General features: G+C 71.5%; 46 protein-coding genes and 1 pseudogene (1 of these 47 only partly in view). 24 read left to right on the forward strand and 23 right to left on the reverse strand.

Going from position 1 to position 57,231, the window contains the following annotated elements; all coding sequences use genetic code 11:
* Nucleotides 1-46 precede the first annotated feature (46 nt).
* The 5 genes from ACWGJ2_RS18970 to ACWGJ2_RS18990 all read right to left on the reverse strand — a co-directional run bounded on the left by ACWGJ2_RS18970 (nt 47) and on the right by ACWGJ2_RS18990 (nt 8,192).
* Entirely contained in the window at nt 47-3,586 is a 3,540-nt protein-coding gene (locus ACWGJ2_RS18970; RefSeq protein ID WP_453347271.1) for an SAV_2336 N-terminal domain-related protein, read from the reverse strand.
* A 4-nt stretch (nt 3,587-3,590) separates the two neighbouring features.
* The gene (locus ACWGJ2_RS18975; protein ID WP_453347272.1) at nt 3,591-4,550 is read right to left on the reverse strand and encodes an AAA family ATPase; all 960 of its coding nucleotides are present in this window, start codon (nt 4,548-4,550) and stop codon (nt 3,591-3,593) included.
* Entirely contained in the window at nt 4,547-6,772 is a 2,226-nt protein-coding gene (locus tag ACWGJ2_RS18980) for a VMAP-C domain-containing protein (RefSeq protein WP_453347273.1), read from the reverse strand. Before ACWGJ2_RS18980 ends, ACWGJ2_RS18975 begins: the two co-directional genes overlap by 4 nt.
* 2 nt (nt 6,773-6,774) lie before the next feature.
* Nucleotides 6,775-7,188, reverse strand: coding sequence for a CU044_2847 family protein (locus tag ACWGJ2_RS18985; protein ID WP_453347274.1), 414 nt, complete (start codon nt 7,186-7,188; stop codon nt 6,775-6,777).
* A gap of 146 nt (nt 7,189-7,334) precedes the next feature.
* A complete protein-coding gene (locus tag ACWGJ2_RS18990) occupies nt 7,335-8,192 on the reverse strand; it encodes an alpha/beta fold hydrolase (RefSeq protein WP_453347275.1) in 858 nt (285 codons plus the stop codon).
* A 37-nt stretch (nt 8,193-8,229) separates the two neighbouring features.
* Here ACWGJ2_RS18990 and ACWGJ2_RS18995 point away from each other — a divergent pair, with 37 nt between their 5' ends.
* Nucleotides 8,230-8,850 (forward strand): TetR/AcrR family transcriptional regulator, encoded by a 621-nt coding sequence (locus ACWGJ2_RS18995; protein ID WP_453347276.1) that lies wholly within the window; start codon nt 8,230-8,232, stop codon nt 8,848-8,850.
* Between the two features lie 56 nt (nt 8,851-8,906).
* Nucleotides 8,907-9,251: a hypothetical protein gene (locus ACWGJ2_RS19000; RefSeq protein ID WP_453347277.1), complete on the forward strand. Its 345-nt coding sequence runs from the start codon at nt 8,907-8,909 to the stop codon at nt 9,249-9,251.
* A 149-nt stretch (nt 9,252-9,400) separates the two neighbouring features.
* Here ACWGJ2_RS19000 and ACWGJ2_RS19005 read toward each other — a convergent pair whose 3' ends face one another.
* Entirely contained in the window at nt 9,401-9,817 is a 417-nt protein-coding gene (locus ACWGJ2_RS19005) for a polyprenyl synthetase family protein (RefSeq protein ID WP_453347278.1), read from the reverse strand.
* 777 nt (nt 9,818-10,594) lie between these two features.
* On the opposite strand from ACWGJ2_RS19005, the gene ACWGJ2_RS19010 reads away from it, so the two are divergent.
* Nucleotides 10,595-12,199, forward strand: a complete 1,605-nt coding sequence (locus ACWGJ2_RS19010) for an MFS transporter (RefSeq protein WP_453347279.1) — start codon at nt 10,595-10,597, stop codon at nt 12,197-12,199.
* A 209-nt stretch (nt 12,200-12,408) separates the two neighbouring features.
* Here the strand turns inward: ACWGJ2_RS19010 and ACWGJ2_RS19015 are convergent, their stop codons facing one another.
* The 4 genes from ACWGJ2_RS19015 to ACWGJ2_RS19030 form a co-directional block, all read right to left on the reverse strand.
* Nucleotides 12,409-12,633 (reverse strand): helix-turn-helix domain-containing protein, encoded by a 225-nt coding sequence (locus ACWGJ2_RS19015; RefSeq protein WP_453347280.1) that lies wholly within the window; start codon nt 12,631-12,633, stop codon nt 12,409-12,411.
* A complete protein-coding gene (locus ACWGJ2_RS19020; RefSeq protein WP_453347281.1) occupies nt 12,633-13,130 on the reverse strand; it encodes a DUF2975 domain-containing protein in 498 nt (165 codons plus the stop codon). Before ACWGJ2_RS19020 ends, ACWGJ2_RS19015 begins: the two co-directional genes overlap by 1 nt.
* 87 nt (nt 13,131-13,217) lie before the next feature.
* The gene (locus ACWGJ2_RS19025) at nt 13,218-14,132 is read right to left on the reverse strand and encodes a sulfotransferase domain-containing protein (protein WP_453347282.1); all 915 of its coding nucleotides are present in this window, start codon (nt 14,130-14,132) and stop codon (nt 13,218-13,220) included.
* A gap of 81 nt (nt 14,133-14,213) precedes the next feature.
* The gene (locus ACWGJ2_RS19030) at nt 14,214-14,933 is read right to left on the reverse strand and encodes a TetR/AcrR family transcriptional regulator (RefSeq protein WP_453347283.1); all 720 of its coding nucleotides are present in this window, start codon (nt 14,931-14,933) and stop codon (nt 14,214-14,216) included.
* A 254-nt stretch (nt 14,934-15,187) separates the two neighbouring features.
* Between ACWGJ2_RS19030 and ACWGJ2_RS19035 the strand changes: the two genes are divergently transcribed.
* The 4 genes from ACWGJ2_RS19035 to ACWGJ2_RS19050 all read left to right on the forward strand — a co-directional run bounded on the left by ACWGJ2_RS19035 (nt 15,188) and on the right by ACWGJ2_RS19050 (nt 20,613).
* The gene (locus ACWGJ2_RS19035; RefSeq protein WP_453347284.1) at nt 15,188-16,411 is read left to right on the forward strand and encodes an oxygenase MpaB family protein; all 1,224 of its coding nucleotides are present in this window, start codon (nt 15,188-15,190) and stop codon (nt 16,409-16,411) included.
* Between the two features lie 121 nt (nt 16,412-16,532).
* Nucleotides 16,533-17,765 carry an oxygenase MpaB family protein gene (locus ACWGJ2_RS19040; protein ID WP_453347285.1) on the forward strand — a complete coding sequence of 411 codons (1,233 nt, stop codon included), beginning with the start codon at nt 16,533-16,535 and terminating at the stop codon, nt 17,763-17,765.
* Nucleotides 17,762-20,104, forward strand: a complete 2,343-nt coding sequence (locus ACWGJ2_RS19045) for a molybdopterin cofactor-binding domain-containing protein (protein ID WP_453347286.1) — start codon at nt 17,762-17,764, stop codon at nt 20,102-20,104. Before ACWGJ2_RS19040 ends, ACWGJ2_RS19045 begins: the two co-directional genes overlap by 4 nt.
* A 32-nt stretch (nt 20,105-20,136) precedes the next feature.
* Nucleotides 20,137-20,613, forward strand: a complete 477-nt coding sequence (locus tag ACWGJ2_RS19050; protein ID WP_453347287.1) for a (2Fe-2S)-binding protein — start codon at nt 20,137-20,139, stop codon at nt 20,611-20,613.
* A 124-nt stretch (nt 20,614-20,737) separates the two neighbouring features.
* On the opposite strand, the gene ACWGJ2_RS19055 is transcribed toward ACWGJ2_RS19050, so the two are convergent.
* The 6 genes from ACWGJ2_RS19055 to ACWGJ2_RS19080 all read right to left on the reverse strand — a co-directional run bounded on the left by ACWGJ2_RS19055 (nt 20,738) and on the right by ACWGJ2_RS19080 (nt 30,011).
* Entirely contained in the window at nt 20,738-23,020 is a 2,283-nt protein-coding gene (locus ACWGJ2_RS19055) for a 2-dehydropantoate 2-reductase (RefSeq protein ID WP_453347288.1), read from the reverse strand.
* 176 nt (nt 23,021-23,196) lie between these two features.
* A complete protein-coding gene (locus ACWGJ2_RS19060) occupies nt 23,197-24,021 on the reverse strand; it encodes an SDR family NAD(P)-dependent oxidoreductase (RefSeq protein WP_453347289.1) in 825 nt (274 codons plus the stop codon).
* Nucleotides 24,021-25,355: an MFS transporter gene (locus ACWGJ2_RS19065; protein ID WP_453347290.1), complete on the reverse strand. Its 1,335-nt coding sequence runs from the start codon at nt 25,353-25,355 to the stop codon at nt 24,021-24,023. The genes ACWGJ2_RS19060 and ACWGJ2_RS19065 overlap by 1 nt, the downstream gene beginning before the upstream one ends.
* A complete protein-coding gene (locus ACWGJ2_RS19070) occupies nt 25,352-26,344 on the reverse strand; it encodes a polysaccharide deacetylase family protein (protein ID WP_453347291.1) in 993 nt (330 codons plus the stop codon). Before ACWGJ2_RS19070 ends, ACWGJ2_RS19065 begins: the two co-directional genes overlap by 4 nt.
* A gap of 93 nt (nt 26,345-26,437) precedes the next feature.
* Nucleotides 26,438-27,418 (reverse strand): Lrp/AsnC family transcriptional regulator, encoded by a 981-nt coding sequence (locus ACWGJ2_RS19075; RefSeq protein ID WP_453347371.1) that lies wholly within the window; start codon nt 27,416-27,418, stop codon nt 26,438-26,440.
* A gap of 190 nt (nt 27,419-27,608) precedes the next feature.
* Nucleotides 27,609-30,011 (reverse strand): ATP-binding cassette domain-containing protein, encoded by a 2,403-nt coding sequence (locus ACWGJ2_RS19080; RefSeq protein WP_453347292.1) that lies wholly within the window; start codon nt 30,009-30,011, stop codon nt 27,609-27,611.
* Between the two features lie 62 nt (nt 30,012-30,073).
* On the opposite strand from ACWGJ2_RS19080, the gene ACWGJ2_RS19085 reads away from it, so the two are divergent.
* Nucleotides 30,074-31,096 (forward strand): helix-turn-helix transcriptional regulator, encoded by a 1,023-nt coding sequence (locus ACWGJ2_RS19085; protein WP_453347293.1) that lies wholly within the window; start codon nt 30,074-30,076, stop codon nt 31,094-31,096.
* Nucleotides 31,096-33,162 (forward strand): prolyl oligopeptidase family serine peptidase, encoded by a 2,067-nt coding sequence (locus ACWGJ2_RS19090; RefSeq protein WP_453347294.1) that lies wholly within the window; start codon nt 31,096-31,098, stop codon nt 33,160-33,162. Before ACWGJ2_RS19085 ends, ACWGJ2_RS19090 begins: the two co-directional genes overlap by 1 nt.
* A gap of 103 nt (nt 33,163-33,265) precedes the next feature.
* Here the strand turns inward: ACWGJ2_RS19090 and ACWGJ2_RS19095 are convergent, their stop codons facing one another.
* Entirely contained in the window at nt 33,266-34,000 is a 735-nt protein-coding gene (locus ACWGJ2_RS19095) for an SDR family oxidoreductase (RefSeq protein WP_453347295.1), read from the reverse strand.
* 89 nt (nt 34,001-34,089) lie between these two features.
* On the opposite strand from ACWGJ2_RS19095, the gene ACWGJ2_RS19100 reads away from it, so the two are divergent.
* Nucleotides 34,090-34,998, forward strand: a complete 909-nt coding sequence (locus tag ACWGJ2_RS19100) for a LysR family transcriptional regulator (protein ID WP_453347296.1) — start codon at nt 34,090-34,092, stop codon at nt 34,996-34,998.
* Between the two features lie 12 nt (nt 34,999-35,010).
* Here the strand turns inward: ACWGJ2_RS19100 and ACWGJ2_RS19105 are convergent, their stop codons facing one another.
* Nucleotides 35,011-35,919 carry a helix-turn-helix domain-containing protein gene (locus tag ACWGJ2_RS19105; protein ID WP_453347297.1) on the reverse strand — a complete coding sequence of 303 codons (909 nt, stop codon included), beginning with the start codon at nt 35,917-35,919 and terminating at the stop codon, nt 35,011-35,013.
* Between the two features lie 268 nt (nt 35,920-36,187).
* Here ACWGJ2_RS19105 and ACWGJ2_RS19110 point away from each other — a divergent pair, with 268 nt between their 5' ends.
* Together ACWGJ2_RS19110 and ACWGJ2_RS19115 are read left to right on the forward strand one after the other, a co-directional pair.
* A complete protein-coding gene (locus ACWGJ2_RS19110; RefSeq protein ID WP_453347298.1) occupies nt 36,188-37,204 on the forward strand; it encodes a zinc-dependent alcohol dehydrogenase family protein in 1,017 nt (338 codons plus the stop codon).
* 74 nt (nt 37,205-37,278) lie between these two features.
* The gene (locus tag ACWGJ2_RS19115; protein ID WP_453347299.1) at nt 37,279-37,689 is read left to right on the forward strand and encodes a (R)-mandelonitrile lyase; all 411 of its coding nucleotides are present in this window, start codon (nt 37,279-37,281) and stop codon (nt 37,687-37,689) included.
* A 31-nt stretch (nt 37,690-37,720) separates the two neighbouring features.
* On the opposite strand, the gene ACWGJ2_RS19120 is transcribed toward ACWGJ2_RS19115, so the two are convergent.
* Both ACWGJ2_RS19120 and ACWGJ2_RS19125 read right to left on the reverse strand, forming a co-directional pair.
* On the reverse strand, nt 37,721-38,164 hold the full coding sequence (locus ACWGJ2_RS19120; RefSeq protein WP_453347300.1) for a nuclear transport factor 2 family protein: 444 nt from the start codon (nt 38,162-38,164) through the stop codon (nt 37,721-37,723).
* A 68-nt stretch (nt 38,165-38,232) separates the two neighbouring features.
* The gene (locus tag ACWGJ2_RS19125) at nt 38,233-40,059 is read right to left on the reverse strand and encodes an acyl-CoA dehydrogenase (RefSeq protein WP_453347301.1); all 1,827 of its coding nucleotides are present in this window, start codon (nt 40,057-40,059) and stop codon (nt 38,233-38,235) included.
* 261 nt (nt 40,060-40,320) lie between these two features.
* On the opposite strand from ACWGJ2_RS19125, the gene ACWGJ2_RS19130 reads away from it, so the two are divergent.
* The 7 genes from ACWGJ2_RS19130 to ACWGJ2_RS19160 all read left to right on the forward strand — a co-directional run bounded on the left by ACWGJ2_RS19130 (nt 40,321) and on the right by ACWGJ2_RS19160 (nt 48,664).
* Complete coding sequence (locus ACWGJ2_RS19130; protein ID WP_453347302.1) at nt 40,321-42,753, forward strand: beta-ketoacyl synthase N-terminal-like domain-containing protein; 2,433 nt, start codon at nt 40,321-40,323, stop codon at nt 42,751-42,753.
* Between the two features lie 36 nt (nt 42,754-42,789).
* The gene (locus ACWGJ2_RS19135; protein WP_453347303.1) at nt 42,790-43,053 is read left to right on the forward strand and encodes an acyl carrier protein; all 264 of its coding nucleotides are present in this window, start codon (nt 42,790-42,792) and stop codon (nt 43,051-43,053) included.
* Complete coding sequence (locus ACWGJ2_RS19140) at nt 43,050-43,910, forward strand: hypothetical protein (protein ID WP_453347304.1); 861 nt, start codon at nt 43,050-43,052, stop codon at nt 43,908-43,910. Before ACWGJ2_RS19135 ends, ACWGJ2_RS19140 begins: the two co-directional genes overlap by 4 nt.
* Nucleotides 43,911-44,040: 130 nt before the next feature.
* The gene (locus tag ACWGJ2_RS19145; RefSeq protein WP_453347305.1) at nt 44,041-44,427 is read left to right on the forward strand and encodes a hypothetical protein; all 387 of its coding nucleotides are present in this window, start codon (nt 44,041-44,043) and stop codon (nt 44,425-44,427) included.
* A complete protein-coding gene (locus tag ACWGJ2_RS19150; protein WP_453347306.1) occupies nt 44,424-45,569 on the forward strand; it encodes a zinc-binding alcohol dehydrogenase family protein in 1,146 nt (381 codons plus the stop codon). Before ACWGJ2_RS19145 ends, ACWGJ2_RS19150 begins: the two co-directional genes overlap by 4 nt.
* Before the next feature lie 37 nt (nt 45,570-45,606).
* Complete coding sequence (locus ACWGJ2_RS19155) at nt 45,607-47,901, forward strand: beta-ketoacyl [acyl carrier protein] synthase domain-containing protein (RefSeq protein ID WP_453347307.1); 2,295 nt, start codon at nt 45,607-45,609, stop codon at nt 47,899-47,901.
* Nucleotides 47,902-47,914: 13 nt separating this feature from the next.
* The gene (locus ACWGJ2_RS19160; RefSeq protein WP_453347308.1) at nt 47,915-48,664 is read left to right on the forward strand and encodes an SDR family oxidoreductase; all 750 of its coding nucleotides are present in this window, start codon (nt 47,915-47,917) and stop codon (nt 48,662-48,664) included.
* A gap of 62 nt (nt 48,665-48,726) precedes the next feature.
* Here ACWGJ2_RS19160 and ACWGJ2_RS19165 read toward each other — a convergent pair whose 3' ends face one another.
* Complete coding sequence (locus ACWGJ2_RS19165; protein ID WP_453347309.1) at nt 48,727-49,431, reverse strand: AfsR/SARP family transcriptional regulator; 705 nt, start codon at nt 49,429-49,431, stop codon at nt 48,727-48,729.
* 497 nt (nt 49,432-49,928) lie between these two features.
* Between ACWGJ2_RS19165 and ACWGJ2_RS19170 the strand changes: the two genes are divergently transcribed.
* Nucleotides 49,929-51,356, forward strand: a complete 1,428-nt coding sequence (locus tag ACWGJ2_RS19170) for a hypothetical protein (protein ID WP_453347310.1) — start codon at nt 49,929-49,931, stop codon at nt 51,354-51,356.
* A 5-nt stretch (nt 51,357-51,361) separates the two neighbouring features.
* Here the strand turns inward: ACWGJ2_RS19170 and ACWGJ2_RS19175 are convergent, their stop codons facing one another.
* Nucleotides 51,362-52,261 carry a LysR family transcriptional regulator gene (locus ACWGJ2_RS19175; RefSeq protein WP_453347311.1) on the reverse strand — a complete coding sequence of 300 codons (900 nt, stop codon included), beginning with the start codon at nt 52,259-52,261 and terminating at the stop codon, nt 51,362-51,364.
* 175 nt (nt 52,262-52,436) lie between these two features.
* Here ACWGJ2_RS19175 and ACWGJ2_RS19180 point away from each other — a divergent pair, with 175 nt between their 5' ends.
* The 4 genes and pseudogenes from ACWGJ2_RS19180 to ACWGJ2_RS19195 all read left to right on the forward strand — a co-directional run bounded on the left by ACWGJ2_RS19180 (nt 52,437) and on the right by ACWGJ2_RS19195 (nt 56,886).
* The gene (locus ACWGJ2_RS19180) at nt 52,437-53,333 is read left to right on the forward strand and encodes an NAD-dependent epimerase/dehydratase family protein (RefSeq protein WP_453347312.1); all 897 of its coding nucleotides are present in this window, start codon (nt 52,437-52,439) and stop codon (nt 53,331-53,333) included.
* 233 nt (nt 53,334-53,566) lie between these two features.
* Nucleotides 53,567-54,415: pseudogene (locus ACWGJ2_RS19185) on the forward strand (DMT family transporter); the annotation flags it as partial.
* Between the two features lie 220 nt (nt 54,416-54,635).
* Nucleotides 54,636-56,006 carry an amidohydrolase family protein gene (locus tag ACWGJ2_RS19190; RefSeq protein WP_453347313.1) on the forward strand — a complete coding sequence of 457 codons (1,371 nt, stop codon included), beginning with the start codon at nt 54,636-54,638 and terminating at the stop codon, nt 56,004-56,006.
* Between the two features lie 226 nt (nt 56,007-56,232).
* Complete coding sequence (locus tag ACWGJ2_RS19195; protein ID WP_453347314.1) at nt 56,233-56,886, forward strand: hypothetical protein; 654 nt, start codon at nt 56,233-56,235, stop codon at nt 56,884-56,886.
* A 220-nt stretch (nt 56,887-57,106) separates the two neighbouring features.
* Here the strand turns inward: ACWGJ2_RS19195 and ACWGJ2_RS19200 are convergent, their stop codons facing one another.
* Nucleotides 57,107-57,231, reverse strand: partial view of a TetR/AcrR family transcriptional regulator gene (locus tag ACWGJ2_RS19200; RefSeq protein ID WP_453347315.1) — the 3' end only. Its footprint extends 442 nt past the window's final position; 125 of the gene's 567 nt are visible here — the last part of the coding sequence; its start codon lies beyond the right edge, outside the window — the gene reads right to left on this strand; the stop codon is at nt 57,107-57,109.

The following is a 57,231-nucleotide window of genomic DNA, read 5'->3' on the forward strand; positions in this document are numbered from 1 at the left end:
GCTCCGGGCGGAGCGGCCTGCCGCCGGTCAGGCCGGGCCTGTCGGCTCAGCTCAGCAGCAGCGCGCCGAGCTGGAGGAAAGCGTCGTAGGTGGCGGGTTCGAGCCAGTCGAGTTCGACGACGCTGCCCACGGACAGATGCCGGTCGTAGGGAATGGTGACCGTGCCCCGGCAGCGGCCCGCCAGCGGCCGGGCGTGCTCGGTGTCGCCGTCGTCGCTGGCGGCCCGGTTCAGCACGACGACGGTCCGCTCCGCGAGCGACTCGCGGCCCAGCTTCCGCAGCCGGTCCAGGGCCCGCGCCGCGTCCCGCAGGCCGATCCAGTCGGCCTTCACCACGATGACCGCCGCGTCCGCGATGTCCACCGTGTCCGTCAGCAGATGCTGGGGGTCGGTGTCGGTGAGGACGATGCGGTAGTGGGCCGCGGCGAGTTCGACGATGCGGCGGTAGTCGTCGCCCCGCACCGGCGCCGGCCGCCTGGCGAGGTACTCGTCGTCGTTGGCCAGCACCGCGAGACCCGAGCGCTGCTCGGAGACGAACAGCCGCAGGTCCTCGTACTCGCGCACGCTGTCCAGCGAGGTCACGAGGTCCCCGAACACCGCCGAGGTGTTGCGGTACACCCTCCGGCTCAGATGGATCTGCGCGCCCGAGTACGCGGCGGTGTCGATGGCGAGCACCCGGTCGCGGCGCTCCTGCGCGAGCACGGCACCGAGCGTGGCGGCCACCGTCGTCGAGCCCATCTGGTCCTTGGGGCTCAGCACCGTGATCCGTTTCGCCGACGGAAGCGGGGCACGCACTGCCGCCAGCAGGCGCTGACGCCGCTCTCCGTGGCCGTTCCCGGCCTCCTCGGGCCCTGGCGGTGGCGGCACAAGGCCGTCGCGGTGCTCACGCGCGGGCCCGTACTCGTCGGGCAGCGGTTCGGGCAGATGCGCCTCGAAGACCTCGGCCACCTCGTGCGCCGAGGGCCGCGCGGACGGTTCCGTCCTGATGCAGTCCGCCAGCGTCTCGCGCAGCGCAGCGGGCAGCCGGCGGAACTGGGCGGAGAGCAGGAGGCTGTCGCGTTGGAAGTGCCGCCAGGTGCGGCCCGTCGTCGCGGCCACGAGGATCGTGCCCAGGGCGTACACGTCACCCGCTGGCGTCTTGGACTCGGGCCAGTACGAGACCTCCGGCGCCCGGTACGGGGTGTCGAGCGGAACGGCCTGGGGCAAGGGGCTGGAGACACCGTCGACGCACGCCGAGCTCCAGTTGACGATGGCCACCCCGTCCTCGGTTACCAGCACGTCCTGCGGCGTCAGCGAACCGTGCACGAGCCCGCGCGCATGGCACGTCCTGACCGCGCGGGCCAGGAAGAGGCCGAGCCGCAGGAACAGCACCGAGTCGAGGAGCGGCCCCGCCGCCTGGGTCACCGCGCGGAGCGTGGCCGCCGGGTCCTCGGCCGCCGTCGTCGGGAGGGCGAGCGCGAGCCAGGGCGGGCTGGCCCGCAGATCGCTGTCGAGGAGCACGGGCGCGTAGCTGCCGTCCATCCGCTGGAGCGCCTCGCGCTCCACGGAGAGCAGTTCCCGCGCCGTGGGCCAGTCCGAACTGCGCGAGACCCGGATCAGCGCCCGCGAGGCCGTGTCGTCCTCGCCGATGTAGGCCACGGCCTTGCCCGCCGCGTCGCTGCGCATGCGCAGCGTGTAAGGACCGGCCGACTGGAAGTCCTGCGGGCGCAGCGCGGGCCAGGAGGCGAGCGGGTCGAGTTCCGGGGGCAGCGGCAGCGCGTACGGGGAGCGCGCCGGCGCTGGAGCAGAGGCGGGGGCCACGGGCCCGGCGCCCAGGTGGGCCAGCAGCCGGTCGTCCAGCCAGGCGAAGGGCCGCGCGCCCGGCTGGATCGCGCTCGTGCCGCCCGGGTGCGCGAGCCAGGCGGGGAAGTCGGGCGAGGCGCCCACCAGGTGCCGCAGCCGCTCGGCGACCGTGCGGCTGGTGCGCAGCAGCTCGATCGGCGGCGCCGTGTCCAGCAGGATCTCCGGCGCTCCCTCGATGAAGTCGAAGGTCTGGTGGGGCAGCGGCAGCGCGCTGTCGGCCGTGCCCGTGTGCCGCATCAGCCCGCCGAGGAACACCTCGGCCAGGTGCGCCGTGCCGACCCTCCCCGGCACGGCGGACCGCACCAGACGCATCACCGGGACGGACAGGGGCGCGACGGCCGCCAGATGTGCCGCCAGCCGGTACGCCTCGGGGGAGGCCGCGTCGCGGAACCTGAGCACGGCCTCCGCGGCCCGCACGGAACCGGCGGCCCGCGCACCCCGGCCGGGCGCGGAACCGGCACCGTGCCGCGAGTGCGAACCGTTGTCCGCCGCCGTCTGCGGTCCCGTCCCCGGGACGACGGGACCGCCGCGAGCCCCAGGAACCCCAGGTGCCTCCTCCGGGGCCCACAGCGGCAGCGGTCTGCTCGCCCCCGGTGAGGAGAGCTGCCTCGCCCAGGCGCTCAGCGCCTCGGGCTCCGGTTCGAGCACGGGCACGGGAACCCCGTCGAACGCGGCCAGCTCGGCGGGCAGATAGAGGTCCGACACCTGCCACGTGGTGTTCGCCGCGCCCCGCCGCGGTGTGGCCACCTGCCAGACGCCCGTGCGGATGCCGGAGCTGTCCCACATGTGAGGCGGCAGCGCGTGCAGGATCGCGGTGGGGCAGTGCTGCGCCCACCTCGCGAGCACCCCGTACATCCGCCCGTCGCGCCACGCGCCCCCGATGCCGTCGCTGACGACCAGAACGAGGGTGCGGCCCGAGGGGTCGGCGACCGAGGCGGTGGACAGCGTGGCGGGTGCGGGGGAGAAGGGACGGGACCGCAGTCGGGGCGGACCCTCGCGGCGGCTGTCGAGGCCGTACACCCTGATGTCGCGGAAGGCGCCCAGCTGTTGCAGGAGCACCCGCAGCTCGGTGGCGAGCCGTCGCCACAGCAGCATCGAGACCCCGTCGTCGACGAGGAGCGCGAGGTCGAGCCAGCGTTCACGCGCGGGGCGCTCCACCGTGTCGGGGATGCCGGTCTCGGCCATGACGGCGGCCGTGGCGTCCTCGTCCAGTTCCAGTTCCCCGCGATGGCCTGTGGGGTGACGCTGTTTCAGGGAGCGCAGCGCACGGCTGATGACGAGCCCGTCCCCGCCCAGCGCCTTGTCCTCCGGTACTCGTACGGGAAGCGCCGGTCTGGCGGGTGCGGGGGCCGGGCGGCTCGGCCGCCCCTCGCGCCCGCCTGGGCCCGCTGGGCCCGCCGTCGCGTGCAGGGCACCGGCCTGCCGTGGGGCGCCGCCGACGGCACGGTGCGGGCCCGCGCTGCCCACGGGCGGCGTGGAGGGGGCCGGTTTGTGGGCGGGCGCCTCGTCGGCGTGCGTCTCCCGGCGTGTGGCGGCGGCCGGATCTGTACCCCCGGCGGTCCCGGTGCCCCCGTCGTCCCCGTCGCCCTCCTGGCCTTCCGCCGGTACCGGAATGCCCAGGGAGCGCGCCAGCGGCGCCCGCGCGCCTGAGGGCAGCCGGGACGCCAGCCACAGCACGTCGAGCAGTTCCTCGGCGGACAGCGGAACTCCGGCCTCCGCGAACACCCGCAGCGCGCGCCCCGGCACCGCGCTACACCGTTCCGCCGAGCCGGTGCAGTACGGCCTCCAGCAGTCCTTCCGCGTCCAGGTCCACCCCTCCCATGCGCAGGAAGACCGCGTTGAGGAGCTGATCGGTTGCCAGCTCGCCCGGCGCGCGGCGGTTGAGGAAGGTCTGGAGCAGGTCCTCCACCCCGTCCAGCGCCTCCTCGCCCAGATGCGCGGCGAGGATGCCGCGCAGCCGCTCCTCGTCGGGGTCGGGCAGGTCAAGACGTACGCACCGGCGCAGGAAGGCCGGGGGGAAGTCCCGTTCCGCGTTGCTCGTGATGACGACCACGGGGAACTCACCGCAGCGGATCCGCCCCCGCACCACCGGCACCTGCGCGTCGTCCGGATCGTGCGTCATCACCCGCACCTCGGACTGCTCCTCGGGCAGCCTGGCCAGTTCCGGGATCTCGAACTCGCCCTCCTCGAAGACGGTCAGCAGGTCGTTGGGCAGGTCCACGTCGCCCTTGTCCAGCTCGTCGACGAGCAGCACCCGGGGCCGCTCCCGCGGCACCAGCGCCGTGCCCAGCGGGCCCAGGCGCACGAAGGTGCCGATGTCGGGCTCGGGGCCGCCGCGCTCCCGGCGCAGATGGGTTTCGCGCAGCCGCCCGATCGCGTCGTAGCCGTAGAGCGCGTCCTTGAGCACCGATCTGCTGTTGACCGGCCACTTCAGCACCGAGCCCAGCATGAGTTCGTGCGCGATGGCGTACGCGAGGGAGGACTTGCCGGTGCCCGGGTGGCCCGTCACCAGCAGGGGCCGCCGCAGATGCAGCGCCGCGTTGACGACGTCGGACTCCGCGCGGCCGATCAGATAGGCGCGCTCGCGCGGATGGCCCGCCTCCGCTCCGGCGCCCGGCGGGAAGCGCCGCCACGGAGGCGCCTGCGGGAAGTCGACCTGTCGCGCCGTGCGGTCGCCGCGGAAGAGCCGCCAGTCCCCGTTCTCGCTCATCCCGTCTCCGTCCTCTCCCAGGGGTCGGTCAGCCGCAGTTCCTCGGGCAGCGGCACCTCCGCGTCCTCCCACACCAGCGCGGGGCGGCCCGAGAGCGCCTCGTCGGAACCGGGGGCCCCGAACGCCTCCACGCGGAAACAGCGCACCCGTTCCGGCAGCTCCTCCAGCGCGTCCTCCGGCCCTGTCGCGTCGAGGCGGCGCTGGTCCCCGAACCCCTCGGCCCTGCGGTCCCACAGCACCACCGGCACCCCCATCGCCAGACACAGGTCCAGCATCCGGGCACGCAGCCGGGGCGGGCCGTGCACCACGACACGGGCGCAGTCGCGGTGGCTGGTCTTGAGCAGCCGGATCACCTCCCGTTCCGTCCCGAACCTGTCGTCGACGGTGAGGTGCTGCCCGCACATCCGGCTCGCCCAGCGGCGGCGCCACTCGCTGGTGCCCGCGCGGGAGCGGCGGCGCGGTTCAGGACAGCGGAGCACGACGTGGAAGTCCTCGCCGAGCGCCGCGGGCACGATCTCCGCCGGACCGGCGCCGTCCCACTCGTCCACGGGCAGGTGCAACTGCTCCCGTCCGACGACGACCTCCACCATCGGCACGGCCTGGCCCGGCTGTTCGCCGCTGGCCACCTCCCGCACGAGGCGGGCGATCTCCTCGCCGGTCCGCGGCCGGTCGTCGCCCGTCGAGGCGCGGGCCGTCGTGCCGTCGGGCCGCGTCCGCCACAGCACACAGCGCCACCGGTCGACGGGATCCTCCCGGTGCCGCGTCAGCGCCACCAGCACGCGCGCCCGCTGCCGCTCCTGGTCGCCCGCCCATACGGCGGCGTCCCGGCGGCGTTCGGCGAGGGCCGCCTCGTGGATGCCCAGCCGCCCCGCCACCCACATGCCCCACCCCTGCAACGCGTCCGTCTCCCGGCCGCCGCAGCCCGCCGCCACGTACTCGACGACGCGCAGCAGCGCGGGCACCCCCGGTGTGCCGTCGGGCACCGGCTCGCTGTCGCCGAACCCCTCCAGCGCCCGTACGGCGGCGTCCAGCCCGGTGTCCGGGATGCGGGCGGCGCGCAGCGGTTCAGGGAGGTCCACGTACGGCACCGCGGCGCGCGCGGCGCGGGGCAGCAGCGCTGGATCGCGGGCGGCGACAGGGCGGAGCTTGCCCAGCAGATGACGGTGCTCGGAGAGGGACAGCAGACGGCTGGAGGGCGCGAGGCGCCCGTAGGAGAGGAGGCGTTCCAGTTCCTTGCGCTGCTGCGGCGAGGAGATCCCGGCGGCCACCGACTCGGCGAGCGTCGGCAGGGCGCGTTCCCGCGAGACGAGCAGTGCCGCGAGTTCCTCGACGGACGGTGCCGAGCCGTCGGCGGGATGCCCGAGCCCGAACTGCGCGGCCAGCGCCCTGCTGTGCGAGGCGCGTGCCTGCGGGTCGCCGAGCAGCGTCAGCAGGGGGACCAGCAGCAGGTCGCGGACGGTGTCCCCGCCGTCCGTCACGGGGTCCGCCAGAATGTCGGCGCCGGACTCCTCCGCCAGCCCGGCGGCCCCGGCCCGCTCCAGCTCGACGGTGATGGTCTGCCGGGTGAAGCCCCAGCTACGGCGCACCACGTGCCGTGCGGAGAGCGCCCCCGGCGGCGGGGTGACCTGTCCGGCGACCAGTCCGACGACGGCGTTGTCCTGGACCGACCACAGGGGTCCGCCGCTGTAGCCGGGGCCGATGGCCGCGCCCGACAGCTGTCCGTCGAGATAGCCGATGCGCCCGTCGCAGGCACCGACGCGGACATCGGCGTAGCTGAACTCCTGCCCGCCGCCGTACCAGCTGCGCACCTCCTGCCCCGCCGACATCTCCTGCCAGCGCACGGGCGGCACGGCGAGCGGCGGCTCTTCGGCCAGCTCCAGCACGGCCAGGTCACCGGCCCACTCGTGCGCGCCGGGTGCGACGGGCCCGCCGGCGCCGCCCGTCGCGCGGGGCGGGATCCAGGTGGTCAGCCGCGCCTCGTAGGAGTGGTCGTGGCCGAACGCGGGGAAGACGGCCTCCAGGGTGACCTGGCCCGGGTGGCGGTGCTCGAAGAAGTCCAGGCCCAGCGCGTCGTTCACCACGTGCGCGCAGGTCAGCAGGCGCCGGCCTGGCAGGCAGACGCCGGCCCCCGAGGTCTTGCGGGTGCCGTCGGCGAGCAGTCCCACCAGCGCCCGGCGCGCGTCGTCGGCCGCCTCGGCAGCGGGAGTCCGGAACCAGCCCAAGGTCAGGTCCGCCCCGCACGGTGCCAGGAGGCGCTGACGTTCATGCTGGCCTGCCCGTTCACGCCGACGACGCCGAGGCGCAGATCATGGCCCAGTTGCAGGCCGAACGACACGCTGACCTCGTCGGGCGGGTCCGGGGCCGCCATCAGACTGTCGTGGACGCGCTGGAGCAGGGGGCCGAGCGGCCGCAGGGCGGTCTCCAGCATGTCGGGGGAGAGGAGGGGAGGCGTACGGCCGCGTCCCACGGGGGTGACGCCGCCGAATCCGTCGGGCATGTCGGCGTCCGCGTGTGCCGCGGCGTCGCTGTCCTGATCCCCCCTCTCGCCCGTGCCCTCTCCGGCCGAGCCGTTCACAGGGGCGACCTCCAGCCGGAGGAAGAGCCCGTCGTCCAACGCCAGTTCCACGAAGTCCGGCACAGCATCATTGTGCCGACCTTGGTGCGGGAAGGGCAGGTGATTGCCGTGTTTTCCTCTCCGTGCGGTGCTCGGACCGCCGGAGATCACCCGTAAAACCGGTTTGTCGGGCGGGCTCGGGGCGGGTGCGGGGCGTGCGCCTCGGACCCTTACGGGGCGTCCCTCCGGGGCGCGCCGCCGCCCGGCGGGGAGGACGGCTGACCGGAGACGGCGAGGCTGTTGATCAGGTGGCCCAGCTCCGTCGGCGCCTGGAGGTGCGCCATGTGGCCCTGGCCGGGGAGTTCGTGGACCCCGGCGCGCGGGACGCGCTCCCTGACGTCGTCGAACGACGTTCCGTAGGGGGCCGTTCCGTGGTTGAGGCGGCCGACGATCAGATCGACGCGGTCAGCGCGTCGCGCCATCGCGTCCGGTGGCGGCGTCGCGTTCAGCGCGGCGAGTTCGGCGTGCGCCGGTCTGCTCAGGGCGCACAGGGCGGCCCAGGTCTGGGGGTCGGCACGCAGGGCGTCGACATGTGCCGCGTCGAGTCCGGATATCCGCTGGATCACGATGCTGACGACGCTGTCCCAGTCCGCCGTCTCCTCGGCGCTCTTCAGATCCGGCAGCGCGTGGGAGCCGAACGGGGCCATCACCGGTTCGTAGGCGATCACCTGGCGCAGCGGGCGCTCGTCGGCCGCGAGCAGGGCGATCAGGCCGCCGTAGCTCCAGCCGAAGAGCGCCTTCGCGCGGTGGAACTCGTCGAGGACCACGCCGAGGTCCTCGATTTCGGTCCGCAGTGAATATGTGCTGGTCAGCGGCCCCGAGGGGGCGCGGCCCCGGCGGTTGACCACCGCCACCGAGGGCCAGGCGTCGATGGCGGCCGCGACACGGCGCCACGCGTGCGCGTCGCTCATCGCGCCAGGGACGACGACGAGGCCCGGAGCCTCCGGTTCCCCGTACACGTCGACCGTGATCCAACTGTCCTCGCCGGTCTCGCCGACCGGCAGCTTTTTCTGAATCGTCTGCTCCATAAAGCCATTATGGAGCAGACGCTCTACAATGCAAACCGTGCCCCAGCGAACCCGTGGACGACCACGCGCCTTCGACCGCGACCGCGCGGTCCTCGACGCCGCCCGCCTCTTCTGGCGACGCGGCTACTCCGGCACGTCGACCCGCGCGCTCACCGCGGCACTCGGACTCTCCACCTCCAGCCTCTACGCCACCTTCGGTAGCAAGGCCGGGCTGTTCGAAGAGGCGGTGCGCACCTACGCCGGGCGGTACGGGGAGATCTACGAGCGGGCCGTCGCCGAGAAGGGCATCGAGGCCGTCATCGTCCGCGTCCTCACCGACTCGGTCCACGAGTTCACCCAGCCACGTGACACGCACCCCGGGTGCCTCAGCAGCAGCGCCGTGATGACCGACAGCACGAGCACGCTCGACGCCGGTGCGTACTTCGCGGAACTCCAGGACGCGAACGAGGGGATCCTCCTCGCACGTGTCGAGCGGGCGGTCCGGGACGGCGAACTCGCCGCCGGGACCGACGCGACGGCCCTGACCGGGCTCGTGCAGTCCCTCTGGCACGGGCTGTCGGTGCGCTCCAGCCTCGGCGCGGGGCGCGAGGACCTGCTCGCGACGGTGGGGCTCACCCAGGAGCTGATCCGCCGGCAACTCGCTTCGTCGGCGGACTGATCCGCACTACCCTGGCCCGAGGACGGGCGGGCCCGGAGGGGGCGGAGGGTGCGGACATGGTGAGCGAGGGCGATCCGCACATTCACGTGGAGCGGAAGGTGGCGCAGGCGGGCCCCGACGTGCGCAACCTGATCGGCTCGACGCTGGGCCGCGTGCCTGACGCACCGAGCGTCGTCACCACGGGGTGCGGGCGCCAGGTGCCCTACGCGATGACCTCGGTCCGGCCGGAGAGCGTCACGTGTCTCGCCTGCCGGGAACACGCACACCGGGAGTACCTGCGCTTCGCCGACCAGGTCGAGCGCCTGAGCCAGCTGCCCGGCACTCCCCTCACCGGCCCCGACGCGGCCACGGCCGCGACCCGTCTCCGCGACCTCGCGCACAGGTTCTCCGCCTCTGGGTGAGGGCGCCGCGCACGGCCGCCGTGCTGCGGGGCCCGGGGAGCCGGGTGCCGCCACCGTCAGGAAGCGGACACGGAACGGTCCGCTCGCGGACGACCGGCCGATGGCCGAGTTCCTACGAGGGTTGTGCACCTGGACGGGTTCGCCGGTGCTCACGTCGTCCTCACGGAGGCTTGGTGGGCGAGTTGGCGCAGGACGGCGGTCACGGGTGCGGAGACCGGAGCGTCCTCGAGGGCCTGCCGGGCCTGCTCCAGCCGGTCCTGGACGAGGCGCTCGACCTGCTGCCGGGCGCCCGTTGCGGTCAGTAGCCGGCGGAGGTGACCGGCGCCGGTCTCGTCCAGGTGCGGGCTGCCGATGAGCGTGGTCGGTGTGCGCCGCTGAGCGGGTGTGGCGAGACGCATCGCCAGCGCGACGAGTGCGGTGTGCTTGCCGTCGCGCAGATCGTCCAGGCACGGCTTTCCGGTGACCGCCGGGTCTCCGTATACGCCCAGGAGGTCGTCGCGCAACTGGAACGCCTCGCCCAGGGGGAGGGCGAAGGCACTGAGCGCGGTACGCAGCCCGTCACGCACAGCAGGGGCCGGAGGAGTTTGCCGCCGACGCAGAACTCGCGGAGGGCGAGGAGCATTTCCTCCGGCGTCCGGTGCGCTTCGGTGGCGCGGGCCTTGCGGCCGAAGAAGTCGTCCAGGACGGAGGCGATCCGGTCGCGGACGGTGCTGAGATCCTGGGAGCGGGAGTCGTGGTCGAGTGCCGGAGCTGCCATGGGGTGTTCGCTCCCGGTGCGGGTTCGGTATCCGCGTTCGGTATCGCCGGTCGGGCGAAGGGCTGCGCCGTCGGACATCTCTCGGGGGCACGGAACACAAGGCCCCGGGGTCGTCACAGCCTCGACAGTGTGGGGAGCGTCGGGGACGGACAGCGACGACCTGCTCGCGGTACGGCGCCCCGAGCCACACCCCGCCCACCGAGGGAGTTCCGCCGCAGCGGGTGCGCATCCAGCACACCGTGACGGTGACGGCGGCACCAGCCCGTACCGGCAGGCCACCACGTGAACGAGGTGAACGCCTGCACCTGCGGCCTGCACGCGGCCCACCCGACCGGCCGCTCATGGCACGTCGACGCTGCCCCGGCACGCATGGCCCGTACCGGACCTCGGCTCGCGCCCGCCTCGTGCCCTTTCACCGCGTGCACGCTGCCCGTACCCCGGCGTCCCTTGCGACCCCGCCCGCCGGGCGGGACGTTGCCGGAGCGATGTGATGTGCGGGAGGGACGAGCGCCCCGCCGCATCGCTCGCTCACATCCGCATGCCATCACGCATGCCATGAGGGGAACATCTGCTGCGAGGAGGCGGCGTGGGACGAACCGGCCCCGCGATCACGGGAGGCCCCGCCGCCCCGGGACGACCGGTGAGAGGGCACGCGCGCCTCCGCGCACCGGTGCCGGAGCAGGACGACGACGGCCCAGGACGCGGGCGGCTCGTCGCGGCGGCCTCCGTGCTGTGTGCCACCTTGGCGCTGATCATGGCGTCCGTTTCGGCGCTGTACGCGGCGCTGCCCGCCCTCGCCGGGGCCATCGGCGCGGGACAGGCGCAGCAGACGTGGATCGTGGACGCCTACACGCTGGTCCTGGCCGCCCTGGCCCTGCCCGGCGGAGCCCTGGGCGACCGGTTCGGCCGCAGGCGCGTCCTGCTGACGGGGCTGGCGCTGCTGGCCGCGGGCGCGGGCGCGGCGCCCTGGTCGCCGGGCCCCGAGACGCTGATCGCGGCGCGCGCCGTGATGGGGCTGGGGGCGGCGCTCGCGATGCCACCGACCCTGTCGATCCTGACGGTGCTCTTCTCCGGCCGCTCCCGGGAGACGGCGGTCGGGGTATGGGTGGGGACCTGCTCGGCGGGCGGGGCGGCCGGTCTGATGCTGGCGGGACCGCTCGTGCAGGGCTATGGGTGGGAAGCCGTGTTCGGACTCACCTCGGCCCTCTCCGTCGCGCTGTTACTGCTGGCCGCCGCTGTGGTGCCGCCGGGCGGACAACCCACGAGGGCTGCCCTGGACCTCATCGGCGCCGCGCTGGGAGCGGTGGCGGTGGGCGGAGTCGTCTACGGCATCATCGAGGGCTCGGAGCGGGGCTGGACGGACGCGCTCGTCCTCTCGTCCTTCGTGTGCGGCGCGCTGGCCACGGCCGCCTTCGCCCTCCGGGAGACACGCCACCCGCGGCCCCTGCTGGACGTGCGGGTCTTCGCCCGGCCCGCCTTCACCTTCGCCGCGCTGTCCTTGACCGTCCAGTTCTCCACCGCGTTCGCCTTCCTGTTCCTGGGCACGCAGTACCTCCAGTACGTCCTGGGCTGGAGCTCCGCCGGCGCGGGCGCCGGGCTGCTCCCGCTGGCGGCGGGCGTGCTGCTCACGGCACCGGCAGCCGCCAAGGCCGCCGCGCGCTGGGGGCCCCACCTGACCACGGGCGCGGGTACGGCGGCCATGGCGGTCGGCTGCCTGGGCCTGGCGGCCCTCCGCGCGGACTCGCCCTTCGGCGAGTTCGGCTGCTGGGCCGCGCTCTACGGAGCCGGTATCGGCCTCGCCGCCGTTCCCGCCACGGCGCAGGTACTGGAAGGTCTGCCCGCGGCCGAACGGAACGTCGCCTCCGCCGTCAACGACACCACCCGGGAGCTGGGCGCCGCGCTGGGCATAGCCCTGTCCGGCACCCAACTCGCCGAGGGCTACCGCGACCACATGGCCCCGGCCACCACACACCTGCCGCCCGAGGCGGCCACCGTCGCCGAGGACTCGATCAGCGGCGCCCTCAAGATCTCCGCACGTCTCGGGCCTCCGGGACGGGCGCTGTCCGACGCCGCGCGGGAGTCCTTCCTCCACGGCATGGCGTGGGCCATGACCACCGCCGCCGTCCTCCTCGCCCTCGGCGCCTTCGTGGCCGCGACCGGTCACGTCCGCGCGCACCGGCGGGCGCCATGAGGAGCGCTGTGCTCTGGGGCGCGGTGGCCTCGTCCCACCGGTCACCGGTCTTGCCGGCAACGTCTCCGCGGGGCCGGCCGAGTCCAGAGCCACAACGTATGGAGCAATTTCTCCTTCGACGGCAAACGTGCCCTGTGGAACGACGAGTTCGGGAAATTCGCGCACCCGCGCGGCGCCGTCGCACCGAGAAGACGGCGCCTCGAAACGGCTCAGCCGTCCTCCGGCTCCTCGTCGGGCACCCAGCGCAGCACGTCACCGGGCTGGCAGTCGAGGACGCGGCAGATCGCGTCGAGCGTCGTGAACCGTACCGCTTTCGCGCGGCCGTTCTTCAGGACCGCGATGTTGGCCGGGGTGATGCCGACGGCCGTGGCGAAATCGCCGACCGACATGTGGTGCTTGGCGAGCTGGAGGTCGAGGTCGACGATGATCGCCATCACACGACCTCGGCCATCTCCGTTTGCAGGTCCGTCGCCTTGCGCAGCAGGCCGCGCATGATGACGACGAGCATCGCGAACGCCGCCCCCACGGCCACGCACGCCGTCGCGGCTGCCAGTGCGCTCATGATGTCCATGCCGTCGTCGGGGGAGGGGATGGTGGCCACGGCCAGATGGCCGGTGACCCCGAGCGCCAGCAGTGTGGCCACCGTCGAGGAGCCGATGATGACGTCGACCCAGCGGAAGGCCGTCGGGGTGAAGATGGCCTCGCGTTCGACCATGGAGAGCAGCATCCACACCGCGACCAGCGCGACCTGCACGCAGGCGACGCCGAGGATCGCCACCGTCACATAGGGCGCGGCGAAAGGGGCGTAGGGCGGGAAGCGGTCCACCTCGTCGGCCGCCACCGTCGGTATGACGACGAGCTGACCGAAGAAGCCGACGAGGACCGAAGCGACGATACCGGCCCGGAGCACGGCGATGAAGAGTCGATGCATGCATCGACTATCGATGGATATCGATCGAAAGTCAATCGATACCGTGTCGGACCCGAGGGCCCTCGGGTCCTCGGGGCCACCGGAGTGTCAGGGGGTGCGCGTCAGCCAGGCGCGCAGGTCGTCGGGCAGACGTGCCTCCGCCGCGCGGAACAGCGTCAGTTCCTCCGGTGTGAATACCTCGTGCCACTGGCCGTTCCTGCCCTCGTGGAAGAAGTCGAACTTCGAGAGCATCTGGTTCATCTCAGCGCCGAAGAGCCCCTCCTTCTGCGACTTCATGTCGGAGAACAGGCACGCCTTCACCAGCCCCGGCCAGATGCTCTCGTCGACGGGAATGCCCAGGAAGTCGCTGACGCGCCGCATCTCGCGGTCCAGGTCCGCGAGCATGTCCTCGTAGTGGAGGAAGAGGACGTTCTCCCTGTCGCGGTGTGTCCACCACGAACTCAGGTGGTGCGTGGGCGAGTTGTACGGCCAACCGTCCGACTCCCAGGGGAAGGCGCTGCGGGTGAAGTAGTCGCGCCAGAACGGGTGGATGTCCGCGGGCACCGTCGGCTGGTGCGGGGTGTGCGCCTCCTCGTCCTCGTCGACCCACAGGGGCTGGGTCAGCACTCCGTTGAGTCCGAACGCGTGGTTGTGTGTCGAGACGGCCGCGTCGCGCAGGTCCCGGCCCACCACCAGGTAGGAGACCTGGGGGTGGAAGGGCATGCCGTCAGCGGGCAGGTGGCTCTTCAGGAAGCGCCGGTGCCGCTGCTGCTCCAGGCCCGCCAGTATCGCCTCGAAGGGAGCGAACGCGCATTCCAGCCAGGGGCTCACCTCCAGGAGCGTGCCCGGGAGTGCGGTGTCCTGGAAGGCCAGCACGGAGGTGATGCGCTGTGTCCATGTGGTGCCGACCTTGGGTGGTGTGGTGATGACGATGTCGTCGTCGCGTGGCACGTACCGGTCCCAGCGGGTGCTGTCGGAGAAGTAGCTCTTGTATGTCCGCTTCGGCGGTATCGGTGACGGCATGCCGGAAGTGTGCTGGGCCCGCGCGGCGGGTTCAATGGTGTGCGTCCGTGAGGAGCGTGTTCCGGCCATCGGCCGTGGCGCTCACCGGGCTGGCAGGGGTGTTGTCCCGGGGCGGGTGGTGCTGGTCTTCGGCGGTTCCAGCATGGGGACGAGGAACTGCCGGGCCACCGACGCCAGATGTGCTTCGTCGTCGAGGTCGACGAGGTGGCTGGGGATCGCCAGGAACGAGGCGGAGACGCGGACCATCATCTCGGCCACGAGGTCGCTGTCCGCATCGCGCGACACGTTGCCCGCCTGCTGCTCGCGGCGCAACTGCCCCGCGAGGAACTGCCGCACGGTGGCGAGGGTCTGTCCGCCGTCGCTGATGATGGACGTGACGAGCAGATCGGGTTCCACGGCCATCAGGCCGCCGATCAGCGGGTTGCCCCGGATGGCGCGCAGTGAGCTGACGAAGCCGAGCACCACCCGGTCGGCGACGGTCTCGGCCTGCTGGATGTCGATGAGGAACTGGTCGAAGTAGCGGCGGAACTCCCGGCGCACCACCTGCTCGACCAGTGTGTCCTTCGTGGCGAACCGGCGGTAGACCGTGATCCGCGAGACCCCGGCCCGCCGGGCCACGTCCTCCATGGTGGAGCGCCGGATGCCTATCAGGCAGAACTGTTCGTAGGCCGCGTCGAGCACACGGGCGCGGGACTCGTCCACGTCGTCGGCCTGCTCGACGGCGTCGATGTACGCGCGTTCGAGCAGCGACGGCGAGTCCGGGTCCGAGCCCGCCATGAGGCCGGATGGTGCAGGTTCCATGTTCTCCTCCCGAGGCGACCGATTCTGCCTCAACCGGTGCCGCCAACAGCCGTTGCTGTCACAGGTCTTGTGACGTTCAGGGCCGTGTGCTCTTATCGATGATACGAAGAGGCAGGTTGCGTATCACTGTACACATCAGGGAAGTCCGCGCGGACACCAGCAGGCATCAGGCACCAGGCACCAGGAAGCACCCAAGGCACCAGCGGCATGAGCTGCCACGAGAAGGCATCAAAGCCAGACGAAGGGGCGAGGACATGGCCGAAGTCAGCAGGCGCAACGTGTTGATGGCGGGCGGCGCTTTGGGGGCGCTCGGCGCGCTGGGCGCCGCCGCACCCGCGCACGCGAAGACACCGTGGACGTGGTCGCCCGAGGGATCGGTCGCGGGCAAGGGCGCGGGCGCCGACCCCCGGTGGGTGTGGGACCCCGAGGCCGACCCGCTGGTCGCCGACCTGCTCGACCGCGGCGACGTGCCCAGGGTCAACGAACTGCTGCGGACCTGGAAGAAGAACGGCCAGCCGCTCCCCAGCGGACTCCCCGCCGACCTGCGGGACTTCATGGAGAGCGCCCGCCGCCTGCCCCCGTGGGCCGAGGCGGGCAAGCTCGCCACCGCCGTCGAGTTCAACGAGAAGCGGGGCCTCTACCTCGGCGTCCTGTACGGGCTCGCCAGCGGCATGATGAGCACCGTCATCCCCAAGGAGGCCCGCGCCGTCTACTACTCGCAGGGCGGCGCGGACATGAAGGACCGCATCTCCAAGACCGCCAAGCTCGGCTACGACATCGGATCGCGGAACGCCTATCTGGACGACGGCGAAATGATCGTGACCTGCGTCAAGACCCGCCTGGTGCACGCGGCGGTGCGCCACCTGCTGCCGCAGTCACCGCACTGGACGGGCGCCGCCGACGAGGACATCCCCATCAGCCAGCGCGACATGATGGTGACGTGGCACAGCCTGCCCACCACCGTCATGCGCAAGCTGAAGGACTGGAAGGTGCCGATCCCCGCCGCCGAGTCCACGGCGTTCCTGCACTCGTGGCAGGTGAGTGCCCACATGCTCGGCATCCAGGACGAGTACATCCCCGCGACGTGGGACGAGGCCGACTCCCAGGCCGAGCAGGTCCTCGACCCCGTGCTCGCGGCGACACCCGAGGGCGTCAAGCTGGCCGACATCCTCCTCAACCTCGGCTCCTCCGTCGACGGTGGCATCCTCAGCAAGCCCATCCTGGGCGCGTTCACCCGCTTCATGCTCGGCGACCGGATCGCGGGCTGGCTGAAGATCCCCAGGGAGCCCGTCTGGGACCCGCTGCTGCGGACGGCCTGGGGCCCCTTCGTCGCCGTACGCGAGGGACTGCTCCCCTTCCCCGGGGCACCGGAGGCGTACTGGACCTTCGACGAGTTCCTCCGCAAGGCGGCGCTGCTGTTCCTGTCCGAGGCGAAGCCGATCAGCATCGAGATCCCGGACACCAACCGCCCGTCCTGACCGGCGCCGCCCGCGCCCGGGCCGCCCGCGCCGCCCCGACGTCACGCCCCTGACACCCGTGACGCCCCGACACCGCACGCGCGATGCCCCGACACCACATGTGCCAAGAAGGAGTTCAGGAATGACGCACGTCAGCAGGCGCAAGATGCTGGCCTCGGGCGGGGCCCTGGGCGCGCTGGGCGCGCTCGGCATGGCCGCCCCCGCCCACGCCCGCACCCTCATGAACTGGACGTGGGCGCCCAGCGGTTCGGTCGCGGGCACCGGCGAGGGCGCCGACCCCCGGTGGGTGTGGGACGACGAGACGGACCCGCTCGTCGCCTCGCTGCTCGACCGTGGCGACGTGCCCAGGGTCAACGAACTGCTGTGGAACTGGGAGCGCAACGACCAGCCGCTGCCGTCGGGACTGCCACGGGACCTCAAGACGTACATCGACGAGGCACGCGAACTGCCCTCGTGGGCGGACCGGGACAAGCTGGAGACCGCCGCCGAGTTCAACAAGTCCCGCGGGATCTACCTCAATCTGCTCAACGGCGTGGGCGGCGGCATGCTCAGCACCGCCATCCCCGCCGAGGCCCGCTCGGTCTACTACTCCAAGGGCGGCGCGGACATGGAGGACCGCGTTGCCAAGACCAGCATCCTGGGCTTCGCCGTCGGGGCGCTCGACGCGTACAGGCCCGAGGGCACCTGCATGGTCAACTCCGTGAAGACCCGTCTGGTGCACGCGGCGGTGCGTCATCTGCTCCAGCAGTCGCCGCACTGGGGCGACACCATCCCCATCAGCCAGAACGACATGCTCGTCACCTGGCACACCCTGCCGACCTACGCCATGCGCAAGATGCGCGAGTGGAAGGTCCCGATCACCGACGACGAGGCCGAGGCGTATCTGCACGTGTGGCAGGTGACCGCGCACATGCTCGGCATCAGGGACGAGTACATCCCCGCCACATGGGACGCGGCCGACTCCCAATCGGACCAGGTGCTGCCACCGGCCATGGGGCCCACCCGCGAGGGTGTCGAACTCACCGACATCCTGCTCGGGCAGCTCGCCGAGCAGACCAGCCCGGGCAGCATCAGCCGCCCGCTGTGCAACGCGCTCGCCCGATACCTCGTCGACAAGCAGGTGGCCGACTGGGACGAGATCCCGCGCGAGCCGGTGTGGGAGCGGGCCATCGCCACCGCGTGGCCGCTGCTGGTGAAGTTCCGCGAGGGCCTGATCCCGCTGCCGCTGGTACCCGAGGTCGCCTGGACCATCGACGAGGCGGCCCGCCGGTACATACTCTTCTTCCTCACCAAGGGCAAGGAAACGAAGATCGAGATCCCCACCGTCAACCGTCCCGAGGAAACCTCACGATGACGCAGTCACACGGCAGCGACGCAGGCACGGGCGCGGGCGCGGGCACGGGCACGCGCATCGGCCGGCGCCGCTTCCTCGGGTTCGTCGTCGCGGCCCCCACCCTGGTGGCCGCCGCCGAACTCACCCCGGCGACGGCGGTCGCGGCACCGGCCGAAGGCACGGCCGGCAGCGGACTGCCGTCGCCGGAGATCACCGAGATCCTGGACCTGAACGACCTGATGACCGTGGCGGCGCTGCCGACCTCGAACCTGATCAGGGTCGATGTAAACCCGGACGGCACGGTGTCGTTCGCGCTGCCCCGGGCCGAGGTCGGGCAGGGCATCACCACCTCGACGGCCATGCTCATCGCCGAGGAACTGGACGTGCCGCTGGAGCGGGTACGGGTCACGCTGGCCGAAGCCCGCCCCGAGCTGCTGTTCAACCAGCTCACCGGCGGCTCCAACACGACCATCGCGACCTACACCCCCATCCGGGTCGCAGCCGCCGTCGCACGGCACCGGCTGCTGGAGGCCGCGGCGGCCGAACTCGGGGCCGCCGCCAGCACGTTGACGCTGAAGAACGGGACCGTCACCGCCCCCTCGGGCAAGCACGTCGGCATCGGTGCCCTCGCCGAGAAGGCCGCGAGCGCGAAGACCCGCCAGGTGCCCGTGGAACTCTCCTCGCGCGAGGAGTTCACCGTCATCGGCAAGCCGCACAACCGCCTCGACGCGCTGGCCGCCGTCACCGGACGCAAGAAGTTCGCGATGGACCTCGACGTCCCGGACGCGAAACCGGCGATGGTGTGCCGCCCACCGACCATCAACGGCAAGCCGGGACCCGTGGCCAACCTCGCCGAGGTCCGCGCCATGACGGGTGTCACGGACGTCGTGGAGATCTCCACCGGGGTGGCGGTGCGCGCCGAGACCTTCGGCCAGTGCATCGACGCCGTACGCGCGCTGAAGGTGTCCTGGAGACCGGGCACGGCCGAGGGCAAGTCCGACGAGACCGTGCTCGGAGAACTGAAGGCGGCGGAGCTGCCGATGGGCCCCAAGCCGCCGTTCCACACCGTCGAGGAGAAATTCACCTTCCACTTCCGCGGCAACAGCGCGCTGGAACCCAACTGCGCCGTCGCCGACGTACGGGAGAAGAGCGCCGAGATCTGGGCCTCGCTGAAGTCGCCGATCGTCGCCCAGCAGACCATCGCGGCCAAGCTGCGGCTGCCGCAGAGCGCGGTCACCGTGCATGTCACCGAGGGCGGCGGCTCCTTCGGGCGCAAGCTGTTCTTCGACGCGGCGCTGGAGGCCGCCGAGATCTCCCAGCGCCTCCGCAAGCCCGTCAAGCTCATGTGGCATCGCGCCGACGACGCCCGCCAGGGCCGCACCCACCCCATGGCCACCTCCCGGGTACGTGTCGCCTACGCGGGCGACACCGTGCTGAGCTACAAGCAGCGGCACACCAGCGTCTCCACCGACCTCGGCCACGGGCTCGGCGAGATCATCACCGCGCTGGCAGCGAAGCTGCCCGTCGGCGACATCGGCTTCTCCGAGACGTTCTTCCAGCTCAGCCAGACCATGTCCTATGACTTCGGGGTGAACTCCCGACTGCTCAACGAGACCGACAAGGGCTTCAACACGGGCAGCATGCGCAACGTCTACTCCCCGGACGTCACCTGTGCCAGAGAACTGATCGTCGATCAGCTCGCAGCGCGGATGGACAAGGACCCCTACGCCTTCCGGCGCGACTTCCTGCGCGACGACCGCTCCCGCGCAGTGCTGGAGAAGGTTGCCGAAGTGGGTGACTGGGGCCGCACGATGCCCGCCGACACCGCGCAGGGCATCGCCTTCCACGCCGAGTACAAGTCCGTCAGCGCGGCGCTGGTGGAGATCGACTGCCGCCCCGGGACCGTCAACCGGCCCATCCGCGACGGTATGACGGGGCCCCGTGTCACCAAGGCCGTCTTCGCCGTGGACGTCGGCCTCGCCGTCAACCCGCGCGGCCTGGAGGCGCAGATGATGGGCGGCATCATGGACGGCATCGCGCTGGCACTCACCTCCAGCCTGCACCTGCGCGACGGGTACTTTCTCGAAGCGAGCTGGGACAACTACTTCTACACGCGGCAGTGGAACACCCCGCCCGAACTGCGGATCATCGTCATGCCGAGCACCTCGGAGGAGCCCGGCGGAGCGGGCGAGCTGGGCGTCGCCGCTTCGATGGCCGCGGTCGCCTGCGCCTACGGGCGCGCTACCGGCACCATGCCCACCACCTTCCCCGTCAACCACGGCACGCTCGCCTTTGAACCCAAACCCACCGTCCCGCCCGTCCCGCCGTCCCCGACCGACGGCCTGGACCACGCGCGCTGAGCGTTCCCGCGCGCCGAGAGCCTGGAGAACCCGTGCCCGAGCACACCTTCCGCGTCAACGGTGAGCAGGTCACCGTCGACGTCGCCGACGACGTGCGCCTGCTGTGGGTGCTGCGTGACATCCTCGGCATCACAGGACCGAAGTACGGCTGCGGCATCAACGTCTGCAAGGCGTGCACCAGCCACGTCAACGGCAAGGCGGTCAACCCCTGCGCGATCCCCGTCAAGGATCTCGGCCCCACCGACGAGGTCACCACCATCGAGGGGCTCGCCGACACCGTGGGCGAGGATCTGCATCCCATGCAGCGGGCGTGGCTCGACCACGACGTCGTCCAGTGCGGATACTGCCAGCCCGGCCAGATCATGGCCGCCGTGGCACTTGTCCGCAGCGTCGCCGCCGAGGGCCGTGAGATCACCGACGACGACCTCGACGGCCTCCGCAACATCTGCCGCTGCGGCACCTACGTCCGCATCCGCGAGGCCATCAGGGCGGGGGCGGAGAAGATGTGAGCGGGCGCGTGCGGGTCCGGGAGCGGCGGCCCTCGGCGAAGCCGACCGTGGCTTCCGCCGGGGTGCGGCTCACTCCCGGGCCCGCCGGAGTTCGTTCTGGAGGAGAACGTGGACGGGACCGAGCTCAGACGGCGAACGAGGCCAGGAGCGCCGCCGCCAGTGCCGCGCGGGAGGTCATGCCCGAGACGGTCGCGTGCTCGGAGCGGGCGTGCGCGCCTCCGCCGACGGCGCCGAGTCCGTCGAGCACCGGTGTGCCCGCCGACTGCACGAAGTTGCCGTCGCTGGCCCCGCCCACCGAGGTCTCGCGCAGGTCGAGCCCCAGGGGCGCGGCGCAGTCGCGGGCCAGCCCGTAGAGCGCGGCCACCTCGGGGGTACGCTCCAGGACCGGCCGGTTCCAGTCGCCGGTCACCCGCACCGTGGTGCCCGGGTGCGCGGGCTCGCGTGCGGCGAGCGCCGCCGCGATGCGCCGCTGCTCGGCCGCGTCGGCGACCCGCACATCGAGGTCGGCCACCGCCTGCCCGGCGGTGACGTTGCTGCGGGTGCCGCCGCGCACGACGCCCACGTTGACGCTGGTGCCCGCCGCGTGGTCGGCCAGCGCGGCGAGCCCGAGGATCTGGTGCGCCACCTCGTGGACGGCGCTGGCTCCCGCCGTGGGATCGAGACCGGCGTGCGCCTCCTGCCCCTGAACGGCGAGCTGGAAGAGGCCGACACCTTTGCGGGCCGTCTTCACCGCGCCGTCGGCGCTCGCCTCGAAGACGAACGCGGCGCGCGCGGCACGGGCCTCGGCGACGATCGCCTCGCTGGAGGCGAGGCTGCCGGTCTCCTCGTCGCCGTTGAGCATCAGGGTGCAGGCGGGGCGCGGCAGCCCGAGCGCGTCCAGGGCCCGCAGCGCCCAGACGGCCTGCACGAGCCCGGCCTTCATGTCGAAGACCCCGGGCCCGGTGAGCACGTCGCCGTCGCGCCGGAAGGGCCACTCGGCCAGCGTCCCGGCGGGCCACACGGTGTCGTAGTGGCACAGGAGCAGCAGGGGGCCGCGTGACGGGTCGGTGTCCGAGGAGCCGGTGTCCGACGGGCCGGTGTCCGAGGGGCCGGAAGACGCGGGGTAGCGGCGCACCATGATGTCCCCCGCGTTCTCGCGGGGGAGCAGTTCCTCGGACTCGGGCTCCCCGAGGGCCTCGTCCAGCCACTCCCGTACCCAGCGCAGGCACGCGTCCAGCGCGGCGGGGTCGTCGCTGGGGCTCTCCAGTTGGGTGTAGACGGACAGGTCGGCGACCATGTCCTCCTGGTGCTCCAGCAGCCAGGCGTGCACCGCGCGGGTCTGTTCCCCGGTGAGTGCCGGGTGTGCGGGGAGCGGCGCGGACAGCGGGGGTGCGGCGAGCGCGTCCAGTGCCTCCAGCCGTGCCTCGGACATCAGCTCCGGGGCCCCCTCCAGTTCCCTCAGCCCGCGCATCACCTCGCGCAGCACGGGCGTGGCGATCCCGGCCCGGTCCGCGTGCGCGAAGACGGTCTCGTAGTGGGTGGTGACCTCGACGGGACGCTGGCGCACGGCGAGATCGCGCCAGATGCCGCTGCGGTTCTTGGGCTGGGTGCGCAGCCAGGCGGTGAGCCGTGCCGTGGCCGCCGTGCGGGTGGCGGGGTCGGCGGCGCGGCGGAAGGCGGGTGCGTCGAAGGCGTCGAAGGGTTCGAGGCGGACGCCGAGCGCGTCGGCCACGTCGTAGACCTCGCGTGCGACGGCGTGCATGGCGGCGGGGTGCCGGTCGATGAGGTCGGCCATCGCGTCGTCGGCGAGCGCCGTGGCCGCCAGCATCGCGCCGAACCCGGCCTTGGCCCACAGATAGCCCTCGACGTTGTCGCAGGCCACGGCGCCGGTGTCGGGGTGCAGATCGGTGACGAGGGCGCGTACCCGGTCGCTGACGGAGGTGTCGTCGGGGGCACCGTCGGGGCCGCCGATGACCAGCGCGCCGGGGCCGCCGTCCCGGACGACGCCGGGTCCCTCGACGTCGGCGAAGATGTTGACGAAGGCGGGGACGGTGTGTGCGGCGCCGATGTGCTCGGCGATGAGCGGTTCGTTGAACCCGTTCTGCACGGAGACGACGAAGCCGTCGTCGGCCAGTCTGGGCGCGATCCAGCGGACGGCGGACTCGGTGGCCTGCGCCTTCACGGCCAGCAGCACCTCGTGCAGTGGCCCTTCGAACTCCTCGGGTGTGTACGCGTCGACGTGCGCGGTGTCGGTCTTCCCGTCGCGCCGCAGCACGCGCAGTCCGTGTTCGCGGATGGCGGCGACGTGGGCGTGGTCGGTGTCGACGAGGCTGACGGGGTGTCCGGCGCGTGCGAGCGCGAACGCGAGGGTGCCGCCGATGGCGCCACCGCCGACCACGGTGCGGGCCCGGGTGGGCTCGACGGTCATGGGGTGTCCTTCCTGATGCGGTGTGTCCGCTCCGGTGAGGTGTGTTGGGCGGAGCGGTGTGCCCCGCTCCGGCGCGGGGTGCGGGGTGCGGGGCGCAGTGCTGCGTGTGCGGTGCCGCGTGTCCCGGCGCGACGGTGTGACGGGCGCGCCGGGCGCGGACGCGAGGGCCGGTGCCCTCAGCCGGCCGACGCGGGCCAGAGACGCGGCAGATGTGCCGCTCCCGTGCTGGAGCCGCCGTCCACCCGCAGCACCTCGCCGGTTATCCACTCGGCCTCGGGCCCGGCGATCCAGCGCACCGCGCGGGCGATGTCTGCGGGCGTGCCGGGGCGCCCGAGCGGGTTGCCCGAGACGGCCGCCGCGTACTCGGGCGTGACGGGGTTGACGTCACTGTCGACGGGCACGAAGCCCGGGCTGACCGCGTTCACGCGGATGCCGTGCGGGCCGAGTTCGAGCGCGGCGGCCCGGGTGGCCATCTCCAGCGCCGCCTTCGTCGCCGCGTACGGGCCACCGCCGGGCCTGGCACGCAGCGCGGCGCCGGAGGAGATGTGCACGACGGACGCGGGGAGCCCCGCCGCCACCGCACGGCGGCCCAGCTCCGCCGTCGCGAGCACAGGGGCGCGGGTGTTGAGCGCGAACAGCCGGTCCCAGCCGTCCGCCGTCACCTCCAGCATGTCGATGGAGGGGTAGGCGCCCGCCGCGTTGACGAGGATGTCGAGCGGGCCTGTGGTCTCCCAGGCCCGTGCGACCGCGGCGGCCGGTGCGTCGTCCCCGGTCAGGTCCACGGCGTCGGTCACCACGTGCGCGCCGTAGCGCTCCCGCAGCGTCCGTGCCGTCTCGGCCAGCCGTCCGCCGTCCCTGTCCACGAGGGTCAGCGTGCCCACGTCGGGCCCGTCCAGTCCGTTCCAGGCGCGCGCGTACTCCTCGGCGACGGCCCCGCCGATGCCGCGCGCCGCGCCGGTGACCAGGACGTGCGCCGGGCGCGGTGTCGTCTCCCCGGTCATCAGTCGAACTCCTTGTCCTTGGTCTCCGGCATCGTCAGATACACGACGAGGGAGATGAGCGAGGCGGCGGCGACGTACAGCCACAACCAGTCGCGGTGTCCGGCCTCGTTGAGCCACGTGGTCACGTAGGGCGCCGTGCCGCCGAAGAGGGCGACGGCCAGCGCGTAGGGCAGGGCGATGCCGGTGGCACGCACCTCGGGCGGGAACTGCTCGGCCATGATGACCGCGCAGTTCGCCGAGTACCCCAGGATCAGCAGCATCCCGGCGAGCTGCACCAGGAAGACGCTGAGGAAGCTGTCGCCCATCAGGTGCAGCAGCGGCCAGGCCAGCACGACGAACCCGGCGGCGAAGACGGAGAGCGTCGGCTTGCGTCCGAAGCGGTCGGAGAGCAGCCCGGCGAAGGGCAGCAGCACCACGAAGACGACCAGACACAGGGTCTGCGACAGCAGCGCCTGGTTGAGGGGGATGCCGGTGCTCAGATTCGCGTACGTGGGCAGGTAGTTGACCCAGATGTAGTAGGTGAGCGTGCCCGCGATGGTGATGCCCGCGACGCGCAGCGCGGCGGCCGGGTGCTCGACGAACATGGCCTTGAGCGGGTTCACCCTGGCCCGCCCCGCCTCGCGCGCGTTGGTGAAGGACTCGGTGTCCTCGACGGAGACGCGCAGCCACAGACCGAGCAGCCCCAGCAGCCCGCCGACGATGAACGCGGCCCGCCAGCCCCACGAGTGCAGGGCCTCGTCGCTGAGCAGCGAGGTGACGAGGGTGCCCAGCAGCGAGGCGATCAGTACGCCACCGGCGACGGAGACCTGCTGCCAGGACCCGGCGAAGGCCCGTCGTCCCCGCGCGGCCGACTCGACGAGGAAGGCCGAGGAGGAGCCGAACTCCCCGCCCGCCGAGAAGCCCTGCACGAGCCGGGCCAGCAGCAGCACGAGGGGTGCGGCGACGCCCATGGTCGCGTAGCCGGGGGTGAGCGCGATGACGAAGGAGGCCCCGGCCATCAGCGCGATGGTGAGGGTGAGGCCCTTCTTGCGGCCGTGCCGGTCGGCATAAGCGCCGAGGAAGGCGGCACCCACCGGGCGCATCACGAAGCCGACGGCGAAGACCGCGAGGGTGGCCAGCAGGGCGACGGCACCCTCGGACTTCGCGAAGAACACATCGGCGATGATCTTCGCGAAGATCGAGTACAGCGCCCAGTCGACCCACTCGACGGTGTTGCCGATGGTTCCGGCGACGATGGCCTTGCGCTGGGCGCGGGTCAGCTTCCGCGAGGGCGCGGGGGAGGGGGAGGAAGGGGAGGAGGAGGCGGGCGTGGCCGCCGACGCGTCGGCTCTCATCGGTCGCTCTCCTGACGGGTCTGGGCGCTGGTGGTGGTGTTGGCGGTGGCGGTGGCGGTGGTGGTGGCGAGCTGGGCGCGGGCCGCTTCGGCGAGCTGCGCGTGCGTGGCGAACCAGACACCTTCGTGTGCGCCGATGTGGTCCAGCAGTTCGCGCAGGATCACCAGGCGCGAACGGTGGCCGATGACATGCGGGTGCAGGGTGAGCTGGAAGACGCCGCCCTCGCGGTAGGCCGCGTCGAACTCGTCCCGCCAGATCTCCAGCACATCGCGCGGCCGGGTGTAGGGCCGCACCGAGCCGTAGCGGTCCATGGTGAAGTACGGCGCGTCGTCGCGGATCCAGTCCACGGGGATCTCGACGAGGCCGGTGGCGCGGCCCTCGGCCAGCACCTCGTACGGCTCGTCGTCGGCCATGAGGGAGGAGTCGTAGGCGAACCCCAGGTCGAGGATGGTGGCCAGCGTGGAGTCCGAGAAGTCCCAGGAGGGGGTGCGGATGCCCGTGGGCCGGGAGCCGGTGAGGTCGGTGAGGGTGTCCAGCGCGCGGCGTATCAGGGCGCGCTCGTCCTCGGCCGCCAGCAACGTGTTGCGCTCGTGTATCCACCCGTGCACGGCGATCTCGTGGCCGTCCTCGGCGTAGCGACGTGCCTCGTCGGGGTGCAGCAGCGCGGACACGGCGGGCATGAAGAACGTCGCGGGCACACCCCTGCGGCTCAGCAGTTCCAGCACGCGGACGGCGCCGACCCGGGCACCGTACTCGCCCTGGGCGAGCCGCCCCGGGCTGGTCTCGCCGTCGCGCAGGGGGATCGTCTCGTGGTCGGAGTCGAAGGACAGCGCGACGGCCACGCGTGCCCCGCCGGGCCAGCGTTCAGGGGTGAGCGGGCGCCCGGCGCGGACGGCCTCGACGTGCCCGCGCCACACGGACTCGGGCCACTGCCAGGAGGGGACCGGCGCGGGGCCGGTGGCGGGCGTGCCGGATGCGGATGTCGACATGGTGCCTCTCCGGTAGAGGGGAAACGGAGGAGAAGGGAGGGGAGGGGAGAAGAGGGGAGGGGTGAAGGGAGCGGGGCCCGGACCGGGGCGGACTCAGACGAACTGGTCCATGCGGGTCCACGCGCCCTTGAGGGTGACCAGATGAAGGGTGATGTCGGAGGCGTCGAGACCGGGAAGCGCCCCGATGACCTCGTCGGTGTAACGGAACAGGTCGGTACGGCGCGGTAGCACCATGTGCCCGACCAGGTTGAACCTGCCCGTCGCGGCGGCCAGGAACTTGGTGCCCGGATGCTGCGCGAGCTGTCGCCCGGCCGCCTCCAGATGTCCAGGGCCGATCGACAGCCAGAGCATGAACTCCGCCTCGTACCCCAGCAGCGCGGGCTCCACCAGGGTGCGGAAGTGCAGGCTGCCGCGCTCGACCAGCCGGTCCAGCGCCCTGGCCACGCTCGACTCGCTGCGGCCGAGAGTGCGGGCGAGCGCGCTGACGGGCAGCCGCCCGTCCAGGGCCAGTTCCCCGACGACGGCGCTCTCCAGCGCGGACAGCGGCTGCGGCGCCCGGTCCCACCCCGCCCGCTCGTACGGCAGGGTGCGCGCGGGCCGCAGATCGGCCACGGCCTCGGGCGGCAGCAGGCCGGTGTCCCACAGCGCCGCCGAGGTGAAGGTACGGATCACCGCGACATGTTCCGTGCTGGTGATCAGATCGGCGCCCGGCAGATCGGTGTAGAGCAGGCGCAGCAGTTCCTCGTTGTCCCGCGCGACGAAGTCGACGATCAGATCCGCCGCACCCGTGACGAGCGCGAGGAACCGCACCTCCGGGCGTTCGGCCAGCAGCTCGGCCAGCTCCAGCCCCTTGCCGGGCCTGGCCTGGGCCCGTACGAGCATGGAGGAGCCCGAGCCCGTCCGGTCCAGCTCGACGGCGCCCACCACGTGCAGCAGCCGCCGCTCGCGCAGCGAGTTGAACCGCCGCTGCGCCGTCGACTCGCTCGTGCCCGCCCAGCGGGCGATGCTGCTCCACGGCGCACGGCCGCTGAGCTGGAGCGCGGCGATGATGCGCCGGTCCAGCTCGTCGATCATGTCGGCGCTCGCTCGCGGAGTCATGGCCGAGACGGTAAACAGCGGGAAGGGGACCGTCAACGCTGGAATCCCTCATCATGGTGCTTTGCAAGCGGGAAATCAGCCGCTCACGTGCGTTGAATGAGGGATTCCCCCAAGTCGGAGGCGGGAGGTGGGGGTGCGGGGCCGTGCGGGATCCCGTCGCCGTGGATCACCGCGGATTTCGGAAGCCCCCCGTTCCCGTTCCCGTTCCCGTCTCCGGCCCGTTCCGCCCCAGGGCGTGGCACGTAGGAGTCGGCCGCCCGGTGTAGTCGGCGACGTGGCCTTCGAAGAGGACGGTCCCGCCGTGTCTGCCGGGCCCCGGGCCGAGGTCGATCAGCCAGTCCGCCTGCCGCACGACGTCGAGGTTGTGCTCGATGACGACGACGGTGTGCCCCTGCGCGATGAGCCCGTCGAGTACGTCCAGGAGCGTGCCGACGTCGTTCATGTGCAGCCCGGTCGTCGGCTCGTCGAGCACATATGTGGTGGGCCGCTCCGCCAGGCGCAGCTCCTTGGCGATCTTGACGCGCTGGCACTCCCCTCCGGACAGGGTGCTCAGGGACTGCCCCAGTCGCAGGTACCCCAGGCCGACGGCGGCGAGCCGCCGCAGGGCGCGCGCGATGCCCTCGTCGGGCAGCCGGGCGAGGGCCTGCTCGACGGTGAGGTCGTCCACGTCGGCGATCGACAGCCCGTCCACGGTGTGTGCGAGGACCCGCTCGGTGAAGCGGCGGCCGTGGCAGGTCTCGCAGACGACCTCCTGGCCGTCCATGAAGGCGAGGTCGGTGTGGATGACGCCGAGTCCTTCGCAGTCGGGGCACGCGCCGTCGGAGTTGGCGCTGAAGAGACCGGCGGCGACACCGTTGTGCCGTGCGAACAGCTTGCGGATCGCGGGAGCGATGCCCGTGTAGGTGACCGGGGTGGAGCGGCGGTTGGTGCTGACCGGCTTCTGGTCGATCACCGTCGCACCGTGCTGTGCCACCAGCTCGTCGGCGAGGCTGGACTTGCCGGAACCGGCGACCCCGGTGAGGACGGTGAGCACGCCCGTGGGGAAGCGCACGGTGAGACGGCGCAGGTTGTTGCGGTCGGCGTCGGTGACACGGAGCCACCCCTTGGCGGGACGGGGCGCGGACTTGAGCGGGCGCGGCGCGGCCAAAGCCAGCCCGGTGGGTGTGCCCGCGTCCCTCAGCCCGGCGAACCCGCCCTGGAACACGAGCCGTCCGCCGTCCGCGCCCGCGCCGGGCCCGATCTCGATGACCTGGTCCGCGTGGGCCATGACGGCGGGGTCGTGCTCGACGACGAGGACGTTGTTGCCGTCGTCGCGCAGCCGTTCCAGGAGCGCGACCATGGAGTCCACGTCGGTGGGATGCAGCCCCACGGTCGGCTCGTCCACGACGTACGTCATCCCGGTGAGGCTCGACCCGAGGTGCTTGACCGTCTTGATCCGCTGCGACTCCCCGCCGGAGAGGGTCGTGGTCGCCCGGGAGAGGGTGAGATAGCCGAGCCCGATCGTCACCATCGCCTCCAGCCGTGCGGTCAGTGCCGCGACGACGGGCGCGACGCGCGCGGACGTGACCGTGCGGACGACGTCGGCGAGTTCGGTGATCTCCATGCGGGACATCTCGCCGATGGTGTGCCCGAGCACGGTGGCCGTGCGCGCTGCCTTGTTGAGCCGGTCCCCGGCACACTCCGGGCAGCCCTCGGCCCGGGTGAACCTGCGGATGGTCTCCTGCTTGCGCTCCGAGACACTGTCGGAGGTGTGCAGGTGGATCCGCTCGAACCGCTCGACGACACCCTCGTACCCCTTGGGCAGCGCACGGCCCACGCCGAGGCCGGGTTCCGTCGCCCGGCCGCCGTACAGCAGCGCCGCACGTTCCGCCGGCCTCCACTCCCGCAGCGGGGTGCCGACGTCGAAGACGCCGATGTCGGCGTACTGGGAGTACCAGTAGCCGCCCTTGCCGAACCCGGGCAGCAGTACGGCGCCGTCGGCCAGGGACCTGTCCAGGTCCAGGAAGCGGTCCACCGCGCTGACCACCACCTCACCGAGCCCCGAGCAGGCCGGGCACATGCCCGCGGGCTCGTTGAAGGAGAAGTGGCCCGCCTCGCCCACGTACGGGCGGCTGAGCCGGGAGAACAGCAGCCGCAGATACGTCCAGGCGTCGGTGACCGTGCCGACGGTCGAGCGGACGTTGCCGCCGATCCGCCGCTGGTCGATGACGACCACCGGGGTCAGGCCCCGGATGTGCTCCGCGTCCGGACGGGCCCACTTCGGCAGCCGGTTCCTCGCGAACGGCGGGAAGGTCTCGTTGAGCTGGTAGCCCGCCTCCGCGGCGATCGTCCCGAACACCAGCGAGGACTTGCCCGACCCGGACACGCCGACGAAGCCGACCAGCCGGTCGTGCGGGATGTCGACGTCCACACCGGCCAGGTTGTTCGTGCGGACCCCGCGAAGGACGATGGCGCGCTCTGGCGTGGTGGGCTCCGCTGCGGTGCGCTCCGCCGAGGTGCGGTCTGTCGTGGTGCGGTCTGTCGTGGTGCGCTCCGCGATGGTGTGTTCTGCGGTGTTCCGTTCTGTCATGCCCGCGAGGCTATGAGCGGATGCGGCCACATCCTGACCGCGACAGGTGCGAGGATCGCCCCATGGCGGACGTCACCGAACGCATGCTGGCCCTGCTGTCAATGTTGCAGACGGGCCGGCCGTTCAGCGGAGAGGAACTGACCAGGCGGCTGGGCGTCAGCCCGCGGACCCTGCGCCGGGACGTCGACAGGCTGCGGGGGTACGGCTACCCCGTCGGGACCCGGCCGGGTCCCGGCGGCCACTACCGGCTCGCCGCCGGCCGGACCATGCCGCCGCTCGTCCTGGACGACGACGAGGCGGTGGCCACCCTGCTGGCGCTCGCCTCGCTCGCCGCCGTCGGCGCGTCCACGGAGGGCGGCATCGACGACGCCGCGACGCGGGCCTACGGCAAGCTGGACCAGTTCCTGCCTGCCCGGCTGCGGCCCCGGGCGACCGCCATCCGCGCCAGCCTGGAGGCCAGCCCCCAACCGGCCCCGAACGTCACCGCGCACCAGCTCGGCGTCGTCGCGGAGGCGATCGCGCACCGGGAGACGGTGACGTTCACCTACACCGACGCCCGCGGGGAGCGGACCGAGCGGCGGGTGGAGCCGCACCGTCAGGTACTCCACCATCTGCGCTGGTACCTGCTGGGCTGGGACACCGCACGCGAGGACTGGCGCGTGTTCCGCTTCGACCGGATCGACGGCCCGCTGCGGACCGGCGAACACCACGAGCCCAGGACACTGCCCGCCGAGTCCGCGGCGCAGTACCTGCGCCAGGGGTTCAGCAGGAACAGGGAGCCCGTCGTCCTCCTCGTCGACGCCCCGGCGGCCGACGTCGTCGACGCGCTGAAGCACGAGGACGCCGAGATCCGCTCCACGGACGACGGACGCACCCGCGTCACCCTGGCCCCGGACTCCTGGGAGTGGCTGCTCCTCAGCCTCGCCTTCCTCGACGCGGACTTCCACATCGGCGAGGGCACCCGATTCGCCGCGTTCTGCCGCGAGTTCGGGCACCGGCTCCTGGCCGCGACGTCCGGTCCCGCCGGTCCTGACCCACCCCTTTCGCCACCCGGGTGGGAGACGACCAGGCACAATGAAGTGTGATGAGCGACGACCCGTATGTGTGGCTGGAAGAGACCGAGAGCGACGCCGCACTGGCCTGGGTGGGCGAGCGGAACGCGGAGACGGTCGCGGAGCTGACGTCCGACCCCCGGTTCGAGGCACTGGAGAAGGCGGCACGGGAGGTGCTGGCCGACCCCGACCGCATCCCCTACGTGGCGCGGCGCGGCCCGTACCTCTACAACTTCTGGCGCGACGCCGACCGGCTCCGTGGCGTGTGGCGGCGGACCACCCCGGAGGAGTACCGCAAGCCCGACCCGCGATGGGAGCCGGTGCTGGACGTGGACGCGCTGGCCGAGACCGAGGGCGTGCCCTGGGTGTGGGCGGGCGCCTCGGTGCGGCGGCCCGACCGCAAGCGTGCGCTGGTGGAACTGTCCCGCGACGGAGGGGACGCCACCGTCGTGCGCGAGTTCGACATGGAGGGGCGCACGTTCGTCGAGGACGGCTTCCGACTGCCGGAGGCCAAGAGTTCCGTCGGCTGGATCGACGAGGATCACATCTACGTCGGCACCGACACGGGCCCCGGCGCGCTCACCGCCTCCGGCTACCCCCGCACCGTGCGCCGCTGGCGCCGTGGCACCCCGCTGGCCGAGGCACCCGTCGTCTTCGAGGGTGAGCACGAGGATGTGTCCGTCCATGTGTGGCACGACCCCACACCCGGGTTCGAGCGCGATCTGGCCGTCCGCAGCCGGGACTTCTGGCACCGCGAACGCTTCCTGCTCAGGCCGGACGCCGAACCGCTCCGCATCGAGGTTCCCGACGACGCCATGTGCCATGTCCACCGGGAGTGGCTCCTCGTCACCCTGCGCTCACCCTGGCTGGGCCGGCCCGCCGGAGCGCTGCTCGCCTTCGGCTTCGACGCCTTCCTGCGGGGCGAGCGGACACACGAGGTGCTCTTCGAGCCCGAGGAGGGCACCGTCCTGGAGGGCCACGCCACCACCCGCGGCCATGTGGTGCTGGAGACCCTCACCGACGTGTCCTCCCGTCTCGACGTGCTCACCCCGGGAACCGGGGGAGGCCCGTGGACGCGCACACCCCTGGGCGAGGTGCCGCCGCTGTCCACGGCCGTGGTGCGGGCGACCTCGCCCGACGAGGAGGGGGAGACCGGCGAGGAGATCCTGTTCGACGTCAGCGGCTTCCTCCAGCCCGCCACCCTCTACCGAGCCGTGGCCGGAGTACCAGGTGTGGAGACACTGAAGCGGGCACCGGCCCGCTTCGCCACCGATGATTTGTGCGTTCGCCAGCACTTCGCGGACTCGGCCGACGGCACCCGGGTGCCGTACTTCGTCGTCGGCCCGCGGGAGCAGGAGGGGCCTGTGCCCACCCTGCTGTACGGGTACGGCGGCTTCGAGGTGTCGCTCACACCCTTCCACTCCGCGGTGACCGGGAGGGGGTGGCTGGAGCGGGGCGGCGCCTATGTGGTGGCGAACATCCGCGGCGGCGGCGAGTACGGGCCCGACTGGCACCGTGCTGCGCTCGGCGCGGAGCGGGACCGCGCCTTCGAGGACTTCGCCGCCGTCGCCCGTGACCTGAGCGCGCGGGGCATCACGGCGCCCGAGCGGCTCGGCATCTCCGGGGGCAGCAACGGCGGCCTGCTGATGGGCGTCATGCTCACCCGCTACCCCGAGCTGTTCGGCGCGGTCGTGGCCGAGGTGCCGCTGCTGGACATGCTGCGCTACCACCGCCTCCTCGCGGGCGCCTCCTGGATGGCCGAGTACGGCGACCCCGACGACCCCGCCGACCGCGCACACCTGCTCCGCTGGTCCCCGTACCACAACCTGGACGCCGACCGCGCGTACCCGCCGCTGCTGCTGACGACCTCCACCCGAGACGACCGCGTCCACCCGGGCCACGCCCGCAAGATGGCCGCGCGGATGCGTGAACTCGGGCTCCCCGTGCGGTACTTCGAGAACATGGGCGGCGGACACGCCGGAGCCTCCGACCACGAGCAGGCCGCGTACATGCGGGCGCTGGTCCACAGCTTCCTGTGGCGGACGCTGAGCGAGGAGGGGCGCGTGCCGGACGGTGCCGCCGGGACCGGCGCGGGCTGACGAGGCGGGCCGGGGGAGGGCGCGGCGCATATCCGTCAGGTGGCCGGTGTCCGGCGGATCCCGCCGGGACGCTACCGGTCACCGTCCCGGCGGGAGGGCGGCGTCACAACTGGGTGCCGCCACCGTCCACCGCGAGTTCGGCGCCGGTGGTGTAGGTCGCGTCGAAGGCGAGGAAAACAGCGGCGCGCGCGACCTCCTCCGGATTCCCTATCCGACCCATCGGAATCTGGGCGGCGAAACTCGCGAACATTTCGTCCACCACCTCAGCGGGCAGGGTCTTGTACAGAATGCCCGTGTCGATCGGCCCCGGGCTCACCGCGTTGACACGTATGCCGCGCGGCAGCAGTTCGCGGGCCCAGGTGCGCGCCATCGACCGGAGGGCCGCCTTGGTGGCCGCGTAGACGCTGTGGTCCTGCTGCCCCAGCACGTTCGAGATGGAGGTGGTCAGCACCACGCCGCTGCCCTCGGCGAGCAGCGGCAGCAGCCGCTGCAAGGTGAAGTAGGGCCCCTTGGTATTGGCCGCGAAAATGGCGTCGTACGTCTCCTCGGTCATCGCCTCGAAGGACACCGAGTCGGTGATGCCCGCGTTCAGGAACACCGCGTCCAGTTGACCGAACACCTCCCCGGCCTTCGCTGCCAGGGCGTCGATGTCGGCTCGTGAAGTGGCGTCGCTGCGCACCGCGACCAGACCCTCTTTGCCCGCCGCTTCGAGCGCGTCTTCCTTGCGCCCCGTGACCATTACCTGAGCGCCCTCGGCCGCCAGCAGACGTGCGATCGACAGGCCGATTCCGCTGCTGCCACCGATGACGAGAGCGCGCTTCCCGTTGTACTTTTCCATGCCCCGATTCAAATCCCGGACCGGTGACGGCGTCCAAGACATGATCCGCAACCCGTCATGCACACGGTGCATGTTGGTACGCTCAAGGTGTGCGCGTTCCCGGATCGGACCTTGACCTGCGGCTTGTCGGCTACTTCACGGTTGTCGCGGAGCAGGCCAACTTCAGCCGTGCCGCCGCGGTGCTGCACGTCGCGCAGCCGTCACTGAGCCGCCAGATCCAGCGCCTCGAGGAACATCTGGGCGTGCGCCTCTTCGACCGCACCCCGCAGGGCAGCCTGCTCACGGAAGCCGGCCGTGCCTTTCTGCCGGAGGCCAAGGCGCTGCTCCAGGCAGCCCATCAGGCCGAGCTGACCGCCCGCGACGGTGCCACCCCGAGCGAGTTCACCATCGGGTACGTCGAGGACCTGGTCATCACCCACGCCGTGCGCCGGCTGCGGCACCGGCACCCGACGGCCCGCATCCGCACCCGCCACCTGGCGTGGAACGACGCCCACGCCCTCGCCGACCGCCGCGTGGACGCCCTCGTCGCCCGCGCCCCGCTGCCCTTCCCCGCCGACCGCCTGCGCCTCACCGAACTGTGGACCGAGCCACGGGTCCTCGTCGTCTCCGCGGACCACCGCCTGGCCGGGAAGGAGTCGGTGACCGTCGATGACATCAGCGCGGAAGTCCTGCCGCAGTGCCCCAGCGCGGTTCCGGAGTGGAGCGATTTCGCCCGCCTGGAGCCGCGCCCGGACGGCGTTCCGGCTCCCAGCGCGCCGATCGACTACGAATCGTTCGAGGACAAGCTCGACCTCGTGGCCGAGGAGCGGACGGTACTGATCCTGGCCGCGGGCGACCGGCGGCCCCAGCTGCGCCCCGGCCTGACCACCGTGCCCATCGAGGGCATCGACCCGGTCCGCGTCGTCCTGGCGACCCGCTCGGCCGAGGCACACCCCCTGATCGACGATTTCCGCGACGCCTGGTCGTCGTCCGGCACACCCGTTCCTCCGCATCGCTGAGCAGCAGGGCACTCAGCCAGTGGCGGGCCGCGCGGTGCGGCTGCCGGGCCCGTGGGTGCCGGTCTCGTGCGTGGCGGCCCAGGAGGCGAGCAGGCGAAGCCCCTCCTCGCTGGGGGAGCCGGGCTCGGCGGTGTAGATCGTCATGCTGAGCCCGGGTTCGGCGGCCGGCTCCAGGGCCTCGTAGGCGAGGGTGAGGTCGCCGACCACGGAGTGGTGGAACCGTTTGGTGCCCGTGCCGTGGCGGCGGACGTTGTGGGCACCCCAGCGGGAGCGGAATTCCGCGCTGCGGGTGGACAGCTCCCCGATGAGGTCGTGCAGGCCCTTGTCGTGGGGGTCCCGGCCCGCCTCGCGGCGCAGTATGGCCACCGCCATGTCGCCGAACAGTTCCCAGTCGGGGTAGAACCGGCGGGAGGCCGCGTCGAGGAAGTTGAACCGGGCCAGATTGCGCTGGTTGTCGGGCTCGGCGAAGAGGTCGGTGTAGAAGGCGCGGGCGAGCGGGTTGGCGGCGAGGATGTCCATCCGGCCGTTGCACACGACCGCGGGCCCCGCCGTGATCGCGTCCAGGGTCCATTGGAGGCTGCGGTGCGGGGCCCACTGCGGTGCGGTGGTGCGGCGCCGGGGCCGGGTGAGCGCTTCGGTGCCGTCGGCGGCCTGCGCCAGGTGGAGGAGGTGGGCGCGCTCGGCCTCGTCGAGCTGGAGCGCACGGGCGACGGCTTCGAGGACGGCCGGGGAGACACCGGCGAGGTGACCGCGCTCCAGCTTGGCGTAGTACTCGACGCTGACGTCCGCCAGGGCCGCGACCTCACTGCGGCGCAGTCCGGGCACACGTCGCCGTGGCCCGGCGGGCAGCCCGGCCTGTCGCGGGGTGATCTTGGCTCGCCGCGAGGTGAGGAACTCGCGGACCTCTTCACGGTTGTCCACACCTCGACGGTACGTCCCGTCCGCCGGGGGAGGGGTGTACCGCTGGTACACCCCTCATCGGTGACTCGCTGCGCGCGCGGAACGGCGTTTTCCTGGAGGGCGTGGCTCTTCGTCCGGCCGTGCACGCGGCGGGGCGAGGGCCCGCCCCACCGGAGTACGGGCCGCGGCCTCGCCGCCCGCCTCCGGGACGCGACAGCACGCGGCGCCCGTCGCCGGTTCACCCGTTTGCCGGACGCCGGACGCCCCCGTACGTAAGGAACTCTTTCTCATGCGCGGAGCAGTGATTCACGCCCCCGGCGATGTGCGCTTCGAGACCGTGGCGGACGCGAAGATACTCAAGCCCACGGATGCGGTCATCCGCACGGCTGTGACCTGCGTGTGCGGCTCGGACCTGTGGCCCTACCGGGGCGCGGAGCCGACCGACGAGGCGCACCCGATGGGCCACGAGTACGTCGGCTTCGTGGAGGAGGTCGGCTCCGAGGTCACGAACGTCGAGCCGGGCCAGTTCGTCGTCGGCTCCTTCGCCACCTCGGACAACGCCTGCGCGAACTGCCGCAACGGCTTCCAGTCGAACTGCCTGAACGTCGAGTTCATGAGCACCTGCCAGGCCGAGTACGTGCGCATCCCCAACGCGCAGGGCACTCTCGTGGCCACCGACGGGGTGCCGGGCGAGGAGCTGTGGCCCGACCTGCTGGCCGTCTCCGATGTGCTGGGCACCGGCTGGTGGGCCGCCGAGGCGGCCCAGGTCACACCGGGTTCCACCGCTGTGATCGTCGGTGACGGCGCGGTCGGCCTGTGCGCGGTGATCGCGGCGAAGGAGTTCGGCGCCGAGCGGATCATCGCCATGTCGCGGCACGAGCCCCGGCAGCAGCTCGCCCTGGAGTTCGGCGCCACCGACATCGTCACCGAACGTGGCGAGGACGGTGCGGAGCGGATCAAGGAGCTGACAGGCGGTGTCGGCGCCGACAGCGTGCTGGAGTGCGTGGGCACAGCGCAGGCCATGCGGCAGGCACTGCACTCCACCCGTCCCGGCGGCAACGTCGGCTTCGTCGGCGTTCCGCACGAGGTGGCCGTCGACGGACAGGAGCTGTTCTTCTCCCACGTCGGCCTGCGCGGCGGTCCGGCGCCCGTGCGCCGCTACCTGCCCGACCTGATCGACCGCGTCCTGACCGGCCGGATCGACCCCGGCAAGGTCTTCGACCTCACCCTGCCGCTGGAGCGGGTCGCCGAGGGCTACCAGGCGATGGACGAGCGCCGCGCCATCAAGACGCTCCTCAAGCCCTGACCCCGGCCGGGGGTGCCGGGGCCCCGGCCGGGTGCCCCCGGGCGCCCATGACGCTTCACAGACAAGGAACGGCCATGCAGATCACCCGAAGCTCGATCGACACCGTCAAGGGTCCCGCCGACTGGTTCACCGGCGACGTCTACATCGACGCCGTCGCCTCGGCCCCCGCCCCGTCCCGGGTCAGCGCCGGCCTGGTGCACTTCATGCCCGGCGCGCGCACCCACTGGCACCGGCACCCGCTGGGGCAGACCGTCTTCGTCACCGAGGGCGTCGGCCTGTGCCAGCGCAGGGGCGGGCCGGTCGAGGTCATCAGGCCCGGTGACCGCGTGCTCTTCGAGGCCGGCGAGGAGCACTGGCACGGCGCCGCGCCCAACCGGCTCATGGTGCACGTGGCCATCAACGAGGGCGACGCCGACCACGACGTCGTCCACTGGCTGACCCCCGTCACCGACGAGGAGTACGCCGCCGCTCCGGCCCTGGGCTGAAGGGGCCCGAGAGGGAGCGGTACGGCCGGAGTCAGCTCAGCAGCGGAGTGGGATTCCAGTATTCGCGCTGAGCTGACAGAAGGCCCTGGGCGTCGTACTCGAAAACCGTGCTTCCGCGGACACTGAAGCGGATGCCCCCCGCTTTCCTCTCCCCGTCGAGAGTGGCCTTCGCCGTACCGCTCATGGTCCACTCCATGAACGAGCTGCGGCCCGAAGCCCATTCACCGTGCACATCGACACGCATGTCGGGCACGTTGCTCAGCCATCCCGAGAGGAAGTCGCCGAGTTCCCGCTTTCCGGAGCAGGTGGTCACGCCCCCGAACTCCTCATACAGGATGTCCTCGGAGACCGAGGCGAGGAACGGGGCGAGGTCGTGGCGGTGCAGTGCTTCGACGATGACGTGGTGGATGTGCTGCCACGGCACGTGTTCGCTCGTGGGATCTGTCGTTCCGGGGTTGAGATCGTCTGTGGTCATGAGGCCACTCCTTCCGTGTGCGGGCCAAAGGGAAAGGCGTGCCCGCTCGTGCGTGAGCGGGCGGGGGTTCATCCGGAGGACCACGTGAGCGCGTCCACGTAGTCCGGTTCGGTCATGGGTGCGGCCAGGAGATCGCGAGGAATCCGGAACGCCCGGACGAGTCGCTCCACATGGGGCAGGACGGCGTCGTACAGCGAGCGGCGGACGCTGGACAGATCCCGCAGGTCCGCTGCCCCGATCAGACCGTGGGCGGCATAGGAGGCGGCATGGGCTTCGAGGTCGTTCAGGCAGTGGAGTGCGCCGAGCTGCCGGAGCAGCCGCTGGGCTGACGGGTCGTCGATGCCGCGGAGCCTGTGGTGGGACACTTCCAGCAGGACACGGTGGACATGTGCGTCCACCAGTTGTTCCCCGTCCAGGATCAGGTCGTTCTCGTGGGCGAACCGTTCCTCGTCCGTCGGGTGACCGTCCGGCGGACCGGTCCGCGGAGGCAGCGCGGAGCGCAGACGCTCTTCACGGGCGTGGGCCAGTGCGAGCCAGCCGGAGATGTCGGTGGGGTTCGCGGGCGGGCGGGGCACGGTACCGGGGCCGGGAGGCGTGCGGCTCTGCCGCGACAGCACGCGGCCGATGTCGAGGCGCAGCAGGCCGCTGTCCCCGGTACCGGGGTGCAGGACGTGCAGCAGGTCCGCGTACTCGGTGAGCCGGTTGGCGGGGAAGAGGGCGAAGAGACCGCACGACCGGCGGCACGAGGCGACGATGTGCTCGGCCTCGGCGCAGACCGCGACCTTCGCCACCGCCAGAAGATGGGGTCCTCGCGGGTCTTCCGGGCCCGGTGCGGGAGGCGTACCGGTCAGCTCGGCGGTACACGTCTCCTGCGCGTGGTGGGCCAGTGCGCTGATGAGGTAGGCCGTGGCGAGGGAATCCAGCAGCGCACGCTGCTGGTTGCGGTGTGCCAGGGCGGGCTTTCCCGGGACCGGGCAGCCCGAGGTCCGCCGCTGCCTCGCGAAGGTGAGGGCGATGTCCACGGCGGCCCGTGCGACGGACGCGGCGGCGGAGGCCGCCGCTGTCCATGTGCTCGGGGAGATGCTGTTGGGGGGACCCAGCCCGCTGTCCGGCCGGGTGCTGGAGCGGACGAGGACGCCGTCGTCGCGCGCCGCGAGATCTTCGGAGAGCAGGGCGCCGACGGGCAGTTCCGCACCGTCGAATGTGATCAAGGAGTAGTCGAGCGGGATGCCCGCCACGTCCGGCAGCGCGGTGACGCGGACTCCGGGGCGGATCCCGTCGGCGTCGCGCAAGGGCAGCAGGAAGGCATGGACGCCGTGGTCGGTGCCCTCGGAACGCACGCGGGCGAGGACCACCGCGGTCTTGTCCACGCCGTCGAGCGCGGCACCCGGCATGATCTTCCGTGCTGACGCGTCCGGGGTGTGCAGTGTGAAGCGCCTCGTCCCGGGGGCGTGGCGCGCCTCGGTGCGGGGGGCACCGGGGCTGTTGCTGCTGCCGTGCCCCGCCTCCGTACCCAGGACCAGGCCGATGGCCCGCATCGTGTCCAGCCGCGCCAGCTCCGCCCGGGTCTCCGGACCGCCGTAGCGCATGACCGAGCCGAGCGCGTAACAGTGGTGGATCAGCAGCGGGCCGACGAGGGTGGGATCGGCCACCGCCACCCATTCCTCCAGCGCGAAGAACCGCCGCGGATTCCGCATCAGCGCGCTCCCGGTGCCCAGCGCGGCGTTGAGTCCGCGCATCCTGCGGTACAGCTCCCGGTGGCGCCCCGGTCCGCCGGCGGCGCGGGGACGGGGGAGCAGCACCGAGGCCACGGCCCGGCGCAGTTCCGGGTCGCGGGAGGCGGGGTCGTTCCCCGTGAGAAACGCCCGCAGTCGCTGGTCGGTAGCGTCGTCCATCGGTCTCCTCCGGCCGTCTGCCTCGATGGGCCGGATGCAGCATGCGGGGAGCCGCTGACCGCTCCGCTGACATCCAGGGGTCAGCTCACCGGTCAGCGGCCCCGTAAGCCGCCGCGCGAAGACTGCTGCGAACCGGGTGCGGCCGGTGCGCCACGGGCGGACACCCCTGACGCGTCGTGCCGCCGAGCCGAGCCGAGCCGCATAGCCGCATCGAGCCGAGCCGCGCCGAACCAACGCCGTACGCGGAGGGAGCACTTCTGTATGAAGTCGTCGAACCATACGAACGGCCAGCGGGACAGTCAGGGCGACGGACAGGCGATCGCCGTCGTCGGAATGGGGGTGGCGCTGCCCGGAGCGAGCAGCCCGGAGGAGATGTGGCACCTGCTGAACGAACCGGTGGTCACCTTCACCGAACCCGGCGGCCGGTACCGGAACGAATCGTTCTGGAACGGCGATCCCAGTGCTGAGGACAGCACCTATGTGCGCACCAGCGGGTTCATCGGAGAACGCGCGTTCCGGCCCCATCCGCACGTCGCCGAAGAGCTGCGGTCCGGACGGCTGCGACCGGGGCAGCACAGCCTGATCTGGCTGCGGCACTGCCTGGCACAGGCGACCTCGGAAGTGCGTCTGCGGGACGACGACCGCTGCGCCTTCTACCTGGGCAGTGCCGGAGCGGGCAGCCAACAGGACGAGGAGACCGCGCTGGTGGAGGCCGTGGCCCACGGCGTCGCGGCGTCCCGGGCGAACGGAACCGGCACCGCATCCGGCGAACCTCGCGGAGCACAAGCACAGGACCGCCGGGAACAGGTGCGCCGCAGGCTGCGGGCACACTACGTGAACGCGGCCACACGTCCCGCCGACATCCTGCCGGACCGGCTCGCCCGGCACGTCGCCGCTGATCTGCTGCCGGGCGTGCACGAATTCGCGTCCGTCGACGCCGCCTGCGCCTCGGCCCTCCAGGCCATCGACCTCGGTGTGCACAGCCTGCTGTCGGGCGACACGAGCGTGGCCTGCTGCGGTTCCTTCTTCTCGGTCGGCCCCCGGTTCAACGTCCTCTTCTCGAAGCTCAGCGGTCTGTCGCCGACGGGCGACGTCCAGGTCTTTGACGCCAGCGCGAACGGAACCCTGTTCAGCGACGGCGCCACGATGGTCGTGTTGAAGCGACTGGACCGCGCGCGGGCCGACAAGGACCCTGTCCTGGGCATCGTCGCCGGTTCCGGTTCCTCCTCGGACGGAGCGGGCAAGGCCATCTACGCCCCGAACCCGCGCGGTCAGCGGCTCTGCCTGGAGAGGGCCCGCCGTTCCTCCGCCCTGGGGCCGGAAGACATCGACTGGGTGATCGCGCACGGGACCGGGACGGTCAACGGCGATCTGACCGAACTCTCGGTCCTGGAGGAGACCGCCCCCGAGAACGGCTACCTCGCCACCTCGGGGAAGTCGGTCGTGGGCCATGCGGCGTGGGCCTCCGGCGGAGTGTCCTTCATCCACGCACTCCTGGCGCTGAAGCACGGCAGCATCCCGGCACAACACCGCTTCACCGTCCCGTCGGAGACGGCCGAAGAGAGCACGCACGTCAGGATCCCCAGGGCGAGTGTGCCGTTCCGGCGCCGCTCCGGACGCCCCCGCACCGTGGGTGTCTCAGCGATCGGCTTCGGCGGCATCAACTCCCACATGATCCTCCAGGGCGCCGAGGCACAGCCCCGGACGCCGCACGGCGGGAACACGGGATGGCATCAGCCGCTGGCCGTCGTGGCGTGGACAGCTCTGCTGCCCGGAGAACCGGACCTCGACGGCATCCGATCCGTTCTGGCCCACGGGCCCGAGGAACACCATCGGTGCTTCCCCGACCCGCTCACGCCGCCAAGCTTCGCCGAGTCGCGGCTTCCCCCTTACGCGCTGCGGAACATCGACCGCGGTCAGCAGCTCCTGCTGAGGACAGCGGCGAAGTTCGTGGCCGAGCACGGCGAACTCTGGGGTCCCGTACGGGACATGACCGGTGTCATCACCGCCCAGACGGGACCTTCGCGTCTGTTCATGGACAGTGCCGTCCGGTGCTACGCCCGCGACCTCGCCCTGCACGGCGACCCCGCTGACGCGGAGGCCATGCGTCTTTTCCTCGACCGCGTACGTCACTCCTCACCGGCCAGCGCGGCAGGCACCTTGACGGGCATCCAGCCGAACATCCTCGGAGCACGGATCGCCAGCCGCTACGACCTTCACGGCCTGACGTCGAATGTCGACGCCGCCGACAGCGCGGGGGACATGGCGCTGCACGTGGCATCACGTCATCTGTGCGGTGGCCGCCTGGACATGGCGCTGGTCGCCGGACTGAACGCCAATTCAGGACCGGACTTCGCGGCGGCCGTGGAGCGGTCACCGCATCACATCGCCGAAGGCTGCTTCCTCGTCGCCCTCACCAGGGAGCCGGTGGCCGAGGAACACGGCTGGCCCGTCATCGGCCGCCTCACGGTCGGTACGGACGGCCGGCGGGGCACCTCGGACGAGGCGTCGCCCCCGCGGCTGCCGGAGCCCGACGGCCGGCCCACCTATCTGGGCGGAGACGGGATCGCCCGGGTGATCGAAGCACTGGAACTGGCCGGGGAGCCGCCCGCCCGCACTCCGCCGTCGCGGTTCACACCCCGGGTACGGATCGAACCGGCCGGGACCTCCGAGCCGGTCTCACTGACGCACTGACGCACTGACGCACTGACCTGTCGAAGGAGTCGGAACATGCACGTTCCTCCCAAGGAAAAGCTGATCGAAGAACTGCGTGAGTTCTACGCGTCGGAGCTGGAATACCCCGTGGACGTCGTCACCGCCGACAGCGAGTTCGAGGCGGAACTCGGGGTGGACTCGCTCCACCAGATCACGCTCCTGGGCTGGGCCCTGGAACGCTACGGGTTCAGCGATGTCATCGACGGTCTGCGGGCTCCCGAGTACGCGACGGTGACGGCCGTCGCGGACCTGGTCCTCAGCCTGGCGGAGGACCGGTGAGGAACAAGGAGTCCCCGGTACCGTCCGCCGTCCGGCCGCAGGGGGAGGGAACCGGGGACCCCACCTCGGCCGCCCTGTCCCGTGAACGGCGATCGGCGGACCGCGAACGGTTCTCGCGGCAGGACCGGGCGCTGTGCGCCGCCTACGGCGGTGGGCGGCGGCCGAGGGTGCCGCCCACCCTGCTCGTGGAGTACGGAGTGGAGGCGGCGCACGCGCTGCTGCCGGGCACCTGGTGGCTCGCTTCGCTGACCGGCGTCGAGGTCGGTCCGGCTACCGGTACCTCCACCGGACCGTGCGTCCGAGCGGAGAAGCCGCCTGTGCGCGAGGGCGCTCGCGCGGCCGTCCCCGTGGCGGTCGCCCTCTCTCCGGAGACGACGGGTGAACCGGCCGCCGACCGGTCGCTGCGGCTCAGGGCGACAGTCCACCTCCGCCGGGAGATCCGGGTGGACCGTCCCGATGACGCGGTACGGACGGGCCACCCTGCCGGGGAGTACGTGGGGCGGTTCCGGCCGCGGACGGCGGGACAGCCACCGGAGACACCGCAGGCCGTCCCGAGCGGGTACCGTACCCCGCTCCTCGCCCTGAACAGCCTGTGGTGCCTCGCGCTCACGGCGGAGCGGACGCGCGACAGGGACGGAGCGGAACCGGCCCTCTCCTTCTCCTGCGAGCGCTTCTCCTGCGAGCGCGTCGACTTCTTCACCAGTTGCGACGACAGAGAGCTGGTGTGTCTCTTCGGGAAGCTCGCGCTGACACGCGTACCCGCGGGGCCGCACGGTGGCCCGTTCTGCGCGGCCGTGGCCCCGGACGGACGCACCCTCATCACCTGCACGAACGCCGTGCACACCACGACGGCCTGACCGCCCCGGAGGAGAGAGCGACATGAGGACCGGACTGCGTCCCCGGCAGCGATTCACCGCTCGGCGGACGGTGTCTCCGCACATCATCAGAATGTTCGGGGAGCTGACCGGCGACGTGAACAGCCGGCACATGAGCGGGGAAACCGACCGGCCACCCCTCGCGCACGGCCTCTATCTGCTGGCCACGCTCCTTCCGATGTTCACCGACGGGCTGGACATGGTGGGACACCGCCTCGACATCGACGTACGGGGTCCGGCATACGCGGGGGACGAGGTGACGGCCACCATCACGGTGCGCTCCGTGCGCCCGGCTGGCGCGTTCGGCGACACGGCCACGCTCACCTTCGACCTGCGGAACCAGCGGGAGAAGGTACTGGCGACAGGGAGCCTGGACATCCTGGCAACCCCTCGCCCGGACACCGCGGAAAGCCGCACGGAGCACCGGCCGCCACGGGCAGCGGCTGCCCGCGGCACGCCTGAACCGACCCCGACGGCCGCCCCCGAGGAGGCCCCGTGAACCGCGTCGACGCCTGGGTACTGCGCCCCGGCAAAGCAGGAGCGCCCTCACAGCCGGGGCAACTGGAGCGGACCCGGCTGACGCTGCGGGCGGCACAGGACGACGAGGCGCTGGTCGAGCCGCTGCTGGGGTCATGGGAAGCGAACATGACGCACGCGGTGAACCGGTCCCCCGTCGACGTGTGCCGCCAGCGCAACGACCCGTACCTCATCCTGGGCAACACCGGTGTGGTGCGGGTGCTGCGGCCTGCCAGGGAAGGACCGACCGCCGCCGAGGGGGACGTCTGCCTGGTGCTGCCGTTCGGCAAGCGTGATCCGGACGGCTACGCCGAACTGATCCACGCCTACGACGCACCCGGAACGCACGGTGTGCTCGCGACCCGTACCCTCATGCCCGGCGACGGCCTCCTCCCGGTGGACCCCGACAGCCGATACCCCCTGTCCCGCTGGGTCCACTACAGCCGGTACTTCACCGCCTGGGACAACTGGTCCGTCGCACACGCATGCTGGCGCAGCCAGATGCCCACGGCCGACCCCTCCTCGCATCTGGTCTTCGCCTGGGGCGGTGGAGTGGCCCTCGCCGAGGTGGACCTGGCCCGGCGGAACGGCTTCCGCACGGCCATGACGGCGAGCAGCGACGAGCGGCTGGCACTCATCGGCGAACTGGGCATCACCCCGGTGGACCGGCGGAACTACCCCGGTCTCGGGAACGAGGGGGAGAGCAGCGCCGCCATCCGCCGGTCGCGGCTGTCGGAACGCGCACTGCTGCGGCTGCTCCACGAACTGAGCGACGGCCGGGGCTGCTCGGTCATCATCGACAACATCGGTGGCCCGCTGCATCCCACGACACTCCGTGCGCTCGGCAGGCAGGGCGTCGTCTCCACGTGCGGCTGGAAGGCCGGCATGCGGCTGTCGGTGGGACGAGCCACCGAGTGCCAACGTCGCCATGTGCACGTACATACGCACAGTTGGCGGTACGAGGACTCGCCCGCCATCCGCTCCTTCTCCGAGGCAACCGGCTGGCTCGCCCCGTCGGAGGCGATCGACACCTACTCCTTCGACGACGTGCCCCGGCTCGCCCAGGAGTACGCCGACGCGAAGGTGCACTCCTACTTCCAGCAGTTCCGGGTCAACGACGTGTGAGCGTGGCCGACGGGATCCGAAGCGGAGGACCTGAAGGATGAAAGAACCGCTGCACCCCACAGAACCACTGGCCGCTGTCGTCGGGATGGGCATCATCGTCCCCGGCGCTTCCTCGCCCGAGGAGTACTGGAATGTGCTGGTGGACGGGCACGCCCCCTTCAGCGAACCGAGCGCCTTCGACATCGGCGACTTCCACTCGGAGGACCACCGAGAGGCGGACAAGGTACGCGGCCGCGTCTCCGCCTATCTGCACTCGGACGTGCCGCGGACGGGCACTCCCGGCGGGCCGGCGGACGGAGAGGCCAGCCGGGTGGAGACCTGGCTGCGGCACTGCCTCGCACAAGCGCTCCAGGATGTCCGTGTGCCGTCGGCGGAACCGGTGCTGTGCTCCATGGCCGTCCAGCCCTTCGGCATCCTGGAACTGGAGGAAGCCCTCGCCCGTAAGGGGCTGTTCCGGCTGCTCGCCGAGGTACCGGACGAGCACGGGGCGGGGCCTTCTCCTGAGCCGGGGGAGTCCCCCGTACCCGCACGGTGGCTGCCCCGCGAACTGGTCCGCTGTGCTGCCCGTGGCCTCCTGCCCCGTGACACGGACGTACTCGCTGTCGACTCGGCGTGCTCCTCCGGAATGGCCGCGATCGACGCGGGGCTCCGGGCGGTCTGGTCGAGCACACACGGCATCGCTGTGTGCGGCGGCTCCTTCGCCCTCACCCCCGCGGTACTGATCGGTACGACGCAGACCGACGGCCAGAGTTCCGGCGGCGCCCTGGCCCCCTTCGACGAGGATGCGAACGGGACCCTGTTCGGCGACGGGGCGGCCGTCGTCGTCCTCAAGCGTCTCGACCTGGCCCGCCGGGACAACGACACCGTGCACGCCGTGGTCGTCGGCAGCGGAATGTCCCACGACGGGCGGGGCAAGGGAATCAACGCCCCCGATGTCCACGGCCAGAGCATCGCGTTGACCAGGGCCCTGGAATCGTGCGACCTGGATCCGGAAGCCGTGCGCTGGGTGGTGTCCCACGGCACCAGCACACCGCTCGGTGACGCGACGGAGACCATGTCGGTCAACAGGGCCTACCCCCCGACGGGCGACGAAGGCCCCCGCTACCTCACCTCCAACAAGAACCTGATCGGGCACGGCTCCGCGGCAGCGGGGCCCGCTTCCCTGATCCACGCGGTGCTCGGGCTCCGGCACCGGACCGTACCCGCCCAGCGTGACCACCGCGCCCCCTCGGCACGTTGCGACCTTGGCGAGGACCTCCAGGTCCCGGTGTCGCACACCCCGCTCGACGGAAACGGCAGTGAGCCTCCCTTCGTGGGCGTGAACGGCTTCGGGCTGGGCGGCACGAACATCCACACCCTTGTCGCCCCGGACCCGGAGTCCGCGCGTGAACACACGTCGAGCCCGGCAGCCGAGGACGGAGACACCGAGGCGATCGCTCTCGTCGGATGTGCGGCGGACGTGCCCGGAGGCGCGACGGCCGAGGAGCTGCGCGCCTGGCTGCTCGGCGAGGCGGAGGCATCTCCGCCCGCGAGGTTCGCCGGGGGCTACCCACAGCCGGCGGCCGGGGAGTTCCTGATCCCAGGCCCCCAACTGCACGCGCTCGACGAGAGCCATGTCTCCGCGCTGCGGCTCTTCTCGGAGCTGACCTCGGGGCGGGAGGAGGAACTGTCCGCCCTGCGCCCCACCACGGGCGTGTTCGCGGCGCACTTCGGCCCCACCGAGGCCCATCTGCGACTGGTTCTGCGCTGCCACGCCGATGCGGTCCGCCGCTCCCCGGCGGGCCGCGCGGCCGACCCGAGCGGTGAGCGGTGGGAGAAGGTCCTTTCGGAACTGCGGGCGGCGCACGGGATCAGCCGCTACTCCCTCGCCGGATCCCTCATCAACCTGACGGCCGCGCAGGTGTCGAAGCACTACGGACTGATGGGACCGGCGTTCGCGCTCGAAGGGGAGAACTCGGGGGGCGACGCCCTACGGGTGGCCAGGACCTACCTCCTCACCGGCGCCATCGACCTCGCGTACGTGGTCGCCTTCAACGGCATGGGACGCGAACGGGCCTCTTTCGTACAGGGCCAGGCCATGCCGTTCTCCGGGGAGCACCACATCGCCGAGGGCGGCTTCGGGGTGCTGCTCGCACGGGCCGGTACCCGGCGCGCTCTGGGGCTCCCGGACCTCGGCGAGCTTTCCCCCGCCCTGGTGGAGCGGTCCGCCGTGCCGGCCTGGACCACCGGCTGTCCGGGGCGCACCTACCTCTGCGCGGACGGTCTGCTCACCTTCCTGGCCGAGCGGTTCCGCGCCATTTCCGACACCGACCACAGGCGATCCGCCGTGTGAACAGGAGCGAAGCATGCGTTCTCCATCCGAGGACAGGGCCGGGGCGAAGCAGCCGGGCCCCCGCCGTTCCGTACTGGTGACGGGCGGGAACCGGGGCATCGGCCTCGCGACAGCACTCCGGCTGAGGGAGACCGGCCACAAGGTGGCCGTGACGTACCGGCGTGGCGCTCCCCCCGAGGGCTTCTTCGCGGTCCGGTGCGACATACGGGACAACGAGGAGCTGACGCACGCGGTGAAGCAAGTGAAGGAGTACCAAGGCGCTCCGGAAATCATCGTGGCGAACGCGGGAATGCTGCACGAGAGCGCCATGAACGCCACCTCCGACGCGGATTTCGATGACCTCATCGAGACGAACACCAAATCGGCCCTGCGCCTGGCCCGGCTGGGCATCGGCGGAATGCTGAGGGCACGCTGGGGCCGGTTGATCTACATTTCCTCGATGGCCGCCTTCAGCGGTGCCCCCGGGGTGACCGCATATGCGGCGTCGAAGGCGGCGCTCTTGGGAATGACCCGGACGCTCGCCTGGGAACTGGGACGTCACGGGATCACGGTCAATGTGGTCGTCCCGGGGATCATCGACACCGAAATGACGCAGCATCTCGACGAGGATCAGCGGGACTGGTATCTACGGGGGACTCCGCTGGCGCGGACGGGCACCGCTGACGAAGTGGCGGCGGCGGTCGGATTCCTCGCGGACGAGTCGGCCTCCTTCATCACCGGAGCCACCGTCCCCGTCAGCGGTGGTCTGGGAGTCGGCCTCTGAACGGATGGGGGCATGTGTGTTCCCCGGCGCTTGAGCGCCGGGGAACACATTCCGGGAGGATTTCAGGCGGATTCCCGGAGAAGGTCGGTCAAGGCCGAACGGAACTTGCGAGTCGGCCGTACGCCGAGTTCGCGCATCAGCCGGGCACCGAACTCCCGGTGCACGTGCAGCCCATGAGCCTGTCGCCCCGAACGGAAGAGCGCGACCGAAAGCTGCCTGTGGAACGTCTCGTTGAGAGGGTTCCGCTCGCACAGCTCCAGCAGTTCCGGCACGGCGAAATCGAAGTCACCGATACTCAGAGCGCATTCGAGGCGTTTCCTCTCCACCGACAGCCTCAGCTCCTCCCACTGACTGCGCAGGATGCGGGTTTCCATGCCGAGTTCCCAGCCCGCCATCGGAGTTCCCCGCCAGAGGGAGAGCGCCTTGGCCGCCCGGCGCATGACGCTACGCTGATCTCCTCCTGCGCGAGCTGACCGGATCACCTCTGTCGCCTGGTGTTCGAACGCCAGGAAATCGACGACTCCCTGGTCGACCGCCAGCACGTATCCGGGGGAACAACTGGCCAGGGACACGTCCTGAGCAAGGAATCCCCACGACCGGAGGTCCCTGCGCAGCCTGGAGATCTGCGCCTGAAGTGCGTTGCGTGAGTCGGCGGGGGGATGCTCCGGCCAGGCCTCGTCGACCAGGCGCTGATACTCGACCCGCTTTCCGTCGGCCGCCAGAAGCGTGACGAGAAGGTTGAAGCGTCGTGCCCGAGGCAGTGCCACGCTTCCGCGTTTCCCATGAACGACCGGGGGGCCAAGGAAGTGCAGGGACTGTCTCGGGTGTGTTGCCGAACAGGATGAGAATACATCGGCTGAATCGTTTTCCCGCTGGCGCAGTAAATCTGAGCCAGTCACTTTCTCCATGATCACCCTCCAAGGGGCATTGCCGTGTTTCGCCGTTCCGTCGGCATCGCCCCTTTTCCTCCGTATGGCCTGCGGCGGGGTCGCAGGCAGCACGTACTTCTCACGGAAACATGAAACATTCCCTTGCGGTAGGGTGATGACACATGAAGGCGTGAACACGTTGAACACCACGGCTTCGCGCAGAAACGGCCCCTCGGGAGTGCGCAGATACCCCTTACGGCATCACGCGCCCCTGCGATCCCGCGCGCACATCATTCTGTTTTCTCCTGGTTGCCCTTCCGGTGCCGGACTCTCTAGGCTGACGTGCCGGGTGAAAGTGTTCTCCCAGGAAGAACAATTGCCACCTAGGAGCTTGTATGCCGCGCCGCCGCGTGCCCAACAAGCATCTGCCCCGTCTGCTCGCCGAGGCGGAATGGTCGGGTCGTTCTCTCGCCCAGGAGGTCAACGCACGGGGGCACGCACAGGGCCTCCCGCTGCGCTACGACAGAACCTCGGTGGCTCACTGGGCGGCGGGCTCCCGGCCCCGGAGCCCTGTGCCCGCCCTCGTCGCGCAGGCGCTGACCGCGCGCACCGGACGCCTGGTGACCGAGGCGGAGACGGGACTTCTCCCGGCGAAGCGCTCGGCCGAGCAAGCGGTCACCGACCTGGTCTCGGACAGTGACCCGGTCCGGCGGCTGGCGTCCATGAGCCGAGCCGATACCGACCCCCGGCGGCGACAGTCGCTGCGCCGTCTGGTGTACGAACCGTCGCTCACCTGCGTACCGCCCCAGCACGCGCCCGGTGAAGCACCGCCGTCGCGGGACGAGAGCCCGCGGGCCGTCGCGGACGGAGCCCTGGTCGCGGACGGTGCTCTGACGGACATGGTCACGGTCTTCTGGCAGCAGATGGAGTTGTACGGCGGTCTCCATGCCCGCACGGCGCTGGCGACCTACCTGGCGGACGACGGAGTATCAGCGCTGACCGGCGTGCGGGACGAGGCGCGACAGCGGAGGCTGCTGGCCGACGTCGCCCTCGGCACGCACGTCCTGGGGATGATGAGCGCGGACAGCAACCTGCACGGGCTCGGACAGCGTTACTACCGCACAGCGGCCGAGATCGCGGCGCACGCAGGCGCCGCCACCCTCGAGGCCACCGTGCTGCGGGCGATGAGCACCCAGGCGTCCCGGCTGGGATTCCACGAGCGGGCACTGGCACTCTCGGTCAGAGCCATGGAGGTGACACGGCGCTGCGACTCTCCCATGGTGCGGGCCTTCGTCCTGGCCCAGCGTGCCGCCGCATACGCCGGGACCATGCAGCGGCGTGCGGCACTGGACGACCTGACCTCGGCGGAGCGTGCTCTGAGCGACTCGTCACCGGCCTCCGCCCCCCAGCTCGTCTCCTACCCGCTGGCTGCCCTGCGCTTCCAAGAAGGCCAGGCACTGCTGGCCCTCGGCGAGACGAAGGCCGCCATCAGGGCGCTGGAGACATCGCTGGACCACCGCCTTCCCGACCAGCGCCGGGCCAGGGTACTGACGCGGGCCCGGCTGGCACAGATCCGGCTGGGGGCGGGAAACCTCGACGCGGGCTGCCACGACTGCGCCCTGTTCCTCGACGAGGTCTCGCACCTCTCCTCCCCGCGGGCCATTTCGGCCATCAGCACCTTGCAGTCCGCGCTGCGCCCGTTCCACCGTTACCGGCCGGCCCATGCGCTGTTGAGCCGTTCCCGCCATGTGCAGGCACAGGCCACGCGGGGCACGGCGACGCCCAAGAGCGTCTTCGTCGCGACACCTTCCAGGGGGCGGTGAGGACCTCAGAACACCCGGTCCCGCCTGATGTGATGGGGGATCAGGTCCAGGAAGGCGTGCAGCGTGCGCGTCGGGGGGCGGGTGGCCGATGTCACCACGCTGAGGGTCCAGGAGAGTTGGGCGTCCGCGAGCGGCACGGTCCGCACGGCCGTTCCCGCCGACTCCGCGAACTCGGGGGACAGAAAGGCGATGCCGAGTCCGTTGGCCACGTATTGCGGGATCGTGGTGATGTCGGACACCTCGATGAGGACGCGTCTGGTGAGTTCGGCCCGGCTGAAGGCGTGGTCCACTGTCTCCCGTTGCCCGAAGCCGATCGGCATGTCGACGAAGGTCTCACCCGCGATGTCGGCCAGTCGGGCGGCCGACCGGCCTGCCAGTGGGTGGTCCGCGGGCACGAGCAGTTGCAGGTCGTACTTCTTGATCGCCTTGGCCACCAGGTGCTTGTCACGGACCTCGGTGCCGACGAAGGCGGCATCGACATGACTTTCCCTGATTCTCTCGATCAAGCCGGCGGTGCCTCGCTGTGACGTCTCCATCCGCAGCCGCACGTCCGGATGACGCCGGTGGAAATCGCCCGCCAGGGCGGGGACGTCGATGACCGTCAGACCGCTGAGGACGCCCACCGACAGGCTGCCGCGCAGACCGGCCGACCGGGGCTCGACGGCCGCCCGGGCCCGGTCGAGGGCCTCCAGGGCCGCGCGCGCCTCGGGCAGGAAGGCCGCTCCGGCCTCGGTCAGCCGGACGGAGCGCGTCGACCGCAGGACGAGTTCGGCCTTCAGGTCGCTCTCCAGCGCTTTGACGCCCGCGGACAGCGTCGACTGCGTGACGTGGAGGCGCTGAGCCGCCCGCGTGAAGTTCAGCTCTTCCGCGACGGCGACGAAGTACTCCAGTCTCCTCTGATCCACACGCCCTCTTTAATCGGTTCTATCGATTACGGCATCGCAATCTTTCGTTGGACACGATATCTGACCGACGTGACTATGGGTGTGCGGACCGGCGCCGAGCCCCGAATCGGCTGGCGTTGCGGGGTCCGTTCCTCCCTCCGTCCAGTGGACGAAAGATGAAAGAGGCGGCATCAGCATGCGCGTACTGCTCACCGGGGGCACCGGCTACATCGGCGGCTCCGTACTCGACCGGCTCGTCGCCACGGGGCACCGGGTCACCGCTCTCGTGCGCAACCCCGACAACGCGGAGGGCGTCCGGGCCAAGGGCGCGGAGGCGGTGATCACCGACCTGGCCGACGCCGACGCCGAGGCCGTGCACCGGCTCGTCTCGGACAGCGACGGCGTCGTCCATCTGGCATCGCCCGGCGACGAGACCAGCGCGGCCGTCGAAGAGACCGTGGTCACCACCATGCTGCGAGCGCTGGGGAACACCGGCAAGCCGTTCGTGCACACCACGGGTGTCTGGGTGCACGGCAGCGGCAGTGCCATCACCGAGTCGACGCCGATGAACCCTCCGGAGCTGGCCGCGTGGCGCGTGCCCATGGCGGAGCGCGTCCGCGACGCGCCCGGCGTCCGTTCCTCCGTCGTGGCCCCGGCCGTGGTCCACGGCCATGGCGGCGGGCTGCTGAACCTGGTCGCCGCCGGCCCCAGGAGCGCCGGGGACGCGGCTGCCCTGACGATGGTCGGCCCCGGCGACCAGCACTGGAGCACCGTTCACGTGGACGACCTCGCCGAGCTGTACGTGCTGGCGCTGGAACAGGCCCCGGCGGGCTCGTACTTCCTCGGCGCGAGCGGCGTGAATCCCACCGTGCGTGAGATCACCGAAGCCGTCTCCCGCTCCCTGGGCCTGGCCGGCCGGGTACAGCCCGAGCCCGTGGTCCAGACGCTCGACCGGCTCGGACCGCTCGGCGCGGCGCTGCTGCTGGACCAGCAGGCTTCGGGCGACACGGCCCGACGTGTCCTGGGCTGGGCGCAGTCACGGCCGACGATTCTGGAGGACATCGCCGCGATGTCCGCCGGGCCGGCTCTCTGACCGTCGTTCGGCATGCGCCGCCCCGACCGCGCCGGGGGCCGCGTAGGTACGTACGCGGCCCCCGGGCCCGCCGACGGTACACGGCCCACTCTCTCGCCGAGGAAGACAGGATGACCACACACACCGCAGCACCGGGCTCCGGCCCGTCTCCTGTGGGACCACAGCCGCAAGAATCCGGCAGTGGCGGCGGCAGCCACAGTCGCAGCCGCAGCGGCCAGGATGCCGGCCGCCCGATGCGGCGGCGGTCACTGCCCGTCGTCGCGGCCGTCGCGGCCGGTCTGGTGATCCCGGTGCAGGCGCGGCTGAACGGCGAGCTGAGCCACCGTCTCGACGACGGCATCGCGGCTGCCGCGCTCAGCTTCTGCGGTGGGCTGTCCCTCATGACCGTCCTGGCCCTCTTCTCCCCGGGGCTGCGCCGTGCCCTGCGTGCCCTCGGTGACGCCGCAAGGGACGGCCGGCTGCCCCGGCGGTATCTGCTCGCCGGAGTGCTCGGCGGCACCTTCGCGCTGGCTCAGTCCACGACCGTGCTGGTGACGGGGGTCGCCGTGTTCACCGTGTCGGCGATCGCGGGCCAGACGCTGGGAGGACTGATCGTCGACGCCAAGGGCATCGGCGGCGGCACCAGGCAACGGCCTGGAGCGCGTCGGCTGGCCGGTGCCGCCGTCATCCTCGTCGCCGCTCTCCTCTCGGCTCTGCCGAGGTTCGCCGATACGCCGGCTCCCGCGGCTGTCCTCCTGCCCGCGCTGGGCGCCCTGGCCGCCGGATTCGCGCTCGGACTGCAACAGGCGATGAACGGTGCGGCCGGTGCGGCCTCGGGCTCCCCGCTCGCCGCCACGTGTCTCAACTTCTGCGTCGGAGCGGTCTTCCTCGGTCTCGTCTGGGCTGTGAGGGCGCTTGTCCGCGGAACGTCCGGCCACCCGCTTCCCACCGACTGGTGGGTGTATCTCGGCGGACTGTGCGGTGTGGTCTTCATCGGGGCGTCCGCCTTTCTCGTCCACCGCATCGGGGTGCTGCTGCTCGGCATGGCCTCGATCGCCGGCCAGTTGACCGGCTCCATCGCGCTGGACCTCTTCGTTCCGTCGGGCAGCGGCTCCCCCTCGGCCCTCACCGTCCTCGGAGCCGTCCTCACGTTCGCAGCCGTCCGGATCGCTTCTCCGCGCCCGCGCGGCGCACCGGCCGACGGACCCGCCCACGGACCACGGTCCGCCCGAGCCCCCGTCGGCGGTACTGGTCAGCACTGCCCCCCCCGCCCCGCCATCCCCTCGCACCATGACAACGCTCCCCGCCATGAAAGGACCACACATGTCGCACGACACGCCCCTGAACGACGACCGCATCCTGATCAAGGGCGCGTGCCTGCTGACTCAGGACACCGCGCTCGGAAACTTCGTGGGCGACATCCTCGTCGCCGACGGAAAGATCAAGGAAGTCGGCCGGAAGGTCGAAGACAACCGGGCCCGCGTCATCGACGGCACCGGCACCGCCGTACTTCCCGGTTTCATCGACACGCACCGCCACAACTGGCAGGGCGCGCTGCGCAATCTCGGGCCCGCGTGGACCTACGAGGAGTACCGCAGCCAGGTCCAGATCGGCCTCGGACAGCACTTCGAGCCGAGAGACGTCCACGTCGGAAATCTGACGGCGGACCTGATGTCCCTCGAAGCCGGTGTGACCACGGTGCGCGACGAGTCGCACATCAGCAACAGCCCCGAGCACTCCGACGCGGCGATCGCCGCCCACTGGGAATCAGGTATCCGCGCTGTCTTCGACCACGGCTGGCCGTCCACGGAGGCCGAGCAGTGGCAGTTCGGCAGCGCCCGCACGCATCCCGACGACATCAGGCGCATCCGCAACGAGGTGCTGCCGGACGACTCCGCCCGGGTCACGCTCAACGCGATGCTGCGCGGCCCGGAGCTGTCCACACCCGACGTGGCGGAGCGGGACATCCGCCTCGCCCGCGAGCTGGACCTGCGCATCAGCATGCACGTGGGCCTCGGCGAATGGGGAGCCCGGCAGCAGGCCATCCGCCGACTCGCCGAAGCGGGCCTCCTGAAGGAGGACATGACGTTCATCCACTGCTGCACGTCGACCGACGACGAGTTGCGGATGCTGGCCGCACACGGAGCCACCGCGTCCGTCGCCTCCGCGCTGGAGGTCTTCATGCCGGGCCTCGGCCAGCCCGCCACCAATCGTCTTCTGGCAGCCGGGGTACGCCCCAGCCTGAGCGTCGACACCGAGACCATCGTCAGCGGCGACATGTTCGGTGTGATGCGTGCCGCGCTCGCGTACCAGCAGTTGATCGTCGCGGGAGCCGCGGGCCCCATGGACCGTGTCCCGGACCTGCCCACCTTCGATGCCGCCGACCTTCTCGCCTTCGCGACCATCGAGGGCGCGCGAGCCTGCGGAATCGACGACCGCACCGGCAGTCTGACTCCCGGCAAGGAAGCCGACCTGATCATGATCCGCATGGATCATGCCAACCTCCTGCCGGCCACCGACGCCGCGGCCTCGATCGTCGCGGGCGGCCACGCGGGCAACGTCGACCTGGTCGTCGTCGCCGGGCGGGTACTCAAGTCCGACGGTGTACTCAAGGGCGGCAACGCTCACTCCGAACAGGCCGGGGCCTCTCGGGACCGGTTGTTCCGAGCGGCCGGAATCGCTCTTCCTGCGTGACCTCGGCGACAGCGGCGGTGAATACCATGACACGAAGAAGCGGCGGATTTTCCGCATAAAGAGATGACAGGCCCCTGTGGGGCGGTACGGCGAATATTGAACTGTGCTCTGCGTTCTTTCCCGGAATTCCGGAGCGCGTGGGGTGCCCCCCCGGCTTGTTGCCCGCCGGTGTCTACGATGGGCGACGAGAGCCGAACGATGAGGAAACGCTGAGGAGCGGAAAGTCATGGCACGACCAGAGCCCGGTAAGAGGGCCATAGGCTGGGCCGCCGCGGCCACGTTGCTGGCGGCGGCGCCGCTGATGGCAGCGTGCTCGGGCGGCGGCTCGGACACCGCTTCCGCCGCGCACAGCAGCAGCCCCTCTCCTTCGGACGGTACATCGAAGAGCCCCGAGGCCCCTTCGGGCGACGGCTCCAGCGCACAGGCGGGCGGCCGGTCCACCGTGCCCTCGGCGGTCAGCGCCTGGGTCACCGCGGTCATCGAGAAGGACGCGAAGCAGGCGTGCCTGCTCTCCGTCGCGCCGGACAGCGGCTCGTCCCCGAAGGCCGCCACTCCCCAGATGTGTGACGCGTCGACAACGCAGAAGCTGGCCCCCGGCCTGAAGTCCATGAGCAAGGCGTTCTCGCCGCAGAATTCCTCCGGAAAGCCGACGGTGAAGGTCGACGCGCCCACCCCCGAGGGCGAAAAGGCAGTCGTCCCGACGTCGAAGATCTCCGTCGACGGAAAGCCCCTGCGGGCCATCATGCTGTCCCGCTCGCACGGTATAGACCCGAAGTCCTTCACCGCCAAGGTGAATACCGAAAAGATCGATGGAAAGTGGTACATCGGCGACTTCGACATGGACAGCGGTCATCAGACGCTTCGGCCTCAAGAGCAGTAGCTGAGGCTTAAAGTGACCTCCCGGTCCTCCGGGGCGAAAGCCGTCGCCGGACCGGGAGGTGGTGTGCGGGATCCTGTACGTGCCGCACACCGGGGTGGCCGACCGCGGGGTGCGAGCCATCCTCTTCGACGGGGGGCCCGGCTGAGCGGCGGCGTCGGCCGAGGACTGTGCCCGTGGACGGGGCCGGCCGACGTCGGCGGCCTTGCCCACGTCCAGCGCGTCATTTCCGACTCATGCGCAGGATCAAGGTGACCGCGTCCTCCGGGCGGGTTCCGGGGGTCAGGACTTCCTGTAGGAGGAGGCCGCGGATCGTGGCAACGGTGACGGTGGCCACATCCCGCGCTT

This window comes from Streptomyces sp. NPDC054796 (assembly GCF_053611545.1).

What these genes read in the sequence shown, in the direction of transcription:
- ACWGJ2_RS18975 (WP_453347272.1), bottom strand. Translation starts at nt 4,550, where the DNA reads ATGAGCGAGAACGGGGACTGGCGGCTCTTCCGCGGCGACCGCACGGCG.
- ACWGJ2_RS18990 (WP_453347275.1), bottom strand. Translation starts at nt 8,192, where the DNA reads ATGGAGCAGACGATTCAGAAAAAGCTGCCGGTCGGCGAGACCGGCGAG.
- ACWGJ2_RS19000 (WP_453347277.1), top strand. Translation starts at nt 8,907, where the DNA reads ATGGTGAGCGAGGGCGATCCGCACATTCACGTGGAGCGGAAGGTGGCG.
- ACWGJ2_RS19015 (WP_453347280.1), bottom strand. Translation starts at nt 12,633, where the DNA reads ATGGCGATCATCGTCGACCTCGACCTCCAGCTCGCCAAGCACCACATG.
- ACWGJ2_RS19020 (WP_453347281.1), bottom strand. Translation starts at nt 13,130, where the DNA reads ATGCATCGACTCTTCATCGCCGTGCTCCGGGCCGGTATCGTCGCTTCG.
- ACWGJ2_RS19025 (WP_453347282.1), bottom strand. Translation starts at nt 14,132, where the DNA reads ATGCCGTCACCGATACCGCCGAAGCGGACATACAAGAGCTACTTCTCC.
- ACWGJ2_RS19030 (WP_453347283.1), bottom strand. Translation starts at nt 14,933, where the DNA reads ATGGAACCTGCACCATCCGGCCTCATGGCGGGCTCGGACCCGGACTCG.
- ACWGJ2_RS19035 (WP_453347284.1), top strand. Translation starts at nt 15,188, where the DNA reads ATGGCCGAAGTCAGCAGGCGCAACGTGTTGATGGCGGGCGGCGCTTTG.
- ACWGJ2_RS19040 (WP_453347285.1), top strand. Translation starts at nt 16,533, where the DNA reads ATGACGCACGTCAGCAGGCGCAAGATGCTGGCCTCGGGCGGGGCCCTG.
- ACWGJ2_RS19045 (WP_453347286.1), top strand. Translation starts at nt 17,762, where the DNA reads ATGACGCAGTCACACGGCAGCGACGCAGGCACGGGCGCGGGCGCGGGC.
- ACWGJ2_RS19055 (WP_453347288.1), bottom strand. Translation starts at nt 23,020, where the DNA reads ATGACCGTCGAGCCCACCCGGGCCCGCACCGTGGTCGGCGGTGGCGCC.
- ACWGJ2_RS19060 (WP_453347289.1), bottom strand. Translation starts at nt 24,021, where the DNA reads ATGACCGGGGAGACGACACCGCGCCCGGCGCACGTCCTGGTCACCGGC.
- ACWGJ2_RS19065 (WP_453347290.1), bottom strand. Translation starts at nt 25,355, where the DNA reads ATGAGAGCCGACGCGTCGGCGGCCACGCCCGCCTCCTCCTCCCCTTCC.
- ACWGJ2_RS19070 (WP_453347291.1), bottom strand. Translation starts at nt 26,344, where the DNA reads ATGTCGACATCCGCATCCGGCACGCCCGCCACCGGCCCCGCGCCGGTC.
- ACWGJ2_RS19075 (WP_453347371.1), bottom strand. Translation starts at nt 27,418, where the DNA reads ATGATCGACGAGCTGGACCGGCGCATCATCGCCGCGCTCCAGCTCAGC.
- ACWGJ2_RS19080 (WP_453347292.1), bottom strand. Translation starts at nt 30,011, where the DNA reads ATGACAGAACGGAACACCGCAGAACACACCATCGCGGAGCGCACCACG.
- ACWGJ2_RS19085 (WP_453347293.1), top strand. Translation starts at nt 30,074, where the DNA reads ATGGCGGACGTCACCGAACGCATGCTGGCCCTGCTGTCAATGTTGCAG.
- ACWGJ2_RS19090 (WP_453347294.1), top strand. Translation starts at nt 31,096, where the DNA reads ATGAGCGACGACCCGTATGTGTGGCTGGAAGAGACCGAGAGCGACGCC.
- ACWGJ2_RS19095 (WP_453347295.1), bottom strand. Translation starts at nt 34,000, where the DNA reads ATGGAAAAGTACAACGGGAAGCGCGCTCTCGTCATCGGTGGCAGCAGC.
- ACWGJ2_RS19110 (WP_453347298.1), top strand. Translation starts at nt 36,188, where the DNA reads ATGCGCGGAGCAGTGATTCACGCCCCCGGCGATGTGCGCTTCGAGACC.
- ACWGJ2_RS19115 (WP_453347299.1), top strand. Translation starts at nt 37,279, where the DNA reads ATGCAGATCACCCGAAGCTCGATCGACACCGTCAAGGGTCCCGCCGAC.
- ACWGJ2_RS19120 (WP_453347300.1), bottom strand. Translation starts at nt 38,164, where the DNA reads ATGACCACAGACGATCTCAACCCCGGAACGACAGATCCCACGAGCGAA.
- ACWGJ2_RS19125 (WP_453347301.1), bottom strand. Translation starts at nt 40,059, where the DNA reads ATGGACGACGCTACCGACCAGCGACTGCGGGCGTTTCTCACGGGGAAC.
- ACWGJ2_RS19130 (WP_453347302.1), top strand. Translation starts at nt 40,321, where the DNA reads ATGAAGTCGTCGAACCATACGAACGGCCAGCGGGACAGTCAGGGCGAC.
- ACWGJ2_RS19135 (WP_453347303.1), top strand. Translation starts at nt 42,790, where the DNA reads ATGCACGTTCCTCCCAAGGAAAAGCTGATCGAAGAACTGCGTGAGTTC.
- ACWGJ2_RS19145 (WP_453347305.1), top strand. Translation starts at nt 44,041, where the DNA reads ATGAGCGGGGAAACCGACCGGCCACCCCTCGCGCACGGCCTCTATCTG.
- ACWGJ2_RS19155 (WP_453347307.1), top strand. Translation starts at nt 45,607, where the DNA reads ATGAAAGAACCGCTGCACCCCACAGAACCACTGGCCGCTGTCGTCGGG.
- ACWGJ2_RS19160 (WP_453347308.1), top strand. Translation starts at nt 47,915, where the DNA reads ATGCGTTCTCCATCCGAGGACAGGGCCGGGGCGAAGCAGCCGGGCCCC.
- ACWGJ2_RS19170 (WP_453347310.1), top strand. Translation starts at nt 49,929, where the DNA reads ATGCCGCGCCGCCGCGTGCCCAACAAGCATCTGCCCCGTCTGCTCGCC.
- ACWGJ2_RS19180 (WP_453347312.1), top strand. Translation starts at nt 52,437, where the DNA reads ATGCGCGTACTGCTCACCGGGGGCACCGGCTACATCGGCGGCTCCGTA.
- ACWGJ2_RS19190 (WP_453347313.1), top strand. Translation starts at nt 54,636, where the DNA reads ATGTCGCACGACACGCCCCTGAACGACGACCGCATCCTGATCAAGGGC.
- ACWGJ2_RS19195 (WP_453347314.1), top strand. Translation starts at nt 56,233, where the DNA reads ATGGCACGACCAGAGCCCGGTAAGAGGGCCATAGGCTGGGCCGCCGCG.